General features: G+C 62.9%; 47 protein-coding genes, 1 tRNA gene and 1 other RNA gene (2 of these 49 running past the window's edge). 16 read left to right on the top strand and 33 right to left on the bottom strand.

Annotated elements, in window-relative coordinates; translation table 11 throughout:
* A protein-coding gene (locus tag VNT00_RS04980; protein ID WP_325585116.1) for a c-type cytochrome crosses the window boundary here: on the top strand, positions 1–1,432 show its 3' portion. The gene continues 1,505 nt to the left of window position 1, outside the view; the window shows 1,432 of its 2,937 coding nt (coding positions 1,506–2,937); its start codon lies beyond the left edge, outside the window; it ends in the stop codon at positions 1,430–1,432.
* Between the two features lie 774 nt (positions 1,433–2,206).
* Here the strand turns inward: VNT00_RS04980 and VNT00_RS04975 are convergent.
* From VNT00_RS04975 to VNT00_RS04955, 5 genes are all read right to left on the bottom strand, one after another.
* A complete protein-coding gene (locus VNT00_RS04975) occupies positions 2,207–2,956 on the bottom strand; it encodes an ABC transporter ATP-binding protein (protein ID WP_325585114.1) in 750 nt (249 codons plus the stop codon).
* Positions 2,953–3,729, bottom strand: a complete 777-nt coding sequence (locus tag VNT00_RS04970; protein ID WP_325585112.1) for an ABC transporter ATP-binding protein — start codon at positions 3,727–3,729, stop codon at positions 2,953–2,955. The genes VNT00_RS04975 and VNT00_RS04970 overlap by 4 nt, the downstream gene beginning before the upstream one ends.
* A complete protein-coding gene (locus VNT00_RS04965) occupies positions 3,716–5,650 on the bottom strand; it encodes an ABC transporter permease (RefSeq protein ID WP_325585110.1) in 1,935 nt (644 codons plus the stop codon). Before VNT00_RS04965 ends, VNT00_RS04970 begins: the two co-directional genes overlap by 14 nt.
* A gap of 65 nt (positions 5,651–5,715) precedes the next feature.
* On the bottom strand, positions 5,716–6,927 hold the full coding sequence (locus tag VNT00_RS04960) for an ABC transporter substrate-binding protein (protein ID WP_325585108.1): 1,212 nt from the start codon (positions 6,925–6,927) through the stop codon (positions 5,716–5,718).
* A gap of 348 nt (positions 6,928–7,275) precedes the next feature.
* Positions 7,276–7,776, bottom strand: a complete 501-nt coding sequence (locus tag VNT00_RS04955; RefSeq protein WP_325585106.1) for a MarR family winged helix-turn-helix transcriptional regulator — start codon at positions 7,774–7,776, stop codon at positions 7,276–7,278.
* Positions 7,777–7,901: 125 nt separating this feature from the next.
* On the opposite strand from VNT00_RS04955, the gene VNT00_RS04950 reads away from it, so the two are divergent.
* Positions 7,902–9,791 (top strand): LTA synthase family protein, encoded by a 1,890-nt coding sequence (locus VNT00_RS04950; RefSeq protein WP_325585104.1) that lies wholly within the window; start codon positions 7,902–7,904, stop codon positions 9,789–9,791.
* 76 nt (positions 9,792–9,867) lie between these two features.
* On the opposite strand, the gene VNT00_RS04945 is transcribed toward VNT00_RS04950, so the two are convergent.
* The 3 genes from VNT00_RS04945 to VNT00_RS04935 all read right to left on the bottom strand — a co-directional run bounded on the left by VNT00_RS04945 (position 9,868) and on the right by VNT00_RS04935 (position 10,649).
* A tRNA-Pro gene (locus tag VNT00_RS04945) sits at positions 9,868–9,944 on the bottom strand.
* 130 nt (positions 9,945–10,074) lie between these two features.
* On the bottom strand, positions 10,075–10,362 hold the full coding sequence (locus VNT00_RS04940; protein ID WP_325585102.1) for a hypothetical protein: 288 nt from the start codon (positions 10,360–10,362) through the stop codon (positions 10,075–10,077).
* A gap of 56 nt (positions 10,363–10,418) precedes the next feature.
* A complete protein-coding gene (locus tag VNT00_RS04935; RefSeq protein WP_325585100.1) occupies positions 10,419–10,649 on the bottom strand; it encodes a hypothetical protein in 231 nt (76 codons plus the stop codon).
* A 63-nt stretch (positions 10,650–10,712) separates the two neighbouring features.
* On the opposite strand from VNT00_RS04935, the gene VNT00_RS04930 reads away from it, so the two are divergent.
* The 5 genes from VNT00_RS04930 (at position 10,713) to VNT00_RS04910 (ending at position 15,882) form a co-directional block, all read left to right on the top strand.
* On the top strand, positions 10,713–11,237 hold the full coding sequence (locus VNT00_RS04930) for a Csu type fimbrial protein (RefSeq protein ID WP_325585098.1): 525 nt from the start codon (positions 10,713–10,715) through the stop codon (positions 11,235–11,237).
* A gap of 73 nt (positions 11,238–11,310) precedes the next feature.
* Positions 11,311–12,078 (top strand): fimbrial biogenesis chaperone, encoded by a 768-nt coding sequence (locus VNT00_RS04925; protein ID WP_325585096.1) that lies wholly within the window; start codon positions 11,311–11,313, stop codon positions 12,076–12,078.
* Between the two features lie 112 nt (positions 12,079–12,190).
* Positions 12,191–14,473 (top strand): fimbria/pilus outer membrane usher protein, encoded by a 2,283-nt coding sequence (locus VNT00_RS04920; protein ID WP_325585094.1) that lies wholly within the window; start codon positions 12,191–12,193, stop codon positions 14,471–14,473.
* On the top strand, positions 14,470–15,465 hold the full coding sequence (locus VNT00_RS04915; RefSeq protein ID WP_325585092.1) for a Csu type fimbrial protein: 996 nt from the start codon (positions 14,470–14,472) through the stop codon (positions 15,463–15,465). The genes VNT00_RS04920 and VNT00_RS04915 overlap by 4 nt, the downstream gene beginning before the upstream one ends.
* An 18-nt stretch (positions 15,466–15,483) precedes the next feature.
* Positions 15,484–15,882: a hypothetical protein gene (locus VNT00_RS04910; protein ID WP_325585090.1), complete on the top strand. Its 399-nt coding sequence runs from the start codon at positions 15,484–15,486 to the stop codon at positions 15,880–15,882.
* Positions 15,883–15,950: 68 nt separating this feature from the next.
* Here the strand turns inward: VNT00_RS04910 and pstB are convergent, their stop codons facing one another.
* The 5 genes from pstB to ppk1 form a co-directional block, all read right to left on the bottom strand.
* Positions 15,951–16,727 carry a phosphate ABC transporter ATP-binding protein PstB gene (gene pstB / locus VNT00_RS04905; RefSeq protein ID WP_325585088.1) on the bottom strand — a complete coding sequence of 259 codons (777 nt, stop codon included), beginning with the start codon at positions 16,725–16,727 and terminating at the stop codon, positions 15,951–15,953.
* A gap of 68 nt (positions 16,728–16,795) precedes the next feature.
* The gene (pstA, locus tag VNT00_RS04900) at positions 16,796–17,656 is read right to left on the bottom strand and encodes a phosphate ABC transporter permease PstA (RefSeq protein ID WP_325585086.1); all 861 of its coding nucleotides are present in this window, start codon (positions 17,654–17,656) and stop codon (positions 16,796–16,798) included.
* Positions 17,657–17,672: 16 nt separating this feature from the next.
* The gene (gene pstC, locus VNT00_RS04895; protein WP_325585084.1) at positions 17,673–18,611 is read right to left on the bottom strand and encodes a phosphate ABC transporter permease subunit PstC; all 939 of its coding nucleotides are present in this window, start codon (positions 18,609–18,611) and stop codon (positions 17,673–17,675) included.
* Between the two features lie 165 nt (positions 18,612–18,776).
* Positions 18,777–19,820, bottom strand: a complete 1,044-nt coding sequence (gene pstS / locus VNT00_RS04890) for a phosphate ABC transporter substrate-binding protein PstS (protein WP_325585082.1) — start codon at positions 19,818–19,820, stop codon at positions 18,777–18,779.
* A 151-nt stretch (positions 19,821–19,971) separates the two neighbouring features.
* A complete protein-coding gene (ppk1, locus tag VNT00_RS04885; RefSeq protein WP_325585081.1) occupies positions 19,972–22,056 on the bottom strand; it encodes a polyphosphate kinase 1 in 2,085 nt (694 codons plus the stop codon).
* Positions 22,057–22,257: 201 nt separating this feature from the next.
* Between ppk1 and ppx the strand changes: the two genes are divergently transcribed.
* On the top strand, positions 22,258–23,745 hold the full coding sequence (ppx, locus tag VNT00_RS04880; RefSeq protein WP_325585079.1) for an exopolyphosphatase: 1,488 nt from the start codon (positions 22,258–22,260) through the stop codon (positions 23,743–23,745).
* A 76-nt stretch (positions 23,746–23,821) separates the two neighbouring features.
* On the opposite strand, the gene VNT00_RS04875 is transcribed toward ppx, so the two are convergent.
* From VNT00_RS04875 to VNT00_RS04855, 5 genes are all read right to left on the bottom strand, one after another.
* Complete coding sequence (locus tag VNT00_RS04875) at positions 23,822–24,604, bottom strand: GNAT family N-acetyltransferase (protein ID WP_325585077.1); 783 nt, start codon at positions 24,602–24,604, stop codon at positions 23,822–23,824.
* Positions 24,605–24,669: 65 nt separating this feature from the next.
* Positions 24,670–26,019, bottom strand: a complete 1,350-nt coding sequence (glmM, locus tag VNT00_RS04870; protein WP_325585075.1) for a phosphoglucosamine mutase — start codon at positions 26,017–26,019, stop codon at positions 24,670–24,672.
* Positions 26,016–26,855, bottom strand: a complete 840-nt coding sequence (gene folP / locus VNT00_RS04865; protein ID WP_325585073.1) for a dihydropteroate synthase — start codon at positions 26,853–26,855, stop codon at positions 26,016–26,018. The genes glmM and folP overlap by 4 nt, the downstream gene beginning before the upstream one ends.
* Positions 26,856–26,896: 41 nt before the next feature.
* Positions 26,897–28,801: an ATP-dependent zinc metalloprotease FtsH gene (gene ftsH, locus VNT00_RS04860; protein WP_325585071.1), complete on the bottom strand. Its 1,905-nt coding sequence runs from the start codon at positions 28,799–28,801 to the stop codon at positions 26,897–26,899.
* A gap of 226 nt (positions 28,802–29,027) precedes the next feature.
* Entirely contained in the window at positions 29,028–29,669 is a 642-nt protein-coding gene (locus tag VNT00_RS04855) for an RlmE family RNA methyltransferase (RefSeq protein WP_325585069.1), read from the bottom strand.
* 17 nt (positions 29,670–29,686) lie between these two features.
* On the opposite strand from VNT00_RS04855, the gene VNT00_RS04850 reads away from it, so the two are divergent.
* Positions 29,687–30,244 carry a YhbY family RNA-binding protein gene (locus VNT00_RS04850; protein ID WP_325585068.1) on the top strand — a complete coding sequence of 186 codons (558 nt, stop codon included), beginning with the start codon at positions 29,687–29,689 and terminating at the stop codon, positions 30,242–30,244.
* A gap of 162 nt (positions 30,245–30,406) precedes the next feature.
* Here VNT00_RS04850 and greA read toward each other — a convergent pair whose 3' ends face one another.
* Complete coding sequence (greA, locus tag VNT00_RS04845; RefSeq protein ID WP_325585067.1) at positions 30,407–30,883, bottom strand: transcription elongation factor GreA; 477 nt, start codon at positions 30,881–30,883, stop codon at positions 30,407–30,409.
* A 296-nt stretch (positions 30,884–31,179) separates the two neighbouring features.
* The gene (locus tag VNT00_RS04840; protein WP_325585066.1) at positions 31,180–32,502 is read right to left on the bottom strand and encodes a solute carrier family 23 protein; all 1,323 of its coding nucleotides are present in this window, start codon (positions 32,500–32,502) and stop codon (positions 31,180–31,182) included.
* Positions 32,503–32,688: 186 nt separating this feature from the next.
* Here VNT00_RS04840 and VNT00_RS04835 point away from each other — a divergent pair, with 186 nt between their 5' ends.
* A complete protein-coding gene (locus VNT00_RS04835) occupies positions 32,689–33,108 on the top strand; it encodes a YchJ family protein (protein ID WP_325585064.1) in 420 nt (139 codons plus the stop codon).
* 53 nt (positions 33,109–33,161) lie between these two features.
* Here the strand turns inward: VNT00_RS04835 and VNT00_RS04830 are convergent, their stop codons facing one another.
* The 3 genes from VNT00_RS04830 to carA are packed head-to-tail and all read right to left on the bottom strand — an operon-like array spanning position 33,162 to position 38,340.
* Positions 33,162–33,923 carry an SDR family oxidoreductase gene (locus VNT00_RS04830; RefSeq protein ID WP_325585062.1) on the bottom strand — a complete coding sequence of 254 codons (762 nt, stop codon included), beginning with the start codon at positions 33,921–33,923 and terminating at the stop codon, positions 33,162–33,164.
* A gap of 16 nt (positions 33,924–33,939) precedes the next feature.
* Entirely contained in the window at positions 33,940–37,176 is a 3,237-nt protein-coding gene (gene carB / locus VNT00_RS04825) for a carbamoyl-phosphate synthase large subunit (protein ID WP_325585060.1), read from the bottom strand.
* A gap of 9 nt (positions 37,177–37,185) precedes the next feature.
* Complete coding sequence (carA, locus tag VNT00_RS04820; protein ID WP_414650888.1) at positions 37,186–38,340, bottom strand: glutamine-hydrolyzing carbamoyl-phosphate synthase small subunit; 1,155 nt, start codon at positions 38,338–38,340, stop codon at positions 37,186–37,188.
* A 225-nt stretch (positions 38,341–38,565) separates the two neighbouring features.
* On the opposite strand from carA, the gene tal reads away from it, so the two are divergent.
* On the top strand, positions 38,566–39,528 hold the full coding sequence (gene tal, locus VNT00_RS04815) for a transaldolase (RefSeq protein ID WP_325585056.1): 963 nt from the start codon (positions 38,566–38,568) through the stop codon (positions 39,526–39,528).
* A gap of 68 nt (positions 39,529–39,596) precedes the next feature.
* On the opposite strand, the gene recR is transcribed toward tal, so the two are convergent.
* The 6 genes from recR to VNT00_RS04785 form a co-directional block, all read right to left on the bottom strand.
* Positions 39,597–40,205 carry a recombination mediator RecR gene (gene recR, locus VNT00_RS04810; RefSeq protein ID WP_325585054.1) on the bottom strand — a complete coding sequence of 203 codons (609 nt, stop codon included), beginning with the start codon at positions 40,203–40,205 and terminating at the stop codon, positions 39,597–39,599.
* An 11-nt stretch (positions 40,206–40,216) separates the two neighbouring features.
* A complete protein-coding gene (locus VNT00_RS04805; RefSeq protein WP_325585052.1) occupies positions 40,217–40,543 on the bottom strand; it encodes a YbaB/EbfC family nucleoid-associated protein in 327 nt (108 codons plus the stop codon).
* 47 nt (positions 40,544–40,590) lie between these two features.
* The gene (locus VNT00_RS04800; RefSeq protein WP_325585050.1) at positions 40,591–42,603 is read right to left on the bottom strand and encodes a DNA polymerase III subunit gamma/tau; all 2,013 of its coding nucleotides are present in this window, start codon (positions 42,601–42,603) and stop codon (positions 40,591–40,593) included.
* 96 nt (positions 42,604–42,699) lie between these two features.
* Positions 42,700–42,797, bottom strand: an RNA gene (ffs, locus tag VNT00_RS04795) — signal recognition particle sRNA small type.
* A gap of 104 nt (positions 42,798–42,901) precedes the next feature.
* Positions 42,902–46,225: a UvrD-helicase domain-containing protein gene (locus VNT00_RS04790; protein WP_325585048.1), complete on the bottom strand. Its 3,324-nt coding sequence runs from the start codon at positions 46,223–46,225 to the stop codon at positions 42,902–42,904.
* A complete protein-coding gene (locus tag VNT00_RS04785) occupies positions 46,215–48,869 on the bottom strand; it encodes a PD-(D/E)XK nuclease family protein (protein ID WP_325585046.1) in 2,655 nt (884 codons plus the stop codon). Before VNT00_RS04785 ends, VNT00_RS04790 begins: the two co-directional genes overlap by 11 nt.
* Positions 48,870–49,031: 162 nt before the next feature.
* Here VNT00_RS04785 and xerD point away from each other — a divergent pair, with 162 nt between their 5' ends.
* Together xerD and VNT00_RS04775 are read left to right on the top strand one after the other, a co-directional pair.
* The gene (gene xerD, locus VNT00_RS04780; RefSeq protein WP_325585044.1) at positions 49,032–49,928 is read left to right on the top strand and encodes a site-specific tyrosine recombinase XerD; all 897 of its coding nucleotides are present in this window, start codon (positions 49,032–49,034) and stop codon (positions 49,926–49,928) included.
* A gap of 3 nt (positions 49,929–49,931) precedes the next feature.
* Positions 49,932–50,426, top strand: coding sequence for an aminoacyl-tRNA deacylase (locus VNT00_RS04775; protein ID WP_325585042.1), 495 nt, complete (start codon positions 49,932–49,934; stop codon positions 50,424–50,426).
* Here VNT00_RS04775 and VNT00_RS04770 read toward each other — a convergent pair.
* The 4 genes from VNT00_RS04770 to VNT00_RS04755 all read right to left on the bottom strand — a co-directional run bounded on the left by VNT00_RS04770 (position 50,423) and on the right by VNT00_RS04755 (position 55,256).
* Positions 50,423–51,343 carry an SDR family NAD(P)-dependent oxidoreductase gene (locus VNT00_RS04770; protein WP_325585041.1) on the bottom strand — a complete coding sequence of 307 codons (921 nt, stop codon included), beginning with the start codon at positions 51,341–51,343 and terminating at the stop codon, positions 50,423–50,425. The two genes, VNT00_RS04775 and VNT00_RS04770, sit on opposite strands and share 4 nt — an antisense overlap.
* A gap of 109 nt (positions 51,344–51,452) precedes the next feature.
* The gene (locus VNT00_RS04765) at positions 51,453–52,286 is read right to left on the bottom strand and encodes an enoyl-CoA hydratase/isomerase family protein (RefSeq protein ID WP_325585039.1); all 834 of its coding nucleotides are present in this window, start codon (positions 52,284–52,286) and stop codon (positions 51,453–51,455) included.
* Complete coding sequence (locus VNT00_RS04760; RefSeq protein WP_325585038.1) at positions 52,286–54,013, bottom strand: AMP-binding protein; 1,728 nt, start codon at positions 54,011–54,013, stop codon at positions 52,286–52,288. Before VNT00_RS04760 ends, VNT00_RS04765 begins: the two co-directional genes overlap by 1 nt.
* Before the next feature lie 82 nt (positions 54,014–54,095).
* Positions 54,096–55,256 carry an ABC transporter substrate-binding protein gene (locus VNT00_RS04755; protein ID WP_325585036.1) on the bottom strand — a complete coding sequence of 387 codons (1,161 nt, stop codon included), beginning with the start codon at positions 55,254–55,256 and terminating at the stop codon, positions 54,096–54,098.
* Between the two features lie 134 nt (positions 55,257–55,390).
* Between VNT00_RS04755 and VNT00_RS04750 the strand changes: the two genes are divergently transcribed.
* The 3 genes from VNT00_RS04750 to VNT00_RS04740 all read left to right on the top strand — a co-directional run.
* Positions 55,391–56,233, top strand: coding sequence for a helix-turn-helix transcriptional regulator (locus VNT00_RS04750; protein ID WP_325585034.1), 843 nt, complete (start codon positions 55,391–55,393; stop codon positions 56,231–56,233).
* A gap of 223 nt (positions 56,234–56,456) precedes the next feature.
* On the top strand, positions 56,457–57,227 hold the full coding sequence (locus VNT00_RS04745; protein ID WP_325585032.1) for an ABC transporter ATP-binding protein: 771 nt from the start codon (positions 56,457–56,459) through the stop codon (positions 57,225–57,227).
* Positions 57,224–57,671: the start of an ABC transporter substrate-binding protein gene (locus tag VNT00_RS04740; protein ID WP_325585030.1), read on the top strand. 551 nt of this gene lie beyond the right edge of the window; the window shows 448 of its 999 coding nt (coding positions 1–448); its start codon is at positions 57,224–57,226; the stop codon falls past the right edge of the window. The genes VNT00_RS04745 and VNT00_RS04740 overlap by 4 nt, the downstream gene beginning before the upstream one ends.

Genomic DNA, 57,671 nt, shown 5'->3' with positions numbered 1-57,671 from the left:
CGCGGAGCTGCCGGCCGCCGCCGCCATTGCCAATGCCATCTACAGCGCGACGGGAGTGCGCTTCAGGCAACCGCCCTTCGATACGGAAACGCTCCGGACCCGTCTGGCAAGAACCACCAGCTCTTACAAGAAACTGGCTTATGCGCTATTGGGCGGCGTGGCGGCAACCGTTGCCGGGCTGGTCGTGAGCGCCATGCCGTGGCGCTCGGCCATGGCGCCGCTGGCCAATGTCGATACGTCGATTTATTCGCAGGCCGCCATCAATCGCGGAAAACTCGTGGCAGCGGCGGGCGACTGCATGGTTTGCCACACGGCCGAAAACGGCCGGCCCAATGTGGGGGGCCGCCCTTTGGAAACGCCTTTCGGCACGGTCTACACCACCAACATCACGCCCGACAAGAAAACCGGCATCGGCACATGGTCGTATGCCGCGTTCGAGCGGGCCATGCGCCAGGGCATACACCAGGACGGCCATCTGCTTTACCCGGCTTTTCCCTACACGGCCTTCGCCAGGATCTCCGACACGGACATGCAGGCTCTGTACGCCTATCTCATGACGCAAGAGCCGGTGGAATACGCCCCGCCTAAAACCAGGCTGGCGTTTCCGTTCAGCCTGCGGCCCATGCTGGCGGGCTGGAATCTGCTGTTCCATCGTGAACAACAAGCCTACAAACCGGTGGCCGACCAAAGCATGCTTTGGAACCGGGGCGCCTATCTGGTGCAGGGCGCGGGGCACTGCGCGGCCTGCCATTCGCCGCGCAATGCGCTGGGAGCCGAGAAAGGCGGCGCGGAAAACTTCCTGGGCGGCGGATTCGCCGACGGCTGGGAGGCGCCGGCGCTGAATGCATTGTCCAAGGCTCCCATCGGCTGGACGGAGGACTCGCTGTACGACTATCTGCGCAATGGCTATTCGTCGCTGCACGGGGTTGCGGCGGGTCCGATGGGGCCGGTCATCCACAGCATGAGCGAGCTGCCCGACTCGGACGTGCGCGCGATCGCGCATTATCTGAGTTCGCTGAATCCGCCGGCTCAGGCGGCGGAGAGCCCGGCGATGCGGGCGGCGCGGCTGGAAGACGCCAGCCGCAACAATCCGCTGGCGATGACGCATCCCGGCGAGAATCTGTTCGAGGGGGCATGCGCGGTCTGCCACGATGCGCGAGGGGGGCCTCCTCTTTTTGGAAGCCGTCCTTCTCTGGCGTTGAACAGCAATCTGCACAGCGATTCGCCGGACAATGTGATTCAGGTGCTGCTGCATGGTATTGACGATCCGGCGGTCAGCGGTCTGGGAAATATGCCGGGGTTTGGGGCAAGCATGAACGATCAGCAGCTGGAGACGTTGATTTCCTATTTGCGCTTGCGGTTTGCTCCGGATAAGGCGGCTTGGGGGGGATTGGGGGAGAAGATCCGGGCTATCCGAGATGCGGGGCATTAACCGCGGCGCCGCAGTTAGGGGCTACTGTCCCTGGCGCCATAGTTCTTGATCCGTAGCGCCGGGCCAGGTTCCGGGTTTTCCTCCTCGTGGCAGGTTCGGCGCCTGCGCGCCGAACACCGCATCGCCTTGCTCGTCCGCGCCTTCGCGCTCCCTTCGCCTACGGCTCGCTCAGCCCCGAAAGTCGGAAAACCCGGAACCTGGCCCAGCGCCACTGCATTGTCGGATGGCGTTCGGATGTTGTGCGGTGAAAGACCCTGTGTTTAAGCAGCATGTCTCGTCGCGATACATTGCGTTGCCGTTTTTTTGCTGTTGGAAGAAAGCGGCGCTTCGCCTGGCTTTCGGCGGGCCCCTGCGGGCCCGCCTTCGCCTTTGGCTTGCTGGATGTAGGGGTGGGAGGGCATTAGAGGTTTTGGCCGATTTTGAGCAAGCCGGCCGGGCGAGTCAAATCGGGAGGCAAGCGAGCAGTTGTTCGAGCGCGGCGTTTACGGGCAGCCGGGGGCTGCCCGTTCGCGTGAGCTTTTGCCGCCGGGCCGCCCCAAGGCAAAAGGCGCCCCCTTGGGGGCAGCAAGCCACGCAGTGGCGAAGCGTGGGGGGTTATTCTCTGCGAGCGCCCGATTTGGCTTGACCGGACGGGAAGCCCCGGCAACGCCGGGGCCGCAGCGATTGAGGCCAAAACCTCTAATGCCCTCCCGCACCGGGTTAAAGACTCAACCAGCATCGGATTAAGGACTCAACCAACACCGAGTTAAGGACTCAATCAGCACAGGCTCGAAACTAGACAGTCAGATACGAGCGGCGGACTTCTTCGTTGGCGGCGAGTTCGTCCATGGAGCCTGTATAGCGGATCTGGCCTTTTTCGAGCACGTAGACGCGGTCGGAGACCAGTTGGGCGAAATGCACGTTTTGTTCGGACAAGAGGATGCTTACGCCCTGCTTCTTGAGTTCCAGGATCATGTGCGCCATTTGTTCGACGATGACGGGCGCGACGCCTTCGGAAGGCTCGTCGAGCAGGACGAGGAAGGGATTGCCCATAAGTGTGCGGGCGACGGTGAGCATTTGCTGTTCGCCGCCGCTCATGTAGGCGCCGCCGCGGTCCTGCATGGCTCCGAGATTGGGAAACAACTGGTACAGGGCTTCGGGCGTCCATACCAGGGCCTGGGTGCCGTCGGGCCAGTGCCGGGGGGGCTGGCGGCCGACTTCCAGGTTTTCGGTGACGGTCAGATCGCCGAATACGCGGCGGTCTTCGGGCACGAAGCCCAAGCCGGCACGGGCGATTTCGTAGGGCTGCCGGCCGGAGATTTTTTGTCCCATGAAATTGACGTCGCCCTTCCACTTGGCCATAAGGCCCATGATGGACTTGAGCGTCGTGGATTTGCCCGCGCCGTTGCGGCCCATGAGGGCCACGACTTCGCCGCGCCGCACTTCGAGGTCGACGTCGAACAGGATGTGCGCGGCGCCGTACCAGGCGTTCAATCGGGACACCGTCAGAAGCGGTGTGCTGGAATCATGCTGGGTAGTGCTCATTGAACCGCCTCGGCCTCTTTTTTCTCGAATGTTTTTCCTGTGCCGAAATAGACTTCCTGCACCTTGGGGTGATTGCGTATGTCTTCGGCGCCGCCTTCCGCGATAAGGCGGCCGCGCGCCAGCACGATCATGCGGTCGGCATAGGCGAACACCACGTCCATGCTGTGCTCGGTGAACAGAACCGCCATATTGCGGCTTACCACCAGTTGCTTGGTCAGCGCCATCAACTCGTTGCGCTCTTTGGGCGCCATGCCGGCGGTGGGCTCGTCCATGAGCAGCAGCTTGGGGTCGTTGGCCAGGCCCATGGCCAGCTCCACGCGTTTCACGTCGCCGTAGGCCAGCTCGCTGCATGGCCGGTCGGCCTGGGACGCCATGCCGACCTGGTCGAGCAGGTTCATGGCTTCGTCCTTGTACTGCGACGCGGCGGTGCGCCAGAACGAGTAGATTTTGCGGTTGTGCGCCAGCAGGGCCATTTGAACGTTCTCGACCACGGTCAGCGAGGCGAAGGTGGCCGCGATCTGGAAGGTGCGGCCCACCCCCATGTAGGCGATCTGGCGCGGCGCGCGTCCGGTGAGCTCGGCGCCATTGAGCTTGATGGATCCCCCGGTGGGCCGCAACTGTCCGCCCACCATATTGAAGGTGGTGGTCTTGCCCGCGCCATTGGGCCCGATCAGGGCCAGCAGTTCGCCCGCCTGCAGATCGAAGCTGATGCCGTCGACGGCCAGGTTGCCGCCGAATTTTTTCTTTAAGTCACGAACCTCAAGCAAGCTCATTCTGCCCTCTCTTGCCAATACGGCGCCCAACGGCCCCAACATTCCCGCCCGAAGTCTCGAACAATTGCTTGAAGTAGCCGGCTATGCCCTGCGGGAAGGCCAGCACCAGCAACAGAATGACTCCGCCGAACAGCGCATGCCAATACTCGGTGATGCCCATGAAATAGTCTTGCAGCACCTTGAAGACCGCGGCGCCCACGGCCGGCCCCAGCAGGGTCTGGACACCGCCCAGCAGCACCATGACCAGGCCGTCCACCGACTTGGAAACCGAGATGATCTCGGGCGAGGCGCCGCCCTTGGAAAACACGAACAACGCACCCGCCAGGCCGGCGAATATGCCGGCGATGACGAAGCCCACCCATTGCACGCGCTTGACGTTGATGCCCAATGCGTCGGCCCGCAGGGTGGAGTCGCGGCTGGCCCGCATGGCGTAGCCGAAGGACGAGAACAGGATGCGGCGCAGGACGATGGCCGAGATCAGCACCACGCCCAGCGAAAAATAGTAATAGGCGTCGCCCTCGAGCCATGAGGCCGGCCAGACGCCCACCACGCCGTTGGAGCCGCCGGTGAACTCATCCCATTGGTAAACGACGGACCACACGATCTGGCCGAACGCCAGGGTAAGCATGGCCAGGTAGATGCCGGAAAGCCGCACACAGAACCAGCCGAACACCAGGGCTCCGACACCGGCTATCAGCGGCGCCAGGGCGATGGACCAGCCCATGGAAAAGGCGGCCGCCTTGAGCAGCAGCGCCGCGCCGTAGGCGCCAAGGCCGAAATACGCGGCATGGCCGAACGAGTGCATGCCGCCCGGCCCCATCATGAAGTGCAGGCTAAGCGCAAACAGGGCCGCGACGATGATGTCCAGCATGAGCACCGAACCATAGGGCAGCCAGTTCGACAGGGAGGGAACAAGCGCCAGCGCCACCACGACAACCGCGATGAACACCTTGAAGGGCAGCCGGGATGGACGCAGGGGCGCTTCGATGGGCGCGGAATTGCGGCTGGCCGCCTGGACCTTGCCGAACAGCCCCCAGGGGCGGAACACCAGCACGATGGCCATGAAGATGAACTCCACGACCAGGGTCAGCTTGGGGAACGCGAAACTGATGCCGAAGATATCGACGGTGCCCAATGCAATGCACAAGGCCTTGAGTTCGGCGATGATCAGGGCCGCGATGTAAGCGCCGGGAATGGAGCCCATTCCGCCGACCACCACCACCACGAACGCATCGCCGATCACGCTGAGATCCAGCGTGAGGTTGGCCGGCAGACGGGGAATCTGCGCCGCGCCGCCCAGGGCCGCCAAGAAAGACCCCAGGGCAAATACGCCCGTGAACAGCCAGGCCTGGTTCACGCCCAGGGCGCCCAGCATTTCACGGTCCTGGGTCGCCGCGCGCACCAGCGTGCCCCAACGGGTGCGCCTAAGCAGCACCCACAGCAAACCCAGCACCAGCGGCCCGATGACGATCAGGGCGATGTCGTACTTGGGCAAATAACGGCCCAGAACCTGGATGGAGCCGTTCAGTCCCGGAGCAACGGGGCCCAGCAGGTCTTCCGGCCCCCAGATCCACAACGTTGCGTCATTGATGACCAGCACCAGCGCAAACGTGGCCAGCAGCTGGAAGAGTTCCGGCGCACGGTAAATGCGCCGCAACAGTATGATTTCGATCAGCGCGCCCAGCGCGCCCACCAGCAGCGCGGCGGCGATGATGGCGAACCAGAAGCCCAGCGGGGTATGCCCGATCGACTGGACCACCGTATACGCGACATAGATGCCCAGCATGTACAGCGAGCCGTGGGCGAAGTTGACGATGCGCGTCACGCCAAAAATAAGAGACAGCCCCGCCGCCACCAAGAACAGCGAAGAAGCTTCCGCCAGCCCGTTCAGGAACTGGACGATCAATCCCGACAAATCCATCTTTTACCACCTGTAGAAGAACAGCACGCCGCCACGAGGCGGCGCGCCGGTTCCAAATTGGCCTTTTACTTGGCGCTGGCGGGGCGCCATTCCTTGACTTGAGCGTCGGTCGGCTGAACGGCGGCTCCGTCGATATAACGGAAGTTCGTCATGATGCCCTTGCCATCCTTCTTGGCCAGCGTGCCCACGTAGGCGCCCATGGTCGATTGATGATCGATGGCGCGGAACTCGATGGGGCCCAGGGGCGTATCCAGCTTCAGGCCTTCGAACGCCTTGATCATGGCTTCGGTCTTGGTCGACCCGGCCTTCTTCATGCCGGCGGCCAGCGACTTGATGGCGCTATAGCCGACGATGGTGCCCAGGCGCGGGTAGTCGTGATACTTGGCCTGGTAAGCCGCCAGGAAGGCCTTGTGCTCGGGCGTGTCGATGGCATACCAGGGGTAGCCCGTGACGATCCAGCCTTCGGGGGTCTCGGAACCCAGCGGATCCAGGTATTCAGGCTCGCCCGTAAGCAGGCTGACCACCGAGAGGCCCTTGAAGAAATTGCGCTCGGTGCCGGCGCGCACGAACTTGGCCAGGTCGGCGGCGAACAGCACGTTGAACACGGCATCGGGCTTGGCATCGGAAAGCGCCTGCACCACGTTGCCGGCGTCGACCTTGCCCAGCGGCGTTGCCTGTTCGGCAACGAACTCGACGTCGGGCTGGGCGGCTTTCAGGAGCTTCTTGAAAGTGGCGGCGGCCGACTGGCCGTATTCATAGTTGGGATAAACCAGCGCCCAGCGTTTTTTCTTGAGCTTGGCGGCTTCGGGAATGAGCATGGCCACCTGCATGTAGGTGGAGGGGCGCAGGCGGAAAGTATAGTGATTGCCGTCGGCCCAGACGATTTTGTCGGTCAGGGGCTCGCTGGCCAGGAAGAACACCTTTTTATGCTTGGCGTAGTCGGTGACGGCCAGGCCTACGTTGGACAGAAAGGTGCCGGTCAGCACATCGACCTTCTCGCGCGAGACCAGTTCTTCGACCGCCCGGACGGCATCGCCGGTGTTGGAGTTGTCGTCGCGGGTGATCAGCTCGAGCTTCTTGCCGTTGACGCCGCCGGCCTTGTTGATTTCGTCGATGGCCAGATCCATGCCGTTTTTGTACGGGCCCAGAAACGCAGGCTGCGTTTTATAGCTGTTTACTTCTCCGATCTTGATCGTACCTTGCGCAACAGCCGCTGTGGACAGCGTTGCAAACAGCGCCGCACCAAGCAGCGATGTATATAGACTCTTGCCTTTCATGTATTTTCCCTATCGTGATGCCGCGCTGTTGGCGATATGCCTGGGACAACGCCGCGATGTCAAAAAGTGAAACGCCCAATGAAGTGTACACATGTAGTTTTTTCGAGTAAAGAAAGATAGGCCTAGGGATAAACCCTTGATTCATCTTTGAAAAACCGCGAAAAAAATTCAATTAACCGCAGAAAATCCCAATGATTTCAAGTAGAACTCATAAAAAATACCAGGTAATTCCCCCTCTGTAGGTATGGTGTGGCGATGAAAAAAACAAAGCAATTAACACGTATACGTTTTAATTTTTCCTAAAAAAACAAGGCCGCCAGATTATGGCGGCCTTGAGGGTTGCCGAACTTATTCGGCGCTGTCGCTTGAGTCGGAAAGACACATCTTGTTCAGCAGGTACACCAGCGCGGTTCGTTCGGCGGGGTTGAAGCCCTGAAACGTTTTTTCGGTGATTTCGAACGCGAATGGCACGGTGGACTGCACCAGGCTCTTGCCTTCGGGCGTAAGGCTGACCAGCACCTTGCGCCGGTCGCGTTCGTCCTGGCGCACAAGCAGCAAGTGCCGCGACTTCAGCCTGTCGATGATTCCCCGGGCCGTTGCCTGGTCGATGGCCGTTTGCTTGACGATGTCGCTCAGCGAGCAGGCCGCGCTGGCTTCGACGGCGCATAGCACCACCCACTGCGCACCGGTAAGCTGGGTGTCGGGAATGACCTGCTGGAACAAGGCGGTATGCCGCTGATAGGCACGCCGCAGCAAGTGCCCCACCTGCTCGGAAAAATCATAACCGCCCAATATTGTTGAAGCTGCCTGAGAAGCCGATTTTGCTGGCGTCGAACTGGTTTTTGGCATTTGCGTGTGTCGGCCTGACTCGGTGAAAAGTTTGGTAAGAGGAAAACCAAACGCTAGTATGATTCTGGAAAGCAAAAAGCGAACATAACCCGATAATCCGATATTTTCAATACAGCACCCGTTCCATGCGCCTACAAACCCTGATCTTCATCGTATGCGGCTTTGGCCTGCTGACATTAAGCCGCGGCCTGCTGGCCGCCTGGCAATGGCGCAGGGTGCAAAGCGCTGGCGGCCTATGGCCAATACTGAAGGGCGGCCTGCGCATCGATGCCATCCAGATCGCCATGCTGGCGGGTGTTCCCGCCCTGCTGTCCCCGTGGCTGGGCCATTATCCGCTGGCGGTGGCCATTACCGGCTGGTGGCTGACCATCGCATGGTTTCTTCTGATCTTGCTGGAAGTCTCCACGCCGCAATTCATCTACGAATACGACACGCGCCCCAATCGTCTGTACGTCGAATACCTCGAACACCCACAAGAGGTCTTCGGCATGCTCTGGAAGGGCTACAAAGCCGTCATCTTCGGCGGCGTATTCATCCTGGCCCTGGCGACATGGCTGGGGTTCGAGTGGTTCGGCAACGGCCCGGCCGACACCCCCATGGCATGGTGGCTGCGGCCCATCGCCACCCTCGTTGCGGGCGCCGTCATCGTGCTGGCCATACGCGGCACCCTGGGCCACCGCCCCATCAACCCGTCGTCGGTGGCGTACTGCGGCGACAGCATGCTCAACACCCTGCCGCTCAATTCGCTGTACAGCGTTCTCTACGCCGTATACAGCATGAAGAACGAACGTTCCGCCGCCGATGTCTACGGCAATATGCCGACCGAAGAAATGCTGGCCATCGTCAACCAGTGCGCCGGCATCGCCGCTCCCAACGACGACATTCCTTCCTTGCACACACAGGCGCCGCAAGCTGCGCGCGCGCGGCCCCTCAACATCGTCCTCATCGTCGAGGAAAGCCTGGGCGCCCAGTTCGTGGGCAATCTGGGCGGCGCCGACCTCACCCCCAACCTGGACGCGCTGGCGTCCAGGGGCTGGAACTTCACCCACGCCTACGCGACCGGCACGCGCTCGGTACGCGGCCTGGAAGCCGTCGTCGCGGGTTTCCCTCCCACCATTTCCGATGCGGCCCTGCGCCTGTCGGGCGCTCAAAGCAACTTCTTCACGCTGGCCCAGCTGCTCAAGCAGCACGGCTATCGATCGCGCTTCATCTACGGCGGCGAGGCGCATTTCGACAATATGAAAAGCTTCTTCCTGGGTAACGGGTTCGACGATCTCTACGAACGCTCGTCCTTCGACAACCCGGCCTTCGTCGGCACATGGGGCGCGTCGGACGAAGACATGTTCGCCAAGCTGGATGCGCTGCTCAGCAACCCGCCCGACCAGCCCACCCTGACCCTGGCTTTTTCCGTGACCAACCATACGCCCTGGGAATATCCGGCCGGCCGCATCGAGCCCCAAGGCAACCCCGCCACCAACGAAAACTCGGTGCGCTATGCCGACTGGGCCATCGGGCAATTCTTTGAAAAAGCCCGTCAATCGCCCTACTGGCAGGACACCGTGTTCCTGGTCGTGGCCGATCACGACGCCCGGGTGGGCGGCGCAAGCCTGGTGCCCCTGCGGCATTTCCATATTCCCGCGCTGATCGTAGGCGCCGATGTCCAGCCGCGCCGCGACGACCGCCTGATCAGCCAGATCGACCTGGCGCCCACCCTGCTTTCCATTGCGGGCCTGCAAACAGAACACCCCATGGTGGGCCGGGACCTGACACAGCCCGGGGGTGGTCGCGCCATGATGCAGTACAACGAAAACTACGGCTACTTGCGGGGCGAACAACTTATCGTGCTGGAACCCCACCGCAGCCCCGGCCAATACGTCTACCAGGCCCCCGCCACCTACACCCCCACGGCGCTCGATCCCGAACTGGCCAAAGAAGCCCTGGCGCACGTCCTGTGGCCTGACTGGGTCTACAAGAATCAACGCTATACCCTGCCGCAACTGCGCCTGCGCGAGTAGCGCCTCGCCCGGAATCCGCAAAGAAAAAGAGCCTACGCGAAGAATTGCGTAAGCTCTTGATCTTGCTGCTGAAAAATGGTCGGGGCGAAAGGATTCGAACCTTCGACCCTCTGGTCCCAAACCAGATGCGCTACCAGGCTGCGCTACGCCCCGACAAGAACGAAATTATGGCATAACCGCCACTTTTTGTCCTGGCGCCGCCTGGCGGGATTTCGCTGGATCAAAACATGGCGACCGAACGCTTCAAGGGAAGCCGCCATGAAAGATCGATTTTCGCGCTTATCTAATTAATGCGACACTTTAAAGCGACACTTGACAATTCTTTTTGGCAAAATCCCATTGCAATCAAAGAAAATCGATTGAAATGATGGCAGTTGGGTGATAGAGTACAGTTCATGCGAGCTTGACAGACAATAAAAGCCATTTGAAGCGCCGCGCAGCCCTTGCGCGGTAGTTCAAAAAAAAGCGGCAGGCGCGGAAAGCCATTGCAAAAACTATTGGTTGAAATGCCAATAAAACTTGCGTTTCCTTGCTGATAAACACTCTGTCCAGGCACGATCATGAAAGTCAAACACTTTCCACACGCCTTGGCCGCAGCCTATGCGGCCCCCCTAACAGTTTCCGCCATTACCTTGGCGTCAAAGCTGTATCCAATAAAGCCATAACACCCGCGCGCAGCCTGCGCGGCGTCGGGCTGCGCGCGGTCATGACCCATCCGCCGCAAAACCTATAGCTCATCCCAAAAACATAAGTTTTTACGGCAAGCCTGTTTTCTATTTCCGCTTTTAGATACAAATGAATATATCTCAAAGCATTTTGAAATAAAAAATCGTCGCCGCCGGAACCTCGATAACTCAACAGGCTCTCTTCAACAACAATTTAGAAGCTGCTTTCTCAAAACCAAATATACAGGACACCATCATGAAAACCAGCCACTTACTGCTGACTGCCATCGCAATGATCACCGGGGTATCGTTGTCCACGGCCGCCTCGGCCGCCACCGCCACCGGAAGCCTCAACGCCAAGATAACCATCACCAGCAACTGCGCCATTACCGGCACCAGCACCGACCTGGACTTCGGCAGCAATGCGTCGACCACGGCCAGCGCGGTCAGCGCCAGCAACGGCGGCTTTTCCGTGACCTGCACCAATCAAACGCCCTATACCATCGGCCTGAAATCCACCGCCAGCGGGGCCGCGGACGACGGCACCGGCACGATGAAAGCCACCGTGAACGGAACCGCCTACACCATCGGCTATCAGCTTTATCAGGACTCAGGCACGACGGTCTGGGGCAACGTCGCGTCGGGCGGGTCGGCCAATGTCAAGTCGGCGATCGGCTCAGGCACGGCACAGGCGTACACCGTCTACGGCAAGACCACATCGACCCTGAACGTGCCAGCCGCCACCTACTCCGACACCGTCAGCATCAACGTTGAGTATTAAGTGAAAATGCACCGTCGCCGCCAGCATTTGCCATTAAACTAAAAGTTTGAAATAACTTGAGGTTTACTGAACTATGTGGATACATTCATGGCAAACGACACGCCCTTATGCCGCAACATGCCTGATAGCAGCGGCACTGGCCCTGGGTATTCCCGGCGCCAGCCTGCTGGCCGCGGGCCTGCAAATCGCTCCGGTCAGCCTTACCATTCCGGCGGATAAAAAGGCGGATGAAATCTGGCTGCGCAACTCGGGCAACGAGGTCGTGCACGCCCAGGTGCGCGTGTACCGCTGGTCGCAAAGCCAGGGCGAAGACGTTCTGGCCCCGGACGGCGGCATGGTTGCCAGCCCGCCCATGGTGCAGATCGAACCTGGCAAGCAGCAGCTTGTGCGCCTGGTGCGCGTGGGCCCCATGGCGGCGCCCGCCCCCGACGAGCGCACCTATCGCCTGCTTATCGACGAACTGCCCATCAAAAAAGACAAGGGCAAAGGCAAGGGCCTGGATTTTGTATTCCGCTATTCGGTTCCCGTCTTCATTGCCGGCACGGCGCCCGCCAAGCCTGTGCTGGCCTGGTCGATGCAGCAATCGGGCAAGCATGCCGGACTGGTCGTCACGAACTCCGGAAACACCCATGCCCAACTGGCGGATATTTCGTTTACACCGCCAGGCGGCAAGACAACCACCGTGGCGGGCGGCCTGGCCGGATATGTATTGCCCGGTCAATACCGGAACATCCCGCTCAAAGTATCTCCCGACTTGTTCACCAAGGGTGGAACCTTCACCAGCCTGATCAATGGCGTCAAAGCAGATACGAACGTTGCTCCAATTACCAAGGCTCATTAGCCAATGCGCAATCATTCCTCTAGTCATAGGTGGCGTGGATCATATGGCAGTCGCGGCTCAACCAGCGCCCGCAGCACCAGCAACGCCCGACGGACAACAGGCGGATCCCACGATGTCCGGCGCTGGTGCCACCGTTTTTCTGGCGGCCAAGGTCAATGGCAATCCCGATGCGGACTTGACGCCCTTTACCGAGCGCGGCGGGCAACTTTATTTGTCCAGGGAAAGCGCGCTGCAATTGGGCTTTCGCGCCGAATTCCTGAACAGCATCCCGGCCGGTACACCGTTAAACGCCTACCCCGGCGTCAAGGTCAACTACAACAGCAGCCTGCAAAGTGTCGACATCACGGCACCATTCTCCGTCCTAAACGTTGACACGGCAGTGCTGGGCCCCAAGTCCGGCGCGCGCACCGCCGCATCGGCCTCGCCCGGCCTGCTGCTGAATTACGACCTGTATTCCTCGTACACCAACAAGAATGACCTGAACCTGAGTGGCTACTTCGAAATGCGGGCCTTCAACAACCTGGGTGTCCTCAGCAACTCGTATTTGGTGCAGGGCCAGCACGCCCACGACCAGACAGGATGGCAACGCACCACGGTTCGCATGGACACCACGCTGGAGCATTCGCTGCAGGACAAGGAAATCACCTTCCGGCTGGGCGACACACTGACCAACAGTCTTGCCTGGACGCGCAGCACACGGATCGGCGGTTTTCAGGTTTCACGCAACTTCGCCCTGCAGCCCTACCAGACAACCACGCCTTTGCCGGCCTATTTCGGCTCGGCCGCCCTGCCCTCGGCGGTCGAAATGTACATCAACGGCATCCAGCAATACAGCGGCAAGGTGCCGGCCGGCCCCTTCGAACTGAATGCCATGCCCAGCATCAATGGCGCGGGCCAAGCTCAAGTGGTGCTGACCGACGCGCTGGGACGGCGAACCCTGGTCAACTTCCCCTTCTACAGTTCCACCCGCTTATTGCGTGAAGGCCTGACCGACTGGTCGTTCGAGGCCGGATATGTGCGCAACAACTACGGCTACCAGTCGTTCGACTACACCAAAGAGCCCATGGCCTCGGGCACCGTCCGGCACGGCCTGAGCAATTTTTTGACGCTGGAAAGCCATGTGGAAGGCAGCAAGGGCATAGCCATGGGCGGCGTCGGCGCAGCGGCTACCGTCGGCCTGCTGGGCACCGTCTCGGCCTCTTACGCCCGCAGTAGCGCGCAGGGCGTGAAGGGCACGCAATACGGGGCCAGCTACCAGTTCCAGCGCGGCGCCTTCAGCCTGGGCGCCAGCACCCAGCGCAGCACCGGCAGCTACCGGGACGTGGCCAGCATGTACGGCGGAACGCCAACGCTGCGCAACGACAATGCCTACATAGGCCTGGACGCAGGCAAACTCGGCAACTTCGCCTTGAACTACGCCTATCTGCAGCAGGCCGGCCAACCCCGCTACCGCTATGGCGGAGCCTCGTGGTCGCGCACCTTCGCCCAGGGCGTCACGATAAGCCTCAGCGCCAATCAGAATCTCGACGACCGCAGCGACCGTTCGGTGTTCCTGAACCTGACCTTCAACTGGGGCAAGGGCATGTCGGCCTATGCCTCGGCATCGCGATCGAAAGGCGCCAACACCTATTCCACCAGCGTCAGCCGAACCTCGCCGGACGAAGCCGGCTGGAACTGGAGCCTGCAGGCGCAGCAAGCCGACCAGCAGGCCTTCACCGCCAGCGGGCAGGTCAACAAGCGCACCCAATACGCGGATATCAATGCGGGCATAAACAGCGCGGGAAACAGCCAGAATGCCTATGCCGGCGCATCGGGCTCGCTGGTGGCCATGGGCGGCGGCCTGTTCGCCTCGCGCCGCGTCTACGACAGCTTTGCCGTCGTCTCGACCGACGGCGTGCCCGACGTGCCGGTCAAGAGCCAGAACCATCTGATCGGCAACACCGACAGCCAGGGCCTGCTGCTGGTGCCGTCCTTGCGATCCTATGAAAAAAACAAGATTTCCATCGACCCCACGAACCTGCCCATCGACATGCACATCGGGCGTGTCAACCTCGACGCCGTGCCGCGCTACGCCTCGGGCATCAATGTGAAATTCACCATGCAGCGCATCCACGCCGCCTCGATGATACTGCGCCGTCCCGACGGCCAGAACGTAGCCATGGGGTCGCAGGTTTTCCTGAACGGCGGTGCGCAGCCGGCGGGCTGGGTGGGATACGACGGCCGCCTGTATCTGGAGGGCCTGCAGCCGGACAACCACCTGACGGTCCATGACGACGCCTCGACCTGCGCCGTGCATTTTGCCTATCACGCCAAGGCCGGCACGTTGCCGGAAATGGGGCCGCTGCCATGCCGGCCAATATCGCCGGCCGCCAACATCTCGACGAGCGCGCCATGAAAAATCTTGTCCTGTTCCTGCGCACCGCCTTCCTGGCCCTGCTGCTGGCCGGCGCCTGCGCCAGCCCCGCCAATGCCGCGCCAAGCTGCAACGGCAATGCCGGCAATCTCGTATTCGGCACAGTCAGCCTGCTGGCCGGCGGCATCACCGACGGCAGCAGCACCATCTCTTACGGATGCAGCTCGTCGCCCGGCACGCAGGTGCTGGTCTGCTTCAGCATGGGGCCCGATCCCAGCACGTCCTCTTACGATCCCAGAACCCTGCCCAGCGACAGCAATAATGGTTCGCGCATGGCCTTCAACCTGTACTCGGACGCCGCCCGCTCCACCATATGGGGCAAGGTCGGCGCAAGCTATGCGCCCGTGCCCGTCATCATGAGCTTCGGGGCCGGCGAATATTACAAGTCGTCGACGATCCCCCTGTACGGCCGCATCAAGGCCGCGGGCCAGCAGGGGCTGCCCGCGGGCTACTACAGCACGAACAGCATCGGCGGCTGGCCAATGATCATGAGTTATAAAGACGTGACCGGCGTCCCGTCGCCAAGCTGCTCGGCTTCGGGCATGACGACGTCCACGTCGACCTATTACATCCAGGCCATCGTGCAAAGCGAGTGCCAGCTTGGCCAGATCACGACCATGGACTTCGGCACCGTCTTCCAGAACCTGACCCAGAACGTCGACAGCACCGCCACCATCACCGTTACCTGCAACGGCGGCCAGGGAGCCAACGGTTACCATGTGGGGCTGGGCGACGGCTTGAACAGCACATCCGGGCAGCGGCGCCTGCAAGGGCCGGGCGGCTTTCTCAATTACGAGCTGTACCGCGACGCGCAGCGCACCAGCCGCTGGGGAAACAGCACCAACTACAACGACGTTTCGGGCGTGGGCAACGGCCAGCCGCAGGTTTTGACCGTCTACGGCAGGGTTCCGGCGCAGTCCACCCCGGGAGTCGGAACATTTACCGATACCGTTGTCGTTACCATCACTTATTGACCTGAAGAGCACCTCTGCATGAACGCAACCACGACGACGCGAACACCCTGGCTGGCCATGTTGCTGCTGCCGGCCCTCGCTCTGGCGGCGCCGGCGGGCGCCGCCAAGCAGCAAGGAACGTTCACGGCCCGCATTACCGTCACCTCGCAATGCGATACGCAGCAGGCCCTGTTCGGCCCCCAGGCCCAGCGCAACGTAACCGTCATCTGCCAGCCCGGCTTCACGCCCTATCAGACACAGTCCATCGACCTTGGCGACAACGACTCCAAAAAGGCGGCGCAAGGCAGCGCCGTTTCCGAACCGGTCGGCCAGAACGCCGGCGGCCCATCGTTCAATCCGTCAGCAACAAAGGAACTGTCGCCGCCGCTGCCCAGCGCGGCCACCTTCGCCTCGAAGCTGATCTTCGTGGTTTTTTGATCCACTATGAAACGACGGCGCAAAGCGGCTGCCCCCGAGGGCTCAGAACACGTTCGCCGCCGGCGCCCTCAGCCGAAGCGGCCGGTTATGTAGTCTTCGGTTTCCTTGCGGGCGGGCTTGACGAAAATGGTGTCGGTCTCGCCGAACTCCATGAGTTCGCCCAAATACATATAGGCCGTGTAGTCGGAGCATCGGGCGGCCTGCTGCATATTGTGGGTGACGATGACCACCGTGTAGTCGGACTTGAGCTCGGTGATGAGCTCTTCGATCTTGGCGGTGGAAATCGGATCCAGCGCCGAGCATGGCTCGTCGAGCAGCAGCACCTCGGGCTTGATGGCTACGCCGCGGGCAATGCACAAGCGCTGCTGCTGCCCCCCCGACAAGCCGTTGCCGCTTTGCTGCAGCTTGTCCTTGACCTCCGTCCACAAGGCCGCCTTGGTCAGCGCCCACTCGACGCGCTCGTCCATCTCGCCCTTGCTGAGCTTTTCGAACAGGCGCACGCCAAAGGCGATATTGTCGTAGATGCTCATGGGAAAGGGAGTCGGCTTCTGGAACACCATGCCGATCTTGGCGCGGATGAGCGAGATGTCCATGCGCGAGGTCAGGATGTTCTCGCCGTCGAGGTTGATTTCGCCTTCGGCGCGCTGCCCCGGATACAGCTCGTACATACGGTTGAACGTGCGCAGCAGCGTCGACTTGCCGCAGCCCGAGGGTCCGATGAACGCCGTGACCTTGTTTTCCTTGATCGACATGTTGACGTTGTGGATGGCCTGGTACTTGCCGTAAAAAAAGTCGAGGTTCTTGACTTCAAGCTTTACACGGTCGGCGGATTGATGGGTAGTCATGGTCAGTTCCTAACAAGAACCCGCTGCCGGCGTTGCGCCCCGCAAAGCGGATCCGGTGTTGATCCGGTTTATTTACGAAACAAGGCGCGCGCGGCGATGTTGATGCCCAGCACCAGCAGGGTAATCAGCACGGCGCCGGCCCAGGCCAGGCGGTTCCAGTCGGCATAGGGGCTGGCGGCATACTGGTAGATCACTACGGGCAGGTTGGCCACCGGCGCATTCATGTTCATGGACATGAACTGGTTGTTCAGCGCCGTGAACAGCAAGGGCGCGGTTTCGCCGGAAATCCGGGCCACGGCCAGCAGCACGCCGGTAATGATGCCGGTGCTTGCCGCGCGGTAGCAGATCCTGGTCACGATGCGCCATTGCGGACATCCCAGGGCGGCCGCGGCTTCGCGCAGGCTGTTGGGCACCAGCAGCAGCATGTTGTCGGTGGAACGCACCACGACCGGAATCACCAGGATGGCCAGGGCGAACGAGCCCGCCCAGCCGGAGTAATGGCCCACCTGCGCCACAAAAACGGCGTAGATGAAAAGGCCGATGATGATGGACGGCGCCGACAGCAGCACATCGTTGAGAAAACGCGTTGCCGGAGCCAGCCAGCCGCGCCGGCCGTACTCGGCCAGATAGGTGCCGGCCAGGATGCCGATGGGCGTGCCGATAAGCGTGCCCACGATCGCCATCATGATGCTGCCGACAATGGCGTTCACCAGCCCGCCCGTCGCCCCCGGCGGCGGCGTGGCCTGGGTAAGCAGGCTTAACGAGAGCGCCCCTCCGCCCTTGACGACAAGGGTCAGGATGATCCAGAAAAGCCAGAACAGGCCAAACAGCAGCGCCACGAAGGACAAGGCCAGCATGAGGCGGTTGAAACGCTGCCTGCGCTTGTACACCGGGTTGGAAAGGCTGACGATGGAGTTGGTATCGAACATGGTGGGTGCTTGCCGGTCAGTGCGAGGTGCCCTCGCCCTTGGACAGGCGAAGCAACAGTAGCTTGGAAAGGACCAAGACCACGGTGGTGATGAGGAACAGGATGAGCCCAAGTTCCAGCAGGGCCGATTTCTGCATCCCGCCCGCCTCGTTGAATTCGTTGGCCAGCGCGGACGCTATGGAATTGGAAGGCGCGAAAATGGAACCGGGCAGGTTGAAGGCATTGCCGATGACGAAGGTGACCGCCATGGTTTCGCCCAGCGCCCGGCCCAGGCCCAGCATGATGCCGCCGATGACGCCATGCTTGGTATAGGGCAGGACCACCTTCCAGACGACTTCCCAGGTGGTGCCGCCCAGCCCGTAGGCCGACTCTTTGAGCATGCCCGGCACCAGCTCGAAGACGTCGCGCATGACGGCCGTGATGAACGGGATGACCATGATCGACAGGATGAGGCCGGCCGTGAACACGCCGATGCCGAACGGCGGGCCGGAGAAAACCTGGTTCAGCACCGGCACGTATTCGAAGAACGAAATAATGCCGGGCTGGATATAGCTTTGAAACAGAGGCACGAACACGAACAGCCCCCACATCCCGTAGATGATGGAGGGGATCGCCGCCAGCATCTCGACCGCGGTGCCCAGGGGCCGGCGCAGCCAGGTGGGCGACAGTTCGGTCAGGAACATGGCAATGCCGAACGAAACCGGCACGGCAATGACCAGCGCGATGATGGACGTGAGCAGCGTGCCCACGACGGGCACCAGGGCGCCGTACAAGTGATTGACGGGATCCCAGTTGTTGGTCCACAGAAAGCCCAGCCCGAAGGCGGCGATGGACTCCCGGCTGCCGTACGCCAGCGAAACCATGATCGCGGCCAGCAGTATGAACACCAGGAAAGCAAATGTGCGTGTGACGTTCTTGAATACGACGTCCATCAAACCATTTCGGCTATGACTCATGATGGTTCTTTTTGGTGGCGCTTGAGGCTGGCGACATTGGCAATCGGATTCCCCCGGTATTATGGACAACACATACTGTAACTCTTGCACAACAAAGACGGCGCCGCATCCACAGCGCCGTCTTCCAGGGGCTTTATTATAGTAACAGTCCCTATTTTACCCAGCTTATTTCCAGACGGCCGAGCCGTCGGCGCCCTTGATCTGCGAGGCCCACAGCTGGGTAACCTGGCTGGTCACCGCGGCGGGCATGGGCACGTAGTCCAGGCTCCTGGCCAGGTCGCCGCCGTTCTTGAACGCCCAGTCGAAGAAGGCCAGCACTTCCTTGCCCTTGGCTGGCTGGTCCTGAACCTTGTGCAGCAGGATGAACGAGGCGGAGGTAACCGGCCAGGAACCATCTCCCGGCTCGTTGGTCAGCACCACGCCCATTCCGGGGACGCTTTTCCAGTCGGCGTTGACGGCCGCCGCGGCGAAGGCCTCTTGGGAAGGCTGCACGAACTTGCCGGCGCTGTTCTGGATCTGGGTCCAGGCCAGGTTGTTTTGCTTGGCATAGGCGTACTCGACGTAGCCGATGGAATTCTTCAGCTGGCGCACGTAGGCGGCCACGCCTTCGTTGCCCTTGCCGCCCTGGCCGGTGGGCCATTTTACGGCCTTGCCCTCGCCGACCTGCTCTTTCCAGGCGGGCGAGACCTTGGACAGATAGTTGGTCCAGCCGAAGGTCGTGCCCGAGCCGTCGGAACGATGCACCACGATGATGGAGGCGCCGGGCAGCTTGAGATCGGGGTTGATCTGCTGGATGGCCGGGTCGTTCCACTTGGTGACCTTGCCCAGGAAGATGTCGGCCAGCAGCGGGCCCGACAGCCTGAGCTGGCCGGGCTTGATGCCGTCGACGTTGACGACGGGCACGGTGCCGCCGATGATCGCCGGAAACTGGAACAACTGATGCTTTTCCAGGTCGGCGGGCTTCATGGGATCGTCCGAAGCGCCGAAATCGACCGTCTTGGCGATGATCTGCTGCTGGCCGCCGCCCGAGCCGATGGACTGGTAATTGATGCGGTTGCCGGTGACTTCCTGGTATTTGGCCGCCCATTTGGCATAGACCGGGTACGGAAACGACGCGCCCGCGCCTGTGATGTCGGCAGCCTGGGCGGCCAAGGCGGCGGCGCCAAAGGCAATGCCAACCGAAACTTGCAATAAAACGCGTTTAAACATCGAGCAGTCCTCTTGATCTGTTTAACAATCGGAACAGGAGTCTTCCTGTACAACGACGGTCATGATAAAGACGCTATATGACACGTTAATGACAAATGGCGCATGGCCCGAGGCCCGCATCGGATAATTGCGCCAAATACGTTAACAGGCCCTAGCTTCCCAGCGCCTGCATCAGATAATTGTGCAAATTCAAGGCCTTGCCGCGGGTTTTTACCCTGGCATAGCTGCCGTCGGGCAATTCGCGCCAAGCCAGCTGGTTATCGCGCAGCGCATAGGTGAAGGCCTCGTTTATGACACGTTTTTTAAGGTCTTTGTCCAATACGGGAAAGCCCAGCTCCACCCGCCGGAAAAAATTGCGCTCCATCCAGTCGGCCGACGAAAGATACACGTTCTCGGCGCCGTCGGCGTAAAAATAAAATACCCGTGAATGCTCGAGAAAGCGGCCGACGATGGAGCGCACGCTGATGTTCTCGGACAGCCCCTCGACCTTGGACCGCAAGGCGCAGGCGCCGCGCACGATAAGATCGATGCGCACGCCGGCCTGGCTGGCCTTGTACAGTGCTTCGATGACGATGGGCTCGAGCAGGGAGTTCATCTTGGCCATGATGCGCGCCTTTTTGCCCGCCCGGGCATTGTCGGCCTCGGCCTGGATCATGGCCACCATGGTTTCGTGCAGGGTGAACGGCGACTGCAGCAGCAGCTTGAGCGGCCGGCGCGCCCCCAGGCCGGTAAGCAGCGAGAACACCTTGTCCATGTCCTCGCACATGCGCGGGTTGGCGGTAAGCAGGCCGAAATCGGTATAAAGCCGCGCGGTCTTCTGGTGGTAATTGCCGGTGCCCAGGTGGCCGTAGCGCCGGATGCGGCCCTTTTCGCGCCGCAGCACCAGCAGCATCTTGGCATGGGTCTTATGGCCGACCACCCCGTAGCTTACGTGCGCGCCCACGGCCTCGAGCTTGGCGGCCCAATTGATATTGGTCTGCTCGTCGAACCGCGCCATGAGCTCGACGATGACGGTGACCTCTTTGCCGGCCTTGGCCGCCCCCACCAGCAGGGCCATGAGATCGGAGTCCTCGCCCGTACGGTAGATGGTCTGCTTGATGGCCACCACCTGCGGATCGGTGGCCGCCGCGGTAAGAAAATCCAGCACCGGCTGAAACGACTGGTACGGATGATGCAGCAGGTGGTCGCGCTGTGCGATGGCCTCGAACATTTTCTCGGGCGACTCGGCCACGACATCGAACGGGGCCGGAACCTTGGCCCGGTATTCGGGAAACAGCAGATCGGGGCGATCGACCACGTTGCATAGCTGCATGAGACGGGAAAGATTGACCGGCCCGCTTACCCGATAGGTATCGCGATCATCCAGCAGGAACTCGCTTTGCAGGTAGCTGGCGAGCTTTTCAGGCATGACGCGGTCGATCTCCAGGCGCACGGCGGCCCCGAAATTACGCTGGGACAGCTCGCCCTGCAAAGCCTGGCGAAGATTGGTGATTTCTTCTTCGTCGACGAACAGATCGCTGTTGCGCGTTACCCGCCACTGGAAGCAGCCATTGACCTGCATGCCGGGAAACAAGTCGCCCACGAACTCGTTGATGATGGTGGTAAGCAGCATGTAGCCGTGCGGGATGCCGGAGATCTCGTCGGGCATGCGGATGACGCGCGGCAAGGCGCGGGGTGCCTGCACCACGGCAATCGACGCCCTGCGCTCGAACGCATCGTGGCCCGACAGCGACACGATGAAATTAAGGCTTTTGTTGTAGACCCTGGGAAAGGGGTGGGCAGGATCGAGCCCGATGGGGGTCAGCAGGGGCATGATCTGGCTGCTGAACAGCGCATGCGCCCAATCGCGCTGCTCGTCCGTCCAGGTTTCGGCATCGGACAAGCCTATGCCCTCTTGTTCCAGGCTGGGCAGGACACTATTGATGAGCAGGCTGTTCTGCTTGTCGATGAGGCGGCGCGCCGCCACCTGTACGAGTTCGAAGGCTTCGGCGGGTGTATAGCCGTCCGGCCCGATCACGGTGGAATGCTGGGCCAGTTGTTCTTTAAGGCTGGAAATGCGGATTTCGAAAAATTCGTCCAGGTTGGAACTGACAATGCACAGATAGCGCAGCCGCTCGAGCAGGGGCGTGGACGGGTGCTCGGCCATGGACAGGACCCGCTCGTTGAATTTGATCAGGGACAGCTCGCGGTTCAGCAGCAAAGGCTCGGTTCGAGACGGCTCGGGGGGGTGCGACATAAGATTCCACAATGAAAATGACGCTCTGTTTTACTGCATGTTTTTTACATTACCATGACAGAGCGCCCCGATCTCGTCAAGAATGTGCCGCCCGGCCTGCAGCCGACGCTTTTCGTGCGCCGCGGCGCCCCCGAAATGTGCGGCCCCGAGAGTCTCTTTATAATTCCAGAGTCTCAATATAAAGCGATAAAGCCAGACCACATGGATCCACTACTTGCCGCCGTCGACCTTGGGTCGAACAGCTTTCGACTTTCCATCGGCCGCGTCGTGCAGCAAGAAGGCAATGCGCAAATCTACGCCGTCGACCGGCTGAAAGAGTCGGTTCGGCTGGCGGCGGGGCTGGATGCCTCCAATGTGCTCGCCGAAGACGCCATCGAACGCGCCATCGCCGTACTGCATCGCTACGGGGAGCGGCTGGCGGGCTTTCCCGAGCACAGCGTGCGGGCCGTGGCCACCAACACCTTCCGCGTGGCGCGCAATGTGTCCGAGTTTCTGCCGCGCGCCGAGAAAGCGCTGGGCTTTCCCATCGAGATCATCGCCGGGCACGAAGAGGCGCGCCTTATTTTTTCAGGCGTGGCCAACGAGCTTCCACCCTCGCCGAACCGGCGGCTGGTCATCGACATCGGCGGCGGTTCGACAGAAGTCATCATCGGCAAAGGCTACGAACCCCAGCGGCTGGCCTCCCTGTACATGGGGTGCGTCAGCTTTACGCAACGTTTTTTCGCCAACGGCCGCATCACCGCCGCCCGCATGGAACAGGCGCAGCTGGCGGCCCGCCAGGAACTGGAAAGCATTTCCAGGCAATACCGGAAAGCCGGCTGGCAGGAAGCCTATGGTTCTTCAGGCACGGCCAAAGGCATTCTGGCCGTGCTGCAGGATGCCGGCCTTTCTAAAAAAGGCATCACCCTCGATGGCATGGAAAAGCTCAAGGCCCAGCTCGTCAAGGACGGCAAGGCCAATGTGGCCAACCTTCCGGGGCTGAAAGTATCGCGCGCGCCCGTCCTGGCCGGCGGGCTGGCCATTATGCTGGCGGCCTTCCAGGAGCTGAAGATCGACGTCATGCTGCCTGGCGAAGGCGCATTGCGCGTCGGAGTGCTGTACGACCTGCTGGGCCGCGACCTGCAGCACGACAAACGCGACGAAACCGCCAGGCAGTTCATCAAGCGCTACAACACCGATGCACGCCAGGCGGCGCGCGTGCGACAGATCGCGCTGGACCTGTACCGCCCCCTGGCCATCGACGAACGCGAAAAAGAGGCATTCGCCAAAACCCTGGGCTGGGCGGCGACCCTGCACGAAATCGGCATGTCCATCGCCCACGCCGACTACCACAAGCACAGCGCCTACATTCTCGAACACGCCGACATGCCCGGGTTCTCGAACGACGACCAGATCCTGCTGGCATGGTTTGCGCTATGCCACCGCGGCAAGCTGAACAAGTCGAAACCCCAGGACATAACGCTTGCGCAATGGCTGACCTTGCTCTGCCTGCGCCTGGCGGTGCTGTTGTCGCGCAGCCGGGAAAACCTGAGCACCCTGCCGCTCAAGGTAAAAACGCAGGGCGGCGCCATCGAGCTTGCCGCCAAGAAGTCCTGGCTGGCGACGCACGCCCTGTCGGCATATTCGCTGCGCGCCGAGGCCGCCGAATGGCGGAAAAACGGCTTCGACTTTACGCTACGGGAAGTTTAGGGGTTGCCGCCGCCAACGGGGCCTCGCGCGGGCTTTGACGGTAAGGCGCCTAGGCCTTAGGGCCTGTTGACAGGCCTTAATCCAGACCGAAATGGCGCCGGTAGCGGGGATCCATTTTTTCGAGATCGAGCAGCACAGGAAAATCGGCCGCGTTGAAATCGGGGTCCCAGGCCGGCTCGCCACAAATGGAAGCCCCCAGCTGCAGATAGCCCTTGATGAGGGGCGGCACGCGGGCCGGCAGTTCGCTGTTGAGGCGCTCGACCGGATACCGGTGCCGGGGAACGATGACCGGCTGATCCTTGTTGTCGCGCAGCATCTTGCTGGCACGCCGCCAGACTTCGGCGGCGGTGACGCCGTCGTCGCGCAGGCTGACGCTGGCGCAGCCCAGCACATACTGGAAGCCCACCTGCTGCATCAGCGCGGCAATGCCCGACCACAGCAGCATGATGACCGACCCATTGCGGTAGTCGGCATGAATGCAGGAACGCCCGACCTCGGCCATGCGGTCGCGGATGGAGTCCAGGGCGGAAATATCGAATTCGGATTCGGAGTAATAGCCGCCCGCCTTCACGGCATTGGCCGGCGTAAGCAAGCGGTAGGTGCCCACCACGCGGCCAGAGTCGTACTCCTTGACCATGACATGCTCGCACCAAGGGTCGAAGCGGTCGGAATCCAGCCCATCGACCGCATCGGGGAACACGGCGTTCATTTCCTCGGTGAACACCTTGTAACGCAAACGCTGAATCGCCTCGAGCTCTTCGTTGGTGCGGGCAAGCCCCATGACAAGCCCGCCTCCCGAAGGATTGGCCCAAGCGGCCGAGTTCTCGGCATCAGGTTGTACGCGCGCTAGTTCTAGCATAGACAAGACTCCACAAACATTCTGCAATTATGCCCGCTAAATGTTTCAAGTATTCGAACTCTAAGTTACCGCTTTGTTAAATTAACCGCAACCAGCTCGCGCACTCCCTGTTCGGCCAATGCAACATCTTCGGCCTCGACCATGAGACGCAGCTTGGGCTCGGTGCCCGAGGCCCGGATCAGCACCCTGCCCCGCCCCTGCAGCCGCTGCTCGACCCGCCGGGCGGCCTCTTGCAGACCCTCGTGCGTCTGCCAGTCCACGCCGGGATCGAGCGGCACGTTCACCATTTTTTGCGGATACATTTTCAGATCCGCCACCTGATCGGCCAGCGTCGCGCCGCTGCGGCGCATGCCGGTCAGGACCTGCAGCGCGGCGATGATGCCGTCGCCGGTCGTGTGGCGGTCGAGGCACAGCAAGTGGCCCGAGCTTTCGCCGCCATACAGCCAGCCATGTTTCTGCATGGCTTCCAGCACGTAGCGGTCGCCCACCTTGGCGCGCTCGAACGGCACGCCCAGGCGCTGCATTTCCTTCTCGAAGCCGAAGTTGGTCATCAAGGTGCCCGCCACGCCCTGAACCGGGCCCAGGGCCATGCGGTCGCGCACGATGGCGTACAGCAACTCGTCGCCGTTATACAGGCGGCCGGAAGCATCGACCATTTGCAGGCGATCCGCATCACCGTCCAGGGCGATGCCGACGGCGGCGTTCTGCGCCCGGACTTCCTCGATGAGGCGTTCAGGATGCAGGGCGCCCACGTCCTTGTTGATATTGAAGCCGTCCGGCTGGCAGCCAATGGCGAACACCTCGGCGCCCAGTTCACGAAAAACCGGAGGCGCGATATGGTAGGCCGCGCCGTGGGCGGCATCGACCACGATTTTCATGCCCGACAGATCCAGCTCGTTGGGAAACGTGCTTTTGCAAAACTCGATATAGCGTCCGGCAGCATCGTCGATGCGGCGCGCCCGCCCCAGCGCCTCGGAGCCGACGCAACCCAGGGGCCCGTCGATGGCGGCTTCTATCTGCGCTTCGATTTCGTCGGGCAGCTTCATGCCCTGGGCGGAGAAGAACTTGATGCCGTTGTCGTTGTAGGGGTTGTGCGAGGCGCTGATGACAATGCCGGCCACCAGCCGCAGCGCGCGGGTCAGGTATGCCACGGCGGGAGTTGGAATAGGCCCGGCCAGCAGCACATCGACCCCGGCCGCCGACAGGCCGGCTTCCAGCGCCGATTCGAGCATATAGCCCGAAATACGGGTGTCCTTGCCGATGATGACCGTGGGGCGGCCTCGTTCCGGGCTATGCCGCTGCGCGAGTACGCGTCCGGCCGCATGACCGAGCCGCAGGGCAAATTCGGGGTTGATGGTCGGCCCGCCGACCTCGCCGCGCACACCGTCGGTGCCGAAATACTTGCGCTCACTCATTCATGTACCCCATGTTCTATGGTTTGCCATACCTTGATGGCGTCGACGGTTGCGGCGACATCGTGCACCCGCAGCATCTGCGCTCCGCGGACGACCCCGGCCAGCGCTCCGGCAATGCTGCCCCCCAGGCGCTGCGCGGCCGGACGGCCGGTAACGTGGCCGATCATCGACTTGCGGGACAGCGCCACCAGCCAGGGATAGGAATCGAAGCGCAATTGCCGCAAATTCTGTAATAAAAAATAATTTTGCCCGGCGGTCTTGCCGAAGCCGAAACCGGGATCCAGAAGTATACGCCTGCGGTCCACGCCTTTTTCCTCCAGGGCGGCCACCCTTTCCTGCAGGAAGCGCCGGACTTCGCCCACGACATCGTCGTAATGCGGTGCCGCCTGCATGGTGCGCGGCTCGCCCTGCATGTGCATGACGCACAGGCCGCAGCGAGAGTCCGCCACGGCGTCGAGCGCGCCCGGCTGGCGGAAGCCGTAGATGTCGTTGATCATGTCCGCCCCGGCATCCAGGACCCGGCTCATGACCTGGGGCTTGAAGGTGTCGATGGAAATCGGCACGCCGGCGGCTCGGAGCCCTTCGATGACGGGCAGCAGGCGGTTCAGCTCTTCCTGGACGGACACCGGGTCGGCGCCGGGACGCGTGGACTCGGCGCCGATATCCAGGATGTCGGCGCCTTCCTGGACAAGCCGGCGGGCATGGGCAATGGCCGCATCGGTTTCGAAATGCAGGGAGCCGTCGGAAAAGGAGTCGGGGGTGACGTTGACGATCCCCATGACAAGCGGGCGCTCAAGCGGCAACTCGAAGCGCCCGCAAAGCAAGATCGGACTCATTGACGCGGTTCTGGCGTAGCCTTAGGGCCTGTTAACAGGCCCTAAACCGGCTTGGCAGCCGCGCTGCCGCCATCGCCCACGGGAGACACGCCGGCGGGCGGCTTGCTGTTGGGCGTATCGGACGACGAGGAATCGAAGTTCTTGGGGGGACGCGGAGCGCGGCCCTGCATGATGTCTTCGATTTGATCGGCATCGATGGTTTCCCATTCGAGCAGCGCGCCGGCCATGGCTTCCATTTTGTCGCGGTTGGACTCGATGATGTTGCGGGCTACCGAATACTGCTGGTCGATGATGGCGCGGATTTCCTGATCCACCTTTTGCATGGTGGACTCGGACACGTGCGTGGTCTTGGTAACGCTGCGGCCCAGGAAGACTTCGCCCTCGTTTTCGGCATACACCACCGGCCCCAGGGAGTCGGTCATGCCGTAGCGCGTGACGATGTCGCGGGCGATGGCCGTGGCGCGCTCGAAGTCGTTGGAGGCGCCGGTGGTCATTTGATGCATGAAGACTTCTTCGGCGATGCGGCCCCCGAACAGCACGGCAATGGTATTGAGCAGGCGCTCTTTGTCCATGCTGTAGCGGTCGCCTTCGGGCAACTGCATGGTGACGCCCAGGGCCCGGCCGCGAGGAATGATGGTGACCTTGTGGACCGGATCGGTCTTGGGCAGGCTGCGCGCCACCAGGGCATGGCCCGATTCGTGGTAGGCCGTGTTCTTGCGCTCTTCCTCGGGCATGACCAATGCGCGCCGCTCGGCGCCCATGATGATCTTGTCCTTGGCCTTTTCGAAGTCGCTCATGTCGACCGTGCGGCCATTGCGCCGCGCCGCGAACAAGGCGGCCTCGTTGACCAGGTTGGCCAGGTCCGCGCCCGAGAAGCCGGGAGTGCCGCGGGCCAGGATGAGGGCGTCGACGTCTTGCGACAAGGGCACCTTGCGCATGTGGACCTTGAGGATTTGCTCGCGGCCGCGGATATCGGGCAGCGACACAACGACCTGGCGGTCGAAGCGGCCGGGCCGCAGCAATGCCGGGTCGAGCACGTCGGGACGGTTGGTGGCGGCGATGACCAATACGCCCTGGCCGGTTTCAAAACCGTCCATTTCGACCAGCAGCTGGTTGAGCGTTTGTTCGCGTTCGTCGTTGCCGCCGCCCAGGCCGGCGCCGCGCTGGCGGCCCACGGCATCGATTTCGTCGATGAAAATGATGCAGGGCGCCTGCTTTTTGGCGTTTTCGAACATGTCGCGCACGCGGGCCGCGCCCACGCCGACGAACATTTCGACGAAATCGGAGCCCGAAATGCTGAAGAACGGCACCTTGGCTTCGCCGGCGATGGCCTTGGCCAGCAGGGTTTTACCCGTTCCGGGCGAACCCACCAGCAGCACGCCGCGGGGGATGCGGCCGCCCAGGCGCTGGAATTTGGTTGGGTCGCGCAGGAAATCGACCAGTTCGCGCACGTCTTCCTTGGCCTCGTCGCAGCCCGCGACGTCCGCAAAGGTGATGTTGTTGGTGTTTTCGTCCATCATGCGGGCGCGCGACTTGCCGAAGCTGAACGCCCCGCCCTTGCCGCCGCCCTGCATTTGCCGCATGAAGAAGATCCATACGCCGATGAGCAGCAGCATGGGGAACCAGGAAACGAACAGGCTGGTCAGGAAGGACGGTTCTTCGCGCGCCTTGCCGGAAACCTGCACGCCGTATTTGACGAGCTCGGGCACCATCCAGAGATCGCCGGGCGAAGTCAGGCTGTAGGAGCGCCCCGAATCGGGGGTGACGTAAAGGGTGTCGCCCTGGATATCGACCTTGTTGATGCGGCCAGCCTGCGCATCGTTCATGAACTGGGTGTAGCTTACGGTATCTGTGGAGGCGACATGCCCGTCGAACTGCTTGAAAACAGTAAACAGAACGAGAGCGATCACCATCCAGACCGCCACCTTGGAAAACGAGTTGTTCAAAGCCATCTCCTGCTTGTGACCACGACCTGTAAGCACCGCCCCGCAATACAGCGGCCATACAAGCAATTTCAATGATTCATTCTAACCTGATAGCAAGAACGATGCTGGGAAAACCCCAAGAATCACCCCGGCAAACCACTTACGCCCGTTTCCGGACAAACCGGGCGTTTTTCCATCCTGGAGCCCGTCAACCCTTATCGAGGAGTCGCCTTGACAAGGGTTTTGACTAGCCCCGCCGCTTCAGGCGGCGGCCGACCAGGAAGGTTTCGGCGGATTTGTCGCGTGAAGCCTTGGGCTTGCGCTCGACGACGCGTTCGAAATGCTTCTTGAACGATTCGACGATTTGCGAAAACCCGCTGCCATGAAACGCCTTGACGATGAGCGCCCCGTCGGCCTTCAAATGCCGGCACGAAAAATCGAGCGCCAAGTCGCATACGTGCTGGATGCGCGCGGAATCGGCCGACCCTACCCCGGATAAATTGGGGGCCATGTCGGAAATTACAAGATCCACCTGCTGCTCGCCAACCAATTGTTGCAATTGCTGGAGCACGGACTCTTCGCGAAAATCGCCCTGGATGAATTCGACGCCGGCGACGGGCTCCATGGGAAGCAGGTCGAGCGCAATGACGCGGCCGTCGATGACCCCGCCCGCCCCCAGCAGGCGCTCGCGGGCGACCTGGGACCAACTGCCCGGGGCCGAGCCAAGATCGACCACGATATCGCCCCGGCGCATGAGCTTTTCGGTATCCAGGATTTCAATGAGCTTGAACGCCGCCCGGGCCCGATAGCCTTTTTGTTGCGCCATTTTGACATACGGGTCGTTTATATGCTGCTGAATCCATTCTTTTGAGAATTTTTTTTTAGCCATTCCCGTACAATCTCGTTATGTCCAAACTAGAAATTACTTCCCAGGAGCGCAGCGCCTTACGCGCCAGCGCCCATCCTTTGCGGGTCGTCGTGCAAATCGGCGACCGCGGCCTGACCGAGCCGGTTCTCAAGGAAATCGAAACCCACCTTGCCGCCCACCAATTGATCAAAATACGCGTCAATGGCGCGGACCGGGACGAACGCGAGGCCATGCTGCAAACCATTTGCGACACCCTGTCGTGCGCCCCGGTGCACCACCTGGGCAAGACGCTTATTGTGTACCGCCCCGATGCCGCCGCCGTTAAAGCCGAAGCCGAGGCCCGCAACGCCACGCGCGCCATCCGCAAACCCAACGAGCCCTACACGCCCAAGAAACAGGCCGCCACCGGCGCCAGCCTTAGCCGCAAGGGCGAAATCGCCAAACGAGCCGCCCAAAAAACCGAGCGCCTGGAAAACGCGGCGCCCAAGGCGCGCCGCGCCCAGGCCGCCGACACCCCGGCGCATCGCATTCCGCGCCGCGCGGGCAGCGCCCTTTCGTTGCGGGCCGGAGCCCGGCGCAGCAGCACAAAACGCTGATGACACCCTGAAAACATTTAAAGCCCGACAAATTGTGCGGGCTTTTTCTTTTTACCTTCGCTTCCCGGCGCCGGCCAACGGCGAAACCGCGGCGAATCAGGGACATTTTACACGGCTGGCAGGCCGTTTTGCCTGGATTGCGAATCAACCAGACAGCGCGCTTCAAATATAGCTGACGGTCAGGACCTCGTATTCGCGCAGGCCGGCCGGGGCCTGCACCTCGACCACGTCGCCTTCGGACTTGCCGATAAGGGCGCGGGCCACCGGGCTGGAGACGGAAATGCGGTTGGAGCGGATGTCGGCCTCGACATCGCCCACGATTTGATACGTGACGCGCTCGCCGGATTCGAGGTCCTCGATTTCGACCGTGGCGCCGAACACGGCCTTGCCTTCGACGTCCAGCGCCGAAGGATCGATGATTTGCGCATTGGAAAGCGTGCTTTCCAGCTCTTTGATGCGGCCTTCCACAAAAGCCTGGCGCTCACGGGCGGCGTCGTACTCGGCGTTCTCGGAGAGATCGCCCTGGGCGCGCGCTTCGGCAATGGCATTGATGATTTCGGGTCGCTCGATGGTTTTCAAACGATGCAACTCTTTTTGCAAGCGCTCAGCGCCGCTGGTTGTCAACGGGATCGCAGACATAACATTCCTGAATCAAAAGTAAAAAGACGCCCCCCAAGAAGGGGCGCCCCATAATTAATTAAGCGAAAGCGCAGAATGCCTTTCGGAGGATGCAAGCCCGTGGAACCGTTGGATTTTTATGTCTATTTACAACAGGTTTGCAGGGCTCAAAGTAAATCCCCGACGGTATGAATGCCGGGGATCTGGATGTATTGTCGGCAATGTTGGCATAAATTGCAAGCCCCCCGGCATAAAGCGGGGGAGCCTCGCCAGGAGGGCCTATGAATCGGCCCCGGGATGGCTTGTTTCCAGGTTTTTCAGGCCTTGCCGCGGCTGCCTATGCGCAGCAAGGCGTACAGGATGATGGCGCCGAAGGTGGCCGTGCCGATGCCGTCGAGCTTGAACGCCCCGAACTGCACCGAGAAATTCCCGGCGCCCAGCACCAGTGTGACCGCCGCGACGATAAGGTTGCGGTTGTCGCCGAAATCCACCTGGTTGACCACCCAGATGCGCGCGCCGGCCACGGCGATCAGCCCGAACACGACGATGGACATGCCGCCCAGAACCGGCCCCGGTATCGTCTGGATCAGCGCGCCGAACTTGGGGGAAAAGCCGAGCAGAATGGCGATGATCGCCGCCAGCACGAAAACCAGGGTGGAATAGATGCGGGTAACCGTCATGACCCCGATGTTCTCGGCATAGGTCGTGACGCCGGTGCCGCCCACCGCTCCCGACACCATGGTCGCCACGCCGTCGCCGACAAAGGCGCGGCCCAGGTAGACGTCGAGGTTGCGGCCGGTCATGGCGCTGACCGCCTTGATGTGCCCCAGGTTCTCGGCCACCAGGATGATGGCCACCGGCACGATGACGCTGATGGCATGGGTCTCGAACACCGGGCTGGAAAAATGCGGCAGGCCCACCCAGGCCGCAGCGGCCACGCCGCTGAAGTCGATGGGCTTGCCCAGCCCCAGGCCATTGGTGAATACGGCGTAGATCACGCACGCCAGCAGCAACCCCACCAGAATCAGCAGGCGCTGGGCCGTACCGCGGGTGTATACGGCGATGGCGCCCACGCACAACACCGTCATCAGGGCCATCAAGGCCTCGAAGGTGGAGCCGCCCATGGCTCCCTTGGCGGCGATGGGCGCCAGGTTCAGCCCGATGACGGCGACAATGGCGCCGGTCACGACCGGTGGCATCCAGCGGTCTATCCATTCGGCCGCGCCTCCGGTGCGCACATTGACCAGCCACACCAGCAGGCCGATTGCCGTATAGACCAGGCCGCAAACAATGATGGCGCCCAGGGCCACGCCGATATTGGCATTGAGGCCCGCCCCCGTATATCCGGTGACGGCGATGACGCCGCCGATGAAGGCAAAACTCGACCCCAGGTAGCTGGGAACCCTCCCCCCCACGAACACGAAGAAGATCAGCGTGCCCACCCCCGACATGAGGATGGCGAGATTGGGATCGAAGCCCATGAGCAGCGGTGCAAGTATGGTGGAGCCGAACATGGCGACGACGTGCTGGGCGCCCATGGCGATGTTCTGCGGCCAGGACAGCCTTTCATCGGGCTGCACGACGACGGCCTGCGCCCCGCCCTGCACCTGGCGCCACCGGGGAAAATAGGAATTTGACATTGCGATGCCTTATTGTTCAATGATTATCGAGGATGTCCGCGACAAAACCGGAAGCCGGGGCGGCTTTCACCGCCCACGCTCCCTGGATGCCGGCGACGGCGAAAGTGTAAGGTCGGCGACATCCCGCCGCAAGGTTTATATTGCATGTTTCGGATTCCGCCCATTCCCCCGAATACATCTTGCACCATGAAAAAGTACCCGCCGACCATCGCCTGCCCCTGCGGCGGCCTTCCCGCCGGAGCCTCGTTTGCGGACTGCTGCGAACCCTATGTAAGCGGCCGGCTGCCGGCCCCCACCGCCGAAGCGCTGATGCGCTCGCGCTATACCGCCTACACCCTGGGCGATGAGCCTTATCTCCTGGCAAGCTGGCACGCGTCCACCCGGCCTTCGCAACTGGACCTGGACCCGCCCGGACAGCCCCACGGCGCCCGCTGGCTTGGGCTTGCCGTGCATCGCCATGAGCAGACCGGTCCGGATGGCGCCGTGGTCGAATTCACCGCCCGGTGGCGCGAGGGCGGCAAGGCGCGGCGCATGACGGAAACCAGCCGTTTCGTGCGCGAAGACGGCCGCTGGTTCTACGTCGACGGCAAGATGAAGGACGAGTGAAGAACTCCGGCCCAAGGGCCGGAGCTTCTCCGCCACGATACGGAGGCGCGTGGTCAGGCGGACGGCGCGCGCGGCTTGCGCTTGCGGCGCACGGCGAAGTAATCGTAGACGCGGTTCGGCACGCAACGCAGCAGCCTGGCCACCCAGGCCATCTGCCAGGGTATGACCTTGTACGAGACCCCGCGGTCGATGGCCCGCGCCGCTTGTTCGGCGAAAGCTTCCACCGGCATCAGGAACGGCATTTTGTAGGGATTGTGCGCCGTCATGGGGGTGCGGATGAAGCCCGGCGCAAGCGTGACCACCTTGACCCCGTAAGGGCGCAGTTCCACCCTCAGGCTTTCGCAGTAATTGCGCACGGCCGCCTTGGACGCACTGTAGGCGCCGGCACCCGGCAAGCCCCGCACGGCCGCCACGCTGGACACGCCCACCAGGGCGCCCCGCCCCCGCTGCTTCATGGCAGTCACGAAAGGCTCGAAGGTCGCAACCGTGGCGTTGAGGTTGGTGGCCATGATGGCTTCGAACACGCGAAAATCGTCCAGCTCTTCGGTAAGGGTGCCGGCGCTGATGCCAGCGCTGGCCACCACCACATCGACCGAACCACCCGCAAGAAAATCACGGGCCGCCGAATGCAGGGCGGCCCTGTCGCGCACATCCAGCACGTAGATGTCGTGCGCGCCCGGCAACGCGGCCCGCACTGCCTCGAGCCTGTCGAGATTGCGCCCCACCAGGCCCAGGCGCGCCCCGCGCCGCGCATAAATCAAAGCGAGCGCGGCGCCTATGCCGCTGCTCGCTCCGGTAATGAACACGCGGCTCATGCGCACTCAGGCTGCGTCAGCGCAGCGATTCATGCAGTTGCTGCAGCGGATACACCTTGAGGCCGCCGCCCTGGCGGATGTACTGCAGCCCCTCGACCGCCGCCCGGGCGCCGGCGATGGTGGTGAAGAACGTAACGCGCTCGGCCAGCGACACGATGCGGATGGTGCGCGAATCGGCAATGGCATTGCGCCGTTCTTCAACGGTATTGATGACCAGCGCGATTTCCTTGTTCTTGACCATGTCGACGATGTGCGGACGGCCCTCGGTGACCTTGTTGACCACCTGCACCGCCAGGCCGGCCTGCTCGATGGCGGCCGCCGTGCCGCGCGTGGCGACAATGGTGAAGCCAAGATCGATGAGGCCACGGGCGACTTCGACCGCCTTGGGCTTGTCTTGCGCGCGCACGCTGATGAACGCCACGCCCGACGACGGCAGCCGCACCCCGGCCGCCAGTTGCGACTTGACGAAGGCTTCGCCGAAGCTTTCGCCCACGCCCATGACTTCGCCCGTGGATTTCATTTCGGGGCCCAGTATGGTGTCCACGCCCGGGAACTTGACGAACGGGAATACGGCTTCCTTGACCGAGAAATACGGAAGAATGATTTCGCGCGTGACGCCTTGCTCGGCCAGGTTGCGGCCGGTCATGACCCTGGCCGCCAGCTTGGCCAATTGCAGCCCGGTCGCCTTGGAGACGAAGGGCACCGTGCGCGATGCGCGGGGGTTCACCTCGAGCACGTAGACGTCGCCGTCCTGCACCGCGAACTGGACGTTCATGAGGCCTTTGACGTTGAGCGCCCTGGCCATGAGGGCCGTCTGCCGCTTGATTTCCGCAATGATGTCCTGCGACAGGGAGTAGGGAGGCAGGCTGCAGGCGGAATCGCCCGAGTGCACGCCGGCCTGCTCGATGTGTTCCATGACGCCGGCAATATAGACCTGTTCACCGTCGGCGATGCAGTCGACGTCGACTTCGGTGGCATTGTTCAGGAAGTGATCCAGCAGCACCGGAGAGTCGTTGCTGACCTTGACCGCTTCGCGCATATAGCGTTCCAGGTCCTGCTGTTCGTGCACGATTTCCATGGCCCGGCCGCCCAGCACATAGCTGGGCCGCACCACCAGGGGATAGCCGATTTCGGCGGCATGCGCCAAGGCCTCGCCCTCGGTGCGGGCGGTGCGGTTGGGCGGCTGGCGCAGGCCCAGTTTGGTAAGCAGCTTCTGGAAGCGCTCGCGGTCTTCGGCCACGTCGATGGACTCGGGGCTGGTGCCGATGATGGGCACGCCGTTGGCTTCGAGCGCCCGCGCCAGCTTCAGGGGCGTTTGGCCGCCGTACTGGACGATCGTGCCGACCGGGTTTTCCTTGTGCACGATCTCGAGCACGTCTTCCAGGGTAAGCGGTTCGAAATACAGGCGGTCGGAAGTGTCGTAGTCGGTGGACACGGTTTCGGGGTTGCAGTTGACCATGATGGTTTCGTAGCCATCTTCACGCAACGCCAGCGCCGCATGCACGCAGCAATAATCGAATTCGATGCCCTGGCCGATGCGGTTCGGCCCGCCGCCCAGCACGATGATTTTCTTGCGGTCGGTGGGCGCCGCCTCGCACTCTTCCTCGTAGGTGGAGTACATATAGGCGGTCTTGGTGGCGAACTCGGCCGCGCAGGTGTCCACGCGCTTATAGACCGGCCGCACGTCGAGCTGGTGGCGCAGCTTGCGCACCTCGCCCTCGGAAGTATCCAGCAGGAAGGCCAGGCGGCGGTCGGAAAACCCGCGGCGCTTCAGTTCGCGCACCGTGGCCTGGTCGAGGTCGGCCAGTGTTTTCTGCTCGAGCGCGAGCTCGATGTCGACGATTTCCTTGATCTGGGCCAGGAACCACGGATCGATGCGAGTGAGCGAATGCACTTCGTCCAGGCTGAAGCCCTGGGCGAAGGCGTCGCCCACGTACCAGATGCGCTCGGGGCCGGGCTCGCCCAGCTCGACCTGCAGTTTCTCGCGGTCGGTGGTTTTCTGGTTCAGCCCGTCGACGCCCACTTCCAGGCCGCGCAAGGCCTTCTGGAAGGACTCCTGGAAGGTGCGGCCTATGGCCATGACCTCGCCCACGGATTTCATCTGCGTGGTCAGGCGCGAATCGGCCTGGGGGAATTTTTCGAAGGCGAAACGGGGCACCTTGGTGACCACGTAGTCGATGGAAGGCTCGAACGACGCAGGCGTTGCGCCGCCCGTGATTTCGTTTTGCAGTTCATCGAGCGTATAGCCGACCGCCAGGCGGGCCGCCACCTTGGCGATGGGAAAGCCGGTGGCCTTGGAGGCCAGGGCCGAAGAACGCGACACGCGCGGATTCATCTCGATGACGATCATGCGCCCGTTATCGGGGTTGACGGCGAACTGCACGTTGGATCCGCCGGTATCGACGCCGATTTCGCGCAAGACCGCGATGGAGGCGTTGCGCATGATTTGATATTCTTTGTCGGTCAGCGTCTGCGCCGGCGCCACCGTAATGGAGTCGCCCGTATGCACGCCCATGGGATCCAGGTTCTCGATGGAGCACACGATGATGCAGTTGTCGGCGCTGTCGCGCACGACTTCCATTTCGTATTCCTTCCAGCCCAGCAGCGACTCTTCGATGAGCAGTTCATTGGTGGGCGAAGCCTCCAGGCCGCGCCGGCAGATGGCTTCGAACTCTTCGGGGTTGTAGGCAATGCCGCCGCCCGACCCGCCCAGGGTGAAGCTGGGGCGAATGACGACGGGAAAGCCCGCCGTGCTGGCTTCTTCGGCGATGCGGCGCTGCACGGCCCAGGCCTCGTCCATGGTGTGGGCCACGCCCGACTTGGCCGATTCCAGGCCGATGCTGGTCATGGCCTGCTTGAACTTCTGGCGGTCTTCGGCCTTGTCGATGGCGTGCTCGTTGGCGCCGATGAGTTCGACGCCGTATTTTTCCAGCACGCCGTGGTGGGCCAGGTCGAGCGCGCAGTTAAGCGCGGTCTGGCCGCCCATGGTGGGCAGCAAGGCATCGGGCTTTTCGCGCTCGATGATTTTTTCGACGGCTTCCCAGGTGATGGGCTCGATGTAGGTGACGTCGGCCGTCTCGGGGTCGGTCATGATGGTCGCGGGGTTGCTGTTGACCAGGATGGTGCGGAATCCCTCGGCCTTCAGGGCCTTGCAGGCCTGAGCCCCGGAGTAATCGAATTCGCAGGCCTGCCCGATGACGATGGGGCCTGCGCCAATGATGAGTATGCTTTTTATGTCGGTACGCTTTGGCATAGTGCTGAATTATTTCTGTCCGGCCATGAGGCTGATGAATTTGTCGAATAGCCCAACGATATCGTGGGGGCCGGGGCTGGCCTCGGGGTGGCCCTGAAAGCAGAAGGCCGGCGCGTCGGTAAGCTCGAAGCCCTGCAGCGTGCCGTCGAACAGCGAGACATGCGTGGTGCGGGCATTGGCGGGCAAGGACTTGGCATCGACGGTAAAGCCGTGGTTCTGGCTGGTGATGAACACCCGGCCGGTATCCAGGTCTTGCACCGGATGATTGGCGCCATGGTGGCCGGCCTTCATCTTGAGGGTCTGGCCGCCCAGAGCCAGGCCCATGATTTGCTGCCCCAGGCAGATGCCGAACAACGGGATCTTCCTGCCGATGGCGGTGCGGGCCGTTTCAATGGCGTAGTCGCAGGGCTCGGGGTCGCCGGGGCCGTTGGAAAGGAAGATGCCGTCGGGCTTGAGGGCCAGGACGTCGGCGACGGGCGTTTGGGCCGGCACCAGGGTAATGCGGCACCCCCGGTCGGCGATGAGCCGCAAAATATTGCTTTTGATGCCGAAGTCGTAGGCCACGACATGGAAATCGCTTCCGCCGGGCTGGGTATAGCCCTGCCCCAGCTTCCAGGTGCCTTCGGTCCAGGGCTGGGCGTCCTTGATGGAAACCACCTTGGCCAGATCCTGCCCGGACATGCCCGGAAAACCCTTGGCCAGCGCCACGGCGCGCGGCGCGTCGTCGCCCACCAGAATGCAGGCGCCCTGGGCGCCGCCCTCGCGCAAGATGCGCGTAAGCTTGCGCGTGTCGACGCCGGCGATGGCCACGACACCCTGCGATTTGAGGTAATCGGGCAAGGACTGCGTGGCGCGGAAGCTGGAAACCCGCAACGAGCAATCGCGCACCACCAGGCCGGCGGCATGCACGCGGGAGGACTCGACATCTTCGGGATTGACTCCGGTGTTGCCGATGTGCGGGTAGGTAAGCGTAACGATCTGGCCGTTGTAGCTGGGGTCTGTCAGGATTTCCTGATAGCCAGTCATGGCGGTATTGAACACAACTTCGGCGACGGTATATCCATCGGCGCCGATAGAGACACCCTTGAAGATAGTACCGTCTGCCAAGGCTAGAATTGCAGAAGGAGACGACTTGGTCTCCTCAGGAAAAAGTGACGGCAGCACAGTAAACCCCAGTTATAAAGTCAATGATCAAACCCTCCGATTATACCTTGAGACGGCCATTTTCCCCGGCAACTGCGCCAATCAAGGCCCGGCACGGGTATTCGCGTTGTCAAAGCAGGCCCGGCTCCAGGGCGCTCGGCTTCAGGGGGCTGCCTCCCCTTCCCGCCGGCAATCCTTTACCATAGGCGCTTGCCGCCACATCCACACGAAACGCAAATTCACGCAATGCAAAGCCAACTCGATACCCTGCGCCAATACACGACCGTCGTCGCCGATACGGGCGATTTCGAAACCATGCGCGAGCATCGGCCCACCGACGCCACCACCAATCCCTCGCTGATTCTCAAGGCCGTGCAAAAAGAAGCCTACCGGCCGCTGCTCGACCGCGTCCTGGCCGACTATCCGCACGCCTCGCCGGCCGAAACCATCGACCGCCTGCTCATTGCCTTCGGCAAGGAAATCCTGGCCATCGTGCCGGGGCGCGTTTCCACCGAGGTCGATGCGCGCCTTTCCTTCGACACGCAAGCCACCATCGCCAGGGCGCGGCAGATCATCGCCCTGTACGAGGCGCAAGGCGTAGCCCGCGAACGCGTGCTGATCAAGATCGCCTCCTCCTGGGAAGGCATACAGGCCGCCAGGACGCTGCAAGGCGAAGGCATCGCCTGCAATCTCACCCTGCTGTTTTCCCTGACGCAAGCCGTGGCCTGCGCCCAGGCCAAAGTGCAGCTTATTTCGCCTTTCGTCGGGCGCATCTACGACTGGCACAAGAAATCGCAGGGCAGCCAATGGAACGAGGCCGCCAATGCCGGAGTCAACGATCCCGGCGTGCAGTCGGTGCGAGGCATCTACAACTACTACAAGGCCCACGGCATCGCCACCGAAGTCATGGGGGCGAGCTTTCGCAATATCGGCCAGATCCAGGCCCTGGCCGGCTGCGACCTGCTTACCATCAGCCCCGAGCTGCTGGGCCAGCTGGCCGCCAGCCAAGAGCCCTTGAGCCGCCAGCTCGATGCGCAAGAAGCGCTGCGGAATCCGCCCCCGCTGCGGGAAGACAACGAAGCGGCTTTCCGCTTCAACCTGAACGAAGACGCGATGGCCACCGAAAAGCTGGCCGAAGGCATACGGGTGTTCGTGGCCGATGCGGTAAAGCTGGACGCGCTGGTGAAAGCCGCCGGTTCGAAGGCTTGAGCGTCTTGGCGGTTTGAGGAAGCGCTTGCGGGAGGAAGGCTTGCGCCGCCGGGCCCGCGGCCCGACGATCAGGTAGAGCGCCTTTCCATGAGCGCCCAGGCTATGGTGCCGGCGTCCACGTACTCGAGTTCGCTGCCCGCCGGCACGCCGCGGGCCAGCCGCGACACCGACAGGCCGCGTGAGCGCAGCAGTTCGGCCAGGTAATGCGCCGTGGTTTCGCCTTCGGCGGTAAAGTTGGTGGCCAGGATGACTTCCTTCACCACGCCGTCGCCGGCACGCTGCAGCAGGCGGTCGAACTGCAGCTCGACCGGCCCCACGCCCTCGAGCGGCGCCAAATGCCCCATCAGCACGTAATACAGGCCTTTGTAGCCGTGGCTGGCTTCGATCATGTTCTGATCGGACGGTGTTTCGACCACGCACAGAATGGACGGATCGCGCTTGGGGTTGGAACAGGTGGCGCACAGCTCGCCTTCGGTAAAGCTGTTGCAGCGGCGGCAATGCCCCAGGTTGCTGACCGCGTCGGCCAGCGCGCGCGACAGCCTGTCGGCGCCCGCCAGATCGTGCTGCAGCAAATGATAGGCCATGCGCCGCGCCGACCGCACGCCCACCCCCGGCAGCCGGCGCAACGCGTCGATCAGTACCTTGAGGGGCTCGGGTTCGGGCAGGGGCGCTTCCATTCAGACAGGCCCTAGAACGGCAGCTTCATTCCCGGGGGCAGAGGCAGCCCGGCGGTGACCGCGGACATTTTTTCCTGGGACGTGGCTTCGGCCTTGCGCAGGGCATCGTTGAACGCCGCCGCGACCAGGTCTTCGAGCATGTCCTTGTCGTCGGCCAGCAGGCTGGGATCGATGGCGATGCGCTTGACGTCGTGGCGGCAGGTCATGGAGACCTTGACCAGGCCGCCGCCCGAAGCGCCTTCGACGACGATTTCAGCCAGCGCGTCCTGCGCTTTCTTCATGTTTTCCTGCATTTGCTGCGCTTGCCGCATCAAACCGGCAATCTGACCTTTCATCATGATGAGTTTTCCAATAATAAAAATCGGGCCCCGAGGCCTGTTGGCGCTTACGCCGCTTTGTCGACGGGCGCCGGCCGCACCGAACCCGGCACGACCACAGCGCCGAAGTCGCTGATCAAGGTTTGCACGAAGGGGTCCACCTGCACGGCCTGCTCGGCCTCGTGCTGGCGCCTGGCCTGTTCAGCCTGGGCCACGGCATGCGCCGTATCGTCTCCCGTCGCGCCATATTCCACATTGAGGTGCACCACCGTACCGAAATATTCGGACAGCAGTGTACACAACCGCGCCTGACCCGCGCTTTCGGCCAGCGTGCGGATCGCCACGCGCAAATTGATTTCGTCGCCGTTGACGCCCAGCCATTCGCTTTGGCGCGCCAGTTCGGCGGCCAGCCCGGTAAGCGGCAACCGCGCAGCCAGCGCGGGCCAGGTCGTGGCCGTCATGTCGCGCAGGCGCGGAGACTTCGGTTTTTTGCCGGCCGGCTCGAATGCCGGCATGGGGATGTCCGCGGCGGCGGCCGACATGGATTCGAAGGCCTCGTCGTCGCCATCGGCCGTGAACGGCTGGCGCTCGTCGTAGGGTTCGTATTGCCCGGCCGACTCGTCGATGGGGATGTCTTCCCAGGCGGGCACATCGACGGCAGCTTCCGGAGCCTGCGGCATGGCAGGCTTGCCGACGGCAACGGCGGCCTGGTCGCGGCGCGGCGAGCCCGCCAGCGGCGCGCTGGAAACCGGCCCGCCCGTGCTCGGCGCGGCGTCTTCCGCACGTTGCTCCTGCACGGGCTCGGCCTGCCCAGCCTGCGCCCGGGCATTTTCCTGCGCCGGGATGTTTTCTTGCCCTTGCGCAGGTTCCTGCACCTGTGCCTGAGCTTGTACTTGAGCTTGTACTTGAGCTTGCGCCTGCACCTGATGCGGCGCCTGAAGCTGTTCCCGCGCTTGCGCCGCAGGCGCATCGGCCCGGCCCGAATCGGGCGGAACCGCGCGCGGCACCAGCGCCAGCATGCGCAGGCAGGCCATGACAAAGCCCGCGTACTCGTCGGGCGCCAGGGAAAGCTCGTGGCGGCTGTGCACGGCAACCGAATAGAACAGTTGCACGAAGTCGGGGGGCATGCGCTGGGCCAGGGCCGCGATATCTTCGGCCATGGGGTCGTCGGCCGGCACGGAGCCGGGGATGCGCTGCTCGATGGCCACGCGCGACAGCAAGACCGCCAGATCGGCCAGCGCACCCGAATACGACAAGCCGCGCGTGGCCAGCTCGTCGGCCACCACCAGCACTTCAGAGGCGCTGCCATCGGCCAGCGCCTGCAAAAGGCGCAGCAGGTAGCGTTGATCGATGGTGCCCAGCATGCCCTGGATGGCATCGGTGGTGAGCTGGCCCGCGCTGTAGGCAATGGCCTGGTCGGTCAACGACAGGGCGTCGCGCATCGACCCCGAGGCCGCCTGCGCGATCAGCCGCAATGCCGGCGTCTCGAAGGCGATGTCCTCCTGGCCCAGCACCATCTGCAAATGCCCGACGATGGCGTCGGCGGCCATCTGCTTGAGGTTGAACTGCAGGCAGCGCGACAGCACGGTGACCGGGATTTTTTGGGGGTCGGTCGTGGCCAGGATGAACTTGACGTGGGGCGGCGGCTCTTCCAGGGTCTTGAGCATGGCGTTGAACGCATGCCCGGTAAGCATGTGTACTTCGTCGATCATGTAGACCTTGAAACGCCCCGAACTGGGCGCATACACCGCCTGCTCGAGCAACTGCGTCATTTCGTCCACGCCCCGGTTCGAGGCCGCGTCGAGTTCGATGTAGTCGACAAAACGCCCCGAATCGATTTCGGTGCAGGCGCGGCAGACGCCGCAGGGGCTGGGTGTGATGCCCTGCTCGCAATTAAGCGATTTGGCCAGAATGCGCGACAAGGTGGTCTTGCCCACGCCGCGCGTGCCTGTGAACAGCCAGGCATGATGAAGGCGCTGCGAGGAAAGCGCGTGCGTCAGCGCTCGAACCACATGATCCTGCCCGATCAGGGTGTCGAATGAGCGGGGCCGCCATTTTCGCGCCAGTACCAGATATGTCATGCGTGGGAGCTCGTGCCGCAAGGCAGTCGTTGGACAAACAAAAAGTTTACCGGATTCGATGTGGCTTGGGGAGACGGCGGCAAATCGCCGGAAAGAGGAGGCGAGCCTGACTTCGGCACTGGCTCTGCACGGCTGTGGCTGCTTCGTTCCCGACCTGACCAGATTCACCGCCGAACCATGCGAAGGGGCCCGCCAAGCTAAAGTTTAACAGGAGTTGCAGCCTTCTGTTTGGCAAACGCGGCAAAATCCCGACCGGCGCCGGACAACCAGCGCCAGGCCGTGAATGCTGCGCCCTCCGTCAGCAATCCACCCAGACTCCGGCCCGGGGGAAATACAGCGCGCCGCGCGCCGGACGCCCGTCGAGCGCCTGCACGTGCGCGCAATACCGCTGTATCTGCGCTTGATGGCGTTCGCGCATCCTGGCCTCGAAGGCGGGCGCGGATTCGTTCGCCCGCGGAACCCCGGTTTTATAGTCCACCACCAGCCAACCCGCTTCGTCGGAGATGGCCAGGTCGATCACCGATACCCGGCCGCTGGCATCGAGCAGCGACCACTCGCGATACGCCCGGGCAGCCCCAAGCAGCCACCGGCCCTTGGGGCTGGCCAGGGTGGCCGCCAGGGTCTCGCGCACCGCCGAACTTGCCTCGTCCAGGGCGGAACCGCTCAATCCGGCCCGGCTCAACTGCTTGCGTATCACAGGCTCGCTGGCCTCGATGCGGCTGACAGGCCAGGCGTCGATGCCATCGCGCCCCAGGCGCTCCAGCCAAGCGTGCGCCACCGTGCCGGCCACCGCCTCGAACCCCGAAGGCGCCGACCACTCCCAGGCGCCGCCCCGCGCCACTTCCGGCAAGGGCCGGAGCGGCGGCAGGCTGTCTTGCGTCATGCGCAGCAAATTGCCCGGCGGGGCGTCCGGCAGGACATCGGGCCGTGGCCCCGAATCGGCGGAGACGGACTGCCCCGGCGGCTCCGGCTGTTCCATATGCTCCCAAAGCCGGCCCAGCAAGCTGGACGACGCGGGCGTCCTGATGGCGCCGTCCTTGTCCAGGGCGACCTCGCCGACCAGATGAAGCTGCTCGCGCGCCCGAGTGGCGGCCACGTACAGCAAGCGATCCGTTTCATGACTGGCGCGCTTCTTCTCGCGTTCGGCCAGATAGACGGAGACCGGATCGGCCTCGTCGGCGATGCGCGGCTTGATGGGTCCAAGCAGCAATCTGCCCTCGCTTTGCTCGATGCGCATCAGGGGTGCGGCATCGCCCCGCCCCTTGCGATGCAGCCCCATGAGAATGACGGTATCGAATTGCAGGCCCTTGGACTTGTGGATGGTCATGACTTCGACGGCACGCCCCGTGCTTTTGGGCGCGGCGTATAAACGCTCGATCTGCGCATCGAACTCCACCGGGTTCAGGCCCCCGTAGGGCGCCAGTTTTTCGACCAGGCGAAACAGGCTTTCGGCATCCGCGGCATCTTCGGGGCTGGCGTAGACGGCGGCGCCGCCCAGACGCTCCCAGCACTGCTGCAGCCAGGCGGCAAACGGGACGGCGCCCGAGGCATTGCTCCGGTCGAGCAGGACGGCCGCCGCGTGCCGCAGGCGCCGGGCCTCGGCCTCGTCCAGTCCTGGCTGGCCCTGGACATCGCGCGCCAGCCAGCCCGACAGTACCGCCGGCACAGGCTGGTGGTGGCCGGAACCGAACAGGGCATGCAGGCTGTGCAGCCGCAAGCCGCACAAGGGCGAGCGCAGCACCGACAGCCATGCCAGGCGGTCGGCGGGATGGGACAACGCACGGGCCAACTGCACCAGATCGCCGACGACCTGGCGCGAAGCCAGCGACACCAGCTCCACGGCGCGGCACGGAATGTTCTCGCGGGTCATGCGCAGCACCACCTCCTGCAGATGCGAGCGCGCCCGCACCAGGATGGCCACCGGATGCTCGCTTTCGGGATTGCGCGCCAGCGCTTTCCTGGCCAGGTCCAGCACCAGCGCCTCGCTGCGCTCCGGCGCATCGTCGGTGTCGCTGTCGCGTCCGGCGCTTACCCACACGGGATGGAACTCGACCCCCGGCATATCGAGCGCCCCATTGAACGGCACCGACTCCGTATAAGGAATCGCGCCCATGGCAAGGTTTTCTTCCTGCGGAAACAGCGGCGCGAAAACCCGGTTGACCCAATCGACGACGCTGGCCTGCGAACGGAAGTTGGTCGTGAGGGAAAGCGCCTGCAGCGGCACTTCGCCCAGGCCTTCTTTTTGCACCTTCAGGAACCAGCCCACCTCGGCCTTGCGGAAACGATAGATGGACTGCATGGGGTCGCCCACCAGGAACAGGGTGCGGCCGTCGTCCGGCTGCCATCCCGAGGTCAGGCGCTTGAGCAGGTCGATCTGCGATTGGCTGGTGTCCTGGAACTCGTCCACCAGCAAATGCCGGATGGAGGCATCCAGGCTGAGCAGCAATTCGCTGGGATCGTCGGCCTGGCCCAGGGCCATGACCGCGCGCTGGGCGATTTCGATGAAATCCACCTCGCCCGCCTCGGCAAAGCGCAGGCCCAGCTGCGCCGACGCCAGCCACAGCACCTGGATGAGGGCATGCAGGGTGGCGATCTGGTCGGCCTGATAACCGCCTTCCGGTATGTAGCGCACCTCGGCCAAGGCCGCGACCCACGGTTCGCCGCCCTCGAAAGCCTGCAGCCATTGAACAAAGGCGTCCTTATGGGCCGTCTTGGCCTCGAAGCCCTGCTTCTTGGTGACGGTGCGGCGTAAACCGCCGGCAGCCGTCAGCAGGACTTTGGCCAATGCGCGCCATCGCGCCATGTCGCCGCGCTCTGTACCGAAGGGCTCGCCCGCCCAGTCCAGCAAGGGGGAAAGGTCGAACGGCTCGTCGCTTTGCTGCAAGGCCGAGGCCGCGCGCGAGACATGCGGCGCCAGGCTGGACGCCCACCCCGCGGGCATGGATTGCTCCAGCCGCTGCAGGTCTTCCTGCACAGCCTGTTGCAGATTATGCTGAAGTTGATCGACGTCGTCGCTGTCGGCCAGCAGCGGCAGCCATTGATCGCGGCTGGCCAGCATGTCGGCGATCAGTTCTTCGGCCGCGCCCGTATCGACGTCGAGGTGCGCAACAAGAATGCGCACGGCCTCGACGTCGTCGATCATGGCCAGGGTTGCCTTGGCCGCCGCCTCGTAGTGCTCCCGGGCGTTGTCCGCCACCGCCGGCAAGCCGCCCAGAGCGCTAAGCCAGGGCATGCCCCGCACCAGGTGCGAACAGAACGCGTCGATGGTGCGGATGCTGAGGCGGGCCGGATACTCCAGCAGATTCCACCCCAGCTCGTCATTGCGCCGCATGGCCTGGCGCGCCAGCCTCCAACTGTTTTTCTTGTGCTCTTCGGGCGGCTCGTCCCGGGTTCCAGCCTTCAGCTTGCCCAGCACCCGAGCATGCATTTCCGAGGCGGCCTTGCGCGTGAAGGTAATCGCCACGATTTCCTCGGGGCGATTGACCGTTGCCAGCAGCGCCAGGATCCTGTCGGTCAGCAGTTCGGTCTTTCCAGACCCCGCCGGCGCCTGGACGAGAAAGGATCGCCGGGGATCGAGGGCGGCAAGGCGAACCGTGATATCGCCGGGCTGCTTAGTCGTCATTGACGGCCTCCTCGTTCAGGCGCAAAAACGGCCGGACATCGCAATACTTGATGTCGTCGGCGCGCAAACTGCTGTTCCGCGCCACGCCTTCCACGAACTCCTGGGCCAGGCCTTCGATGGTTGCACGCCATTGCGCCATGAGCCTATCCCAGGACAGCCCCGCGAACTCGGGCCACTCGTCCAGGCTGGCCAGCCCTTCGAAGCCGTAATCGCCATCGGCCAGGCCTTTGACCTCGGCCTTGCGGGCATGCAGCCGCGCCAGCACCAGGGCGCCGACCCTGGCGTCCTCGCGCGCCAGCACCGAGGCATAGAAAGGCAGTTGCAAGCCTATGGGCCGCTGCCGCATCCAGTTGGACTTGGGGTCGATATTGCCTCCTCCTGTCTTGTAGTCGATGACCGCCAGCCGGCCATCGGGCAGCCTGTCGATGCGATCCAGCCTCAAGGCCAGCTCGAGCGCGCCATGCGACCACTGGAAGCTGCGCTCGACGCCATCGACCGCAAAGGGCTGGCGCGCCAGCTCCAGCTCGAACCAGTCCTCCAGCACCAGCCTGGCGCGCTCGGCTTCCAGCTCGCGCAGAGCCGCGCTGTAGTCGCTCAAATGCGATTCGGCGGCGCCATCGACGGCCTGGGCGATGAGCTCCGCCAGGCGGCCGTCGATCCGGTATTCGGCCAGAAGTTCCTGGTCTTCGATCTTGCTCCACGCGAATTCCATGGCTTCATGCAGGAACATTCCACGCGTGTTCTGATCCGACAATACCGCGTAGTCGGCCAATTCGCTGGCGCCCAGACGGTATTTCACGAATGCCCACAGGGGGTTGCGCGCCTGGGTATCGATGACGGCAATACCGCCGCGCACCTGCGTGCCCGGCAGCAGCGGCGGCCCCTGCTCGTCCCGGATGGATTCCAGCGCGCAGCGCGACAGGGGCTCAGGCAGCGCCGGAGCCTGGCCGGGCGGCAGGCCTTCAATGCACGGGCTGGGCCGGAGTTCGCGCTCGCCTTCATGCAGGGCGTGGCTGACCCAGACTTGCGGCGCCGTGCGCAACAACGCCCGGTACAGCGCCTGAGCCCACTGCAGTTCCCGCTCGGGCGTGGCGCGCGGCGCATTGGCCTTGCGCAGCGCCGCCAGAGGAATCAGGGGATTAGGCTTGGGAGCCGCCGGCAGCACCTCGTCGGTGAGTCCCAGAACCCACACACCATCCCAGCGCCCGCCTTCGGCTTCCAGAAAACCCTGAACGTCCAGGCGGGCCGAGGGATCGCGTTGAGGCTGGAACGGCGTTTCACGCGCCAGCCGGCCAAGCAGCGACACCGCCTGGCCGAAATCCACCGGCCCCAACAGCGAAGCCTGGCGCGCCAGGCGATCCAGCGTGCGGTCCAAGGCCTCGACTGCTTGATAGGCGTGGCTGTCCAGTGCGGCCTCGCCTGGAAACCCCAGTCGCTGCAGTATGGACCGCAGGCGCTCGACCCAGGTGTCGAGCGGGACGTCGCGCCAGCCCTCGTTCAATGCCAGGCAATCGCGCCAGGCCTGCGCCAGTTGCGGCGCCCACTGCTCCAGGCATTGCTCGAAGCCATGTTTCGCAACCCTTAGAACCGCCCGCCTGCGCCATTGCGCATCGATGGCCGCGCGGCCCGCAGCCTCCTGCTCGTGCGCCACGCAGCCGCCCGCCAGCAGCGCCTCGCCGGCCAGCGACGGCTCGCAGTAGCCGCGCTGCCAAAACGACTGCAGCACCCTGAGCCAGGCCAGCGCCGCGCGCGCCGCCGGCCAATCGGCCAGCGGGCGCGCCACGGCAATGTTGTAGGAAATGGCGGGTTCATGCTCCGCGGCGCGCAGCGCCTCGCGCAACACCCGATGCGCCAGGACCACGTCGGCCTCCAGGCGTGCCGCCACAATCGCGAAACGCCCGTCCGGATCGGCCCGCAGGCTGGACTGCGCCCATTGCGCGGCCATGCGCCACTCGGTGTCGGGGTCGGAGGCCTGGACGCGCACGATCTGGTCCGCGGCCGGCTGGTCGGCCCGCAGCGCGGCAATGGAAACGCCCTGTTCATGCAAAGCGTCGATCAGGCTGGAAAGACGCGGGGAAAACTCATTGAAGCCCGCCAGCACGACATGCCGGAAGTCGAAGCGCAGCTCACCCTGGACAATGGCATCGCAAACCCGTTCGAAGCCCAGCACGCCGTCCTCGGCGTCCATATCCCGCAGGCGCTGCCGGTAGGCGGCGCGCCAAACCTTGAATCGCCGGTAATCGTCCGTTTCCAGCTCGGGGGACACCTGCAGCCGCCATTCCGACACCAGGCGATCGGCTTCCTGCGCAAGCCGGGCGGCCTGGCCCGTATCCAGCAGGACATGATCGGATTCGGCCTCGGCAACCACCTGCTGCCAAAGGCAGCGCGCGCCGAACGCATCGACGGTATGGGCAGCCAGGCTGCTGCCCGCAACGAAGGACAACTGATCGCTGGCCTGCTGCAGCCAGGCCGACAAGGGCACGATGTCGGGCAACGCCATGACTTGCCGCCCGGCATCGAGCCGGCTGGAAAGTTCGGCCACGATACGCCGGGCATGGCGGTTGTTGACCGTCAGCACCAGGGTTGCCATGCTGGGCAGGCCGGCGAGTTCGTCGAGCGATACCGGTACAAGTTCCGTATTCATATCCATCCAGGAATCGATGCGCAAAATCCCGTATCGGCTCGCGGCGTGCTAAAAAAAACCATGCCCGAACCCGATGCGCACCGGAAACGTTATCATTAGAATAGCCGGCATCGCAAAGCCTTTTCCCGAATCACTGCCGACACATTGCGCCAAGCCCGCCACATGCTTGCCCCTTCCCCTTCCATCGATGCCTTTCTGGATGCCGTCTGGCTCGAGGACGGCCTGGCTGAAAACACGCTGGCCGCCTACCGGCGCGATCTGTCGGCGTTCTCGAAATGGCTGGCCGCCAAGACCTCGAAAGATATCGACCAGGCGCAGGCCGCCGACATCCAGGACTGGTTCGTCGCCCGGCACGCGGGCACCAAGGCCTCGACGGCCAACCGGCGCCTGGCGGCGCTAAAACGCTATTACCTATGGGCGTTGCGCCAGGGCCGCGTGATCGAGGACCCTTGCCTGACCCTGCACACCGCCAAGCAGCCCGCCCGTTTTCCCAAGACGCTGTCGGAGGACCAGGTCGATGCCCTGATGCAGGCGCCCGACCACGAAACCGTGCTGGGCCAGCGCGACCGGACCATGCTGGAAACTCTTTACGCCACCGGCCTGCGGGTCAGCGAACTAGTGGGCCTGAACGCCTTGGACGTGAACCTGAACGAAGGGGTGGTGCGCGTCAACATGGGCAAGGGCGGCAAGGACAGGCTGGTGCCGCTGGGCGCCGAAGCGGCCCACTGGATAGACCGGTACATGGCGCAGTCCCGCGTGGCGCTGCTGGGCGCGCGACGCTGTGACGCCCTGTTCGTCACGGCCCGCGCCGCGCCCATGACCCGCCAGGCGTTCTGGTACATCATCAAGAAATACGCCGCGCAGGCCGACATCCATACGCCGCTGTCGCCCCACGTCTTGCGCCATGCCTTCGCCACCCATCTGCTGAACCACGGCGCCGACCTGCGCGTCGTGCAAATGCTGCTGGGCCACGCGGACATATCGACCACGCAGATCTATACTCACGTTGCGCGCGAAAGGCTGAAAGCCCTGCACGCCATGCACCACCCCCGCGGGTAAACGATGCCAAAAGACAAACACGTTTCGGAAACACCTGCCACGCAATGGCTCAAGCGCCAGCGCGTCGCCTTCGACGAACACCCCTACGACTACGTGGAACATGGCGGGGCGCTCGAATCGGCGCGGCAACTGGGTGTGGATCCGCACCAGGTCGCCAAGACGCTGATCATGGAAGACGAGCGCGGCCATCCGCTCATCATCCTCATGCACGGCGATTGCGAAGTCTCCACCAAGAATCTGGCGCGCCAGATCGGCGCCAAGAAAGTCGGCCCCTGCACGCCCGAAACCGCGCAGAAGAATTCAGGCTACCAGGTGGGCGGCACATCGCCGTTCGCCACGCGCAAGAAAATGCCGGTATGGGTACAGGCCTCGCTGCTGGACTACCCAGTCATTTACCTGAACGGAGGAAGGCGCGGCTACCTGATCAGCCTTGCCCCGTCGGTCTTGACCAAGCTGCTTGGCGCCAAACCCGTGGACGTAAGCCTGGACAAGAACTAGTTGCTTTCAGGCTGCGGCGGCGCGATGGGCGGGATGCCGAACGACTCGAGCTCCTGCCCCACCGAGCTGGACCAGAGCTGCGCGATTTTTTCGGCCGTCCAGCCCGAATCGCTGTAGGCGGTGCGGATCTCCTGGGGATGGCTCCATAAAGCCAGCTTGCCGCCGCCCAGGCCGATGCATTGGCCGGTGATTTCCCGGGCCGCCTGCGACGCCAGGAACACGAACAGCGGCGCCACGTCTTCGGGTTGCCCCATTCCCATGCCCAGGCGCACTTCGGGCGGCAGATCACGCCCCTGCTCGACGAGCTTCACGTAGGGCTGCATGAAGGGAATGGTTGCCACCATTTGCGTCAGGGCCGTGGGCAGCACCGCATTGACCGTAACACCGAAGCGGGCGCACTCCAGCGCCCAGGTGCGCGCCATGGCGGCAATGCCGGCCTTGGCCGCCGCGTAATTGGTTTGCCCAAAATTGCCGCGCTGCCCCGCCAGCGAAGAAACCAGCAACAGGCGGCCGCCATCGCCCTGCTCGCGGAATCGCCGCACGGCGGCGCGGGCGCAGGTAAACGTGCCGCGCAAATGCGTTTCGACCACCTGGTCGAAATCGTCGTCGGTCATGTTCCACAGGACCTTGTCGCGCAATATGCCGGCATTGGCGCACATGATGTCCAGGCGGCCGAACTGCTCCACCGCCGCGTCGACGCAAAGCTGGGCTGCCTGCGACGAACCGATGGCGGCGGCCTGGGCCACCGCCCTGCCGCCCTCGGCAAGTATGGCGTCCACGGCCTGCTGCGCGACATCGGCATCGAGATCGTTGACGACGACGGCCGCACCCGCCTTGGCCAGAGCCCTGGAAACCGCCAGCCCCAACCCCCTGCCGCCGCCGGTCACGACGGCCACCTTTCCATCCAGGTTCAACATGAATCCTTGCCTTCCTTCAATATTTCAATATGGACAGCAGCCGCCCGCCGCCCTGGTATCCCGCGCAAACCGCCGCCGGCCTTTGCCTTCTGCACGTTTGCATGAATCGTTACCTGCCCTTGTACACGGCGGAGCGCTTTTCGATGAACGCCCTGGGGCCTTCCCTGGCGTCTTCGGTCGCCATGACGCGATGATAGCTGGCGTCTTCCAGGGCAAAGGCCTCGGATAGCGGCAAACCCGCCGACTGCACGGCGGTTTTCTTTATCTCGGCCAGAGCCACCGGCGCATTGGCCGCCAGGCCCTGGGCCAGTTTGCGGGCAAGGGGCAGGACCTCGGGGCCGGGCACGGCATAGTTCACCAGCCCCCACTGCAGCGCCTTTTGCGCGTCGATCGCCGAGCCGGTCAGCAACAGCTCCATGGCCTGGCAGTGCGAAAGCTGCCTGGGAAGGCGGGCCAGGGAGCCCGCAAAGGGGATCAGGCCGCGCTGCACTTCGGGCCAGGCAAAGCGCGCCTCGTCCGAGACCACACGGATATCGGTGGCGAGCAGCAGCTCGGCGCCAGCCGCCACGCAAATGCCGTTGACGGCGGCAATCACGGGCTTGTACAAGGGAAAGTCGCGCAAGGTGGTTGCCGCCAATACACCGGGATCGTCCAGCAGGCGGTGATCCCATTCGGTTTGCGGCTTGCGGTCGCCGGTCAGCAGCGGCAGGGTCAGGCCCAGGTCGCCGCCGGCGCAAAATGCCTGCGCGCCCGCCCCCGTGATGATCAGCACCCGCATCGCCTCGTCGGCCTGGAAATCGAGCAGCGCATCGGCAAAGCGGCACAGCAATTCGGGGCTCAACGCATTCCGGGCCTCCGGCCTGTTGAACGTGACCTGCGCAACGTGCCCAGTCTTCTCGTAAAGAAGCACCGGGTCTTTCCGTTCCGGGTTTTCGCCAGCCATCAGCAGTCCTCCTTTTTCTGCAAACCCAGCATCGTCAACGCCATGCCGCGCAAGACATTTTTGCGGAATTTCCCGCTGGCCGTCAAAGGAAACTCGTCGACGAAAAGAAAATACTTGGGCACCTTGTGGCGGCTGATGCGAGCGCGGCAATATTGGCGCAACGCGTCTTCGTCCAGGCTGGCGCCGTCGACCAGGCGCAGCACCGCGGCCGCCTCCTCGCCCATATAGTCATCGGGCACGGCCACCACCGCGGCCTGCTCCACCGCCTCGTGGCCCAGCAGGAACTCCTCGATCTCGACGGGATAGATGTTTTCGCCACCACGAATGATCATGTCCTTGAGACGGCCGATCACCCGCACATAGCCGCGCTCATCCATCATTCCCAGGTCGCCGGTGTGCAGCCAGCCTTCGGCATCAATGGTTTCCGCCGTCTTGTCCGGCATTTGATAATAGCCCTGCATGACGAGGTAGCCCTTGACCATCAGCTCGCCCGGCCGGTTGAAACCCGCGATCTCGCCCGTGGCCTGATCGACCACCTTGACGCTGGTATGCGGCAGGGGCTGGCCGACGGTCGCCGACTTGAGCTCGAAGCTGTCGTCGGGCAAGGTCTGGCACACGATGGGGCTGGTCTCGGTCAGGCCCAGGACGATCATGGGATTGCCGCCGATGCGCCGCTGCACATCTTCGATCAGCACCACCGGAATCGACGTGCCCCCGGTCAGCATCTTGGTGATGCTGCGGGTATTGAACCGGCCTTGCTGGAAAAGCGTATCGGCCAGCATGGCGATGAGCATGGTGGGCACCATATTGATGATGGACGGCTTCTCGGCATCGATCAGTTCCAGCATCTTGCGCGCATCGAAGTACACCCCCATGATCAGGGTGCCGCGATTCAGCAGCGTGCTCAGCACGTTCACCACGCAACCCGCCGTATGAAACAGCGGCATGCAGGCCAGGAACCGTTCGCCATCGGCCAGCCCCGCCCTGCGCGCCGTCAGATAGGCGTTGTTCAAGGTGCTGTGGTGGGTAAGCATGACGCCTTTGGGATGGCCCGTGGTGCCGCTGGTGTACTGGATCTGTACGACGTCCCCGGGCCTGACCGCCGCCTGGCGCGCCCGGAGCTGCTCATCGCCGATCGCATCGCCCATGGCAAGCGCCTCGTCGAACGGCAGGCAGCCCGGCTGCGGGGCTTTGGCGCGCATGAGCACGACGCGGCGCAGACACGGCAGGGCTTCGGCCTGCAATAGATCGAGGCGCGGGTCGCGGCATTGCTTCAATTCGGGCAGCAGGCCATGCAGCGCGTCGATGAACGAATTGTTGCGATACTCGGGCACCGTGAACAAAGTATGTATGTCGCCATTGCGCAACAAATACTCCAGCTCGGCCGCGCGATATCCCGTATTTACGGTTACCAGCACCGCGCCGGCCTTGGCCAGGGCCATTTCAAGCAGCAGCCATTCTGGAATGTTCGGCGCCAGCACCGCCACTTTGTCGCCAGCCTGGATGCCAAGAGCCATCACACCCTTGGCCAGCCGGTTCACCTCCGCCTGGAAGGCGCGGTAATCCAGACGCAGCGCCATGTCCAGTTCAGGATAGTCATACACCACCGCTTCCCGATCCGGCACGGCCTGCGCCACCCGATCGAACATATCGCCTATGGTCAGGTTCAGCAGTTCCACGCCTTCGGTTTCGGCCTGCCAGATCGCCTTGTCATTTGCTACGCCCACTGCAACTCCTCGAGACAATTCCTTGAACACCCGCAAGGCGCGGACCGCCGGATGGCCGCCCGCGCCCGCCTTCGCGCGCCGTTCACTTCACATACACCCACTTGCCGTCTTCTATGTGGGCGATGACCTGCGAGCGCTCGTCGACCCCGTTGTGATCCTTGTCGCTGAAGTTGTACACGGCGGTCGAGGTCACGACATCGCGGCTGTTCTCGATGGCGCCGCGCAGCGCGGCGCGAAACTCGGGGGTGCCGGGCTTAGCCTTTTTCAGGGCCTGCGGCGCGGCATGTTCCAGGATAAGCATGGCGTCCCAGGCCGAAGCGGCGAAAATCGAGGCGCTGCCGGGGCCGTTATACTCTTCGAACAGCTTGTTGAAGGCCATGGCCCGCTCGCGTATGGGGTTGGACGCATCCAGCTGCGACGCCACCATCAAGGGCGAAAGCGCAATGTACGCTCCATTTACGTCCTTGCCGCCCACGCGCAGGAAATCGTTGTTGGCCACGCCCTGCGTCTGGTACACCAGCCCTTTGTAGCCACGTTTCTTGAGCTCGATTTGCGGCAGGGCGCCGGGCGTCCCCGCGCTGATGATGAATACCGCATCGGGCTTCTGCACGACCAGCTTGCTGATCTGCGCGATGACGCTCTGGTCGGTCTGGTTGTAGCGCTCGACGCTGGTGGTCTTCACACCGTACGAAGGCGCCATCTGCTCGAAGGTCTTGACGAAGCCTTCGCCATAGGCTGTGGTAATGGAAATAAGCCCGGCCTTGGCGACCTTGTGTTTTTGCATATGCTGCAGGATGAGCCGGACCGCGTATTTCTCGGGCGCGCTGACCTTGAAGGCCCATTTCTTGTTGCCCTCCTGCGGTTCGACAATGGCGCTGCCGCCGCCCAGCGAAATGACGGGGGTTCCGGACTGCGCCGCCACCTCGGTAATGGCCAGGCTCGGAGGCGTCAGGCTGGAACCGATGATGATGTCGACGTTGTTTTCCGCGATGAGCTTCGAGGCCGCCTTGGAGGCATTGCTGACGTCCGTGCCGTCGTTGAGCACCGTCACGTTGAGTTTTTCGCCGGCTATGCTGGCCGGCCACAGCTTGACGGCATTTTGCTCGGGCTGGCCCAGCGAGGCGCCCGGCCCGGTCAACGACAAGATGACGCCGACATTGATGTCGGCGCTGGCCGTCAGGGGCAATGCCAGGAAAAACGCCAGCACCAGCACCGGGCAGCGCAATTTTTGCGGCAATTTCATTTTTGTCTCCAGAACTTATAATTGTCGAATCGTGTCTGGCGGACAGCCCGCCAGCACTGGGTTTCGATGGTAGCAAGCACATCGGCACAAACGTGTCATCCAAAAGAAGGACATGGTTCGACCGGAGACAAGCAATGAGAACCTGGCAAGCCGGCTGCGCCGCGCAACCCGACATCCAGCAATGCGCCATCGAGCTGCTCGCCCAGATCGGGCAAAACTCCTTCAACGATGCCATGCTGGCGCAAATCAACCACCTGCTGCCGGTAGGTTCCTGGAGCGTCTATCGCACCTGGGCCGACCAGCCTCCGATTCTGCTGCTTTCGCACAGTTTCCAGCGGCCCGACATCACCCTTAAATGCTTCCAGGCCTATAAAAATCAAATCTACCTGGAAGACCGTTCGTTCGAGACCGTGCGCGCCAGCCGCCAGCACGACCGGCTCATGCTGCAGCACCTGCGCGCGGACGAATTCAAGAATCCCCGGCACCGCGAAATGATCTACACCCGCAACCGTCTCTGCGAGCGCCTGTCCATATCGCGCAACGAGCCCGACGGGTCGGTCACCAGCGTCAATCTTTACACCCATGAAGACCAGCCCAGCTACACCGACCGCCATCTGGGCCGGTTCGAAAACCTCGCGCCGATTTTGTTCACCGGCATCGAACGCCACCTGGATCTAAGCGCGGGCGACCCCGGCCCGGGCCACGAAGATGCCGCTGCGACAGGGTCGGCCACAAGGGCAAGCCGGCGCTTCCTGGAAAACACCGGCATGAGCCCGCGCGAACTGGATGTCTGTGAACGCCTGCTGCAAGGCATGACCTACGACGGCATCGCCGCCGACATGGGGCTGGGCCGCCCCACTGTCATTACCTACCGCAACCGCGCTTTCGCGCGGCTGGGCATCAGCTTCAAAAGCCAGCTGTTCGCACTGCTTGCCCGCCATTCCCAACACGCCGCCGGCCCGGCAAAACCAGCGTAAACATCATCCGTCCGGGCTAGTGTCCTGTTTGGCGTTGCAAAAATGCAGCGCACGCCTGCATTCCAATCCCAGCACCAAACGGGGCTTTTCACGACATCCCGTGCAAATTCGCCATGCTTTTTTGTATATAACAAGAAGGAATAAACAAAGAAGATAAAAATTCTTGTTGGGTATTTTGCGCTGCCGTACAGTTTGATATAACTTTTTTGTAAATCAACTCCCCATGAAGCTGTCTTTCAAGAATATAGAAAAAAACTTCGCCGGACTCCAGGTCATCCAGAACTTCAGCCGGGAAATCCAGGATGGCGAGCTCGTCGCCCTGGTGGGCCCTTCGGGCTGCGGCAAATCCACGCTGCTGCACATCGCCGCGGGCCTGGAAAAGCCCAGCAAGGGCGAGTTTCTGGTCGACGGCAAGCCGGTCCACGGCCCCGATCCCGAACGCACCCTCATGTTCCAGGAGAACGCGCTTTATCCCTGGCTCACCCTCGTGCAGAACGTCGCCCTGGCGCTGGAATTCCAAAAGGTCGACAAGCAGCAGGCGCAGCACGAAGCACGCGGCTGGCTCGAAAAAGTCAACCTGAAGGGCTTCGAGGACTATTACCCGCATCAGATATCGGGCGGCATGCGCCAGCGCGCGGCCCTGGCCAGGGCGTTTATTTCACACCCCAAAACCCTGCTGCTGGACGAACCCTTCGGTGCGCTGGACGCCCTGACCCGCATGACGCTGCAAGACGCGCTGCGCCAGCTCATCCGCGAGGCCGGACCCACGGTTCTGCTGGTTACCCACGACGTGGACGAGGCCTTGTTCCTGGCCGACCGCATCCTGGTGTTCAGCTCGCGGCCGGCCACCGTGCTTAAAGAGTTCAATCTGGCGCACCACGAAAAAACTCACGACCTGTCCGAGTTCGCCGCCATGCGCCGCGAGATTCTGAGCCTGCTCGGAATCCATGTCGAATTAGATGAAACCGCGTTACTAGAGGAAATCGAAGCATGAAATTCGCCCGTTTATTGATCCCCTTCGTCGTCGCCGCCTTTGCCATGGCGGGCCAGGCCGCGGCCGCCGACAAGTTCAAGGTCGGCTATCTGCGCGTCATGGACGACGCCCAGGCGATCGCCGCCTACGAAGGCGGTTTCTACAAAAAACAAGGCCTGGATGTCGAACTGGTCGAGTTCAAATCGGGCACCGACCTCATCAAGGCCATCGTGGGCGGCCAGCTCGACACCGGCGTGCTGGGGTTCACCAACGCAGCTTCCTGGTCCTCCAAGGGGGCCGACCTTAAAGTCGTAAGCGGCGCGCAACAGGGTTTCCACGCCCTGGTCGTGCGCGACGACTCGGGCATCAACAAGGTTGCCGACCTGAAAGGCCATACCCTGGCCTCGCAAAAAGAAGGCAGCACTGCCGACACCGTCCTCAAGGGCGTCGTCCTGAAAAACGCCG

The sequence above is a fragment of the Eoetvoesiella sp. genome, from assembly GCF_035555955.1.
GTDB lineage: Bacteria > Pseudomonadota > Gammaproteobacteria > Burkholderiales > Burkholderiaceae_B > Eoetvoesia.
The sequence above is the reverse complement of the archived record's forward strand: the minus strand, read 5'-3'. Positions and strand labels throughout refer to the sequence as shown.

Coding starts and splice junctions, on each gene's coding strand:
- VNT00_RS04975 (WP_325585114.1), bottom strand. CDS start 2,956: ATGAGCACTACCCAGCATGATTCCAGCACACCGCTTCTGACGGTGTCC.
- VNT00_RS04970 (WP_325585112.1), bottom strand. CDS start 3,729: ATGAGCTTGCTTGAGGTTCGTGACTTAAAGAAAAAATTCGGCGGCAAC.
- VNT00_RS04965 (WP_325585110.1), bottom strand. CDS start 5,650: ATGGATTTGTCGGGATTGATCGTCCAGTTCCTGAACGGGCTGGCGGAA.
- VNT00_RS04960 (WP_325585108.1), bottom strand. CDS start 6,927: ATGAAAGGCAAGAGTCTATATACATCGCTGCTTGGTGCGGCGCTGTTT.
- VNT00_RS04955 (WP_325585106.1), bottom strand. CDS start 7,776: ATGCCAAAAACCAGTTCGACGCCAGCAAAATCGGCTTCTCAGGCAGCT.
- VNT00_RS04950 (WP_325585104.1), top strand. CDS start 7,902: ATGCGCCTACAAACCCTGATCTTCATCGTATGCGGCTTTGGCCTGCTG.
- VNT00_RS04930 (WP_325585098.1), top strand. CDS start 10,713: ATGAAAACCAGCCACTTACTGCTGACTGCCATCGCAATGATCACCGGG.
- VNT00_RS04925 (WP_325585096.1), top strand. CDS start 11,311: ATGTGGATACATTCATGGCAAACGACACGCCCTTATGCCGCAACATGC.
- VNT00_RS04920 (WP_325585094.1), top strand. CDS start 12,191: ATGTCCGGCGCTGGTGCCACCGTTTTTCTGGCGGCCAAGGTCAATGGC.
- VNT00_RS04915 (WP_325585092.1), top strand. CDS start 14,470: ATGAAAAATCTTGTCCTGTTCCTGCGCACCGCCTTCCTGGCCCTGCTG.
- VNT00_RS04910 (WP_325585090.1), top strand. CDS start 15,484: ATGAACGCAACCACGACGACGCGAACACCCTGGCTGGCCATGTTGCTG.
- pstB (WP_325585088.1), bottom strand. CDS start 16,727: ATGACTACCCATCAATCCGCCGACCGTGTAAAGCTTGAAGTCAAGAAC.
- pstA (WP_325585086.1), bottom strand. CDS start 17,656: ATGTTCGATACCAACTCCATCGTCAGCCTTTCCAACCCGGTGTACAAG.
- pstC (WP_325585084.1), bottom strand. CDS start 18,611: ATGAGTCATAGCCGAAATGGTTTGATGGACGTCGTATTCAAGAACGTC.
- pstS (WP_325585082.1), bottom strand. CDS start 19,820: ATGTTTAAACGCGTTTTATTGCAAGTTTCGGTTGGCATTGCCTTTGGC.
- ppk1 (WP_325585081.1), bottom strand. CDS start 22,056: ATGTCGCACCCCCCCGAGCCGTCTCGAACCGAGCCTTTGCTGCTGAAC.
- ppx (WP_325585079.1), top strand. CDS start 22,258: ATGGATCCACTACTTGCCGCCGTCGACCTTGGGTCGAACAGCTTTCGA.
- VNT00_RS04875 (WP_325585077.1), bottom strand. CDS start 24,604: ATGCTAGAACTAGCGCGCGTACAACCTGATGCCGAGAACTCGGCCGCT.
- glmM (WP_325585075.1), bottom strand. CDS start 26,019: ATGAGTGAGCGCAAGTATTTCGGCACCGACGGTGTGCGCGGCGAGGTC.
- folP (WP_325585073.1), bottom strand. CDS start 26,855: ATGAGTCCGATCTTGCTTTGCGGGCGCTTCGAGTTGCCGCTTGAGCGC.
- VNT00_RS04855 (WP_325585069.1), bottom strand. CDS start 29,669: ATGGCTAAAAAAAAATTCTCAAAAGAATGGATTCAGCAGCATATAAAC.
- VNT00_RS04850 (WP_325585068.1), top strand. CDS start 29,687: ATGTCCAAACTAGAAATTACTTCCCAGGAGCGCAGCGCCTTACGCGCC.
- greA (WP_325585067.1), bottom strand. CDS start 30,883: ATGTCTGCGATCCCGTTGACAACCAGCGGCGCTGAGCGCTTGCAAAAA.
- VNT00_RS04840 (WP_325585066.1), bottom strand. CDS start 32,502: ATGTCAAATTCCTATTTTCCCCGGTGGCGCCAGGTGCAGGGCGGGGCG.
- VNT00_RS04835 (WP_325585064.1), top strand. CDS start 32,689: ATGAAAAAGTACCCGCCGACCATCGCCTGCCCCTGCGGCGGCCTTCCC.
- VNT00_RS04830 (WP_325585062.1), bottom strand. CDS start 33,923: ATGAGCCGCGTGTTCATTACCGGAGCGAGCAGCGGCATAGGCGCCGCG.
- carB (WP_325585060.1), bottom strand. CDS start 37,176: ATGCCAAAGCGTACCGACATAAAAAGCATACTCATCATTGGCGCAGGC.
- tal (WP_325585056.1), top strand. CDS start 38,566: ATGCAAAGCCAACTCGATACCCTGCGCCAATACACGACCGTCGTCGCC.
- recR (WP_325585054.1), bottom strand. CDS start 40,205: ATGGAAGCGCCCCTGCCCGAACCCGAGCCCCTCAAGGTACTGATCGAC.
- VNT00_RS04805 (WP_325585052.1), bottom strand. CDS start 40,543: ATGATGAAAGGTCAGATTGCCGGTTTGATGCGGCAAGCGCAGCAAATG.
- VNT00_RS04800 (WP_325585050.1), bottom strand. CDS start 42,603: ATGACATATCTGGTACTGGCGCGAAAATGGCGGCCCCGCTCATTCGAC.
- VNT00_RS04790 (WP_325585048.1), bottom strand. CDS start 46,225: ATGACGACTAAGCAGCCCGGCGATATCACGGTTCGCCTTGCCGCCCTC.
- VNT00_RS04785 (WP_325585046.1), bottom strand. CDS start 48,869: ATGAATACGGAACTTGTACCGGTATCGCTCGACGAACTCGCCGGCCTG.
- xerD (WP_325585044.1), top strand. CDS start 49,032: ATGCTTGCCCCTTCCCCTTCCATCGATGCCTTTCTGGATGCCGTCTGG.
- VNT00_RS04775 (WP_325585042.1), top strand. CDS start 49,932: ATGCCAAAAGACAAACACGTTTCGGAAACACCTGCCACGCAATGGCTC.
- VNT00_RS04770 (WP_325585041.1), bottom strand. CDS start 51,343: ATGTTGAACCTGGATGGAAAGGTGGCCGTCGTGACCGGCGGCGGCAGG.
- VNT00_RS04765 (WP_325585039.1), bottom strand. CDS start 52,286: ATGGCTGGCGAAAACCCGGAACGGAAAGACCCGGTGCTTCTTTACGAG.
- VNT00_RS04755 (WP_325585036.1), bottom strand. CDS start 55,256: ATGAAATTGCCGCAAAAATTGCGCTGCCCGGTGCTGGTGCTGGCGTTT.
- VNT00_RS04750 (WP_325585034.1), top strand. CDS start 55,391: ATGAGAACCTGGCAAGCCGGCTGCGCCGCGCAACCCGACATCCAGCAA.
- VNT00_RS04745 (WP_325585032.1), top strand. CDS start 56,457: ATGAAGCTGTCTTTCAAGAATATAGAAAAAAACTTCGCCGGACTCCAG.